Genomic DNA, 57,671 nt, shown 5'->3' with positions numbered 1-57,671 from the left:
GGGCGAGCGCCACCAATGCACATCGGGGCTGTCCATCCTGGCGTTGAGCTTACTGCCATCCGGCTGCACTAAGACCAGTTGTTCTTGATTATCGCTGCGGCTGATCAGCAAAGTGAGCCACTGTACCGTGCGGTCGAGGCGAAAACGGTTCGCAAAGATGGCATCGTGCTCGACGGTAATGCTGTCCGGTGGCGTCATCGGCGCTGTGGCGTCAGAGTCCATGGCTGCCACGCTGGCCGATAGGGTCATGCCCAGACAGCAGGCCAACATACCAAACGCCAACCTACGAGGCCGTGTGAGTCGATTCGACCACCGAGTGATGCCCATCCGTGCCGTGATCGTAGCGCCGTTATCCAGCCCGTTGTGCATGCCCGCTCCTCACTTCTTGCTTCGCTGTTTGCGTCTACTGTGGTAAGCCGCGCTAAATTAAGTCATGGCGGCTAGCCACAGTCCTTAACTCAAACGCGCCAAAGGCATGAGCCCCCTTTCTTCTGAACCAGATCCAAACGGGATTCATGCGCTTCTAATTCATCGGCTGAAGCACGGACAACCTTTAGAGACAATTGTGGCACCACACTGCGCTGCACATCGCCTTGATGGTTGGTATTGTGCTCTTCGCTATCGCCGCTAAACGCCAGTGAGGTCTGACCGCCAGTCATCAACAGATAGACGTCAGCCAAGATCTCGGCATCGAGTAACGCCCCGTGCAGGGTACGGTGGCTGTTATCTATCCCGTAACGATCACACAAGGCATCGAGGTTATTACGCTTACCGGGGAAAATCTTACGCGCCATCGCCAAGGTGTCGGTGATGCGGCAGAAGGTCTCGGTTTTGGCTAACCCACGGTTTAATAGCTCAAATTCATAATCCATAAAGCCGATATCGAACGGCGCGTTATGGATTACCAGCTCGGCGCCACGGATAAAGTTAATAAACTCATCGGCGACAGCGGCAAACTCGGGCTTGTCTTGCAAAAATTCATCAGTGATCCCGTGAACCGCAATGGCTTCTGGATCAACTAAACGATCGGGCTTGATATAGACATGAAAATGCCGACCGGTTAAACGGCGGTTAACAATTTCCACCGCCCCGATCTCGATGATCTTGTGCCCTTCATAGTGCACGCCCAGTTTGTTCATACCGGTGGTTTCGGTATCCAGTACAACAATACGGTTTGAATCTGTGCTCATAGCGGTATTTATGTCAGACTTTGGGTTTAGAAAATAATAACGGGTTTAACCAAGATGCAAAAACAGATAGCCCTGTTTACGGACGGCTCCTGCCTCGGCAACCCCGGTCCCGGTGGTTACGGTATCGTACTGCGTTACCGCCAGCATGAAAAACAGCTCAGCGGCGGTTTTCGTCTTACCACCAACAACCGTATGGAGTTGCTGGCCGCAATCGTCGGTTTGGAGACCCTGAAAGAGCCGTGTCATGTAGACTTAACCACTGACAGCCAGTATGTCCGCCAAGGGATCACCAGCTGGATCCATAACTGGAAAAAACGCGGCTGGAAAACCGCCTCTAAGCAGCCGGTAAAAAATGCCGATTTATGGCAGCGCTTAGATTTGGCTGCCGCCCGCCATGATGTGGCGTGGCACTGGGTTAAAGGGCACGCGGGCCACCGCGAAAACGAACTGTGCGATCAACTGGCGCGCAGCGCCGCAGAAAATCCTACTCAGGATGACACCGGCTATCAGCCGGAGAGTTAACCTGCTGACAGGCACTGACCGGATACATCATTCGCGGGTTATTCAACGCCCGCTTAGAGCCGGTCAGGATCAGTGGGATGGTGCGCTTACGCGCCACCAGCAAGCGCCAACTGCCCAGCACCGGTAGATGGCAAGTGCAAAATCCCGCCAGTCGCCGCGAACTGGCTCGCCCCGGAAACGGTAGCATCGCCTCCGCATGGATCACTTCATAATTGAGCAGATGCAGCCAATCGGTGATCCGAAACGGTGCAAACATCCGGCACTGATAGGGAAAGCGGCGCCGCAGCAGCGGTACACAGCGGCCAATCCCCGCCAGACTAAACGGGTTGCAATCAATCAAAATCAGATACCCATCATCCACCAGCACTCGGTCAACTTCGCGCAGCACCGCATGCGGATCACTGGCGTAATCCAGCGTAAACGCCAGTAGCGCGGCATCAAACGCTTTATTGGTAAAAGGCAAGCAATCAGGGTCAGCCAGCACGCTAAGTTGCGGGCCTTCTGGCGCCACCGCCACATGGTGTTGGATGGGGGAGGCGGAGCTATCGAGATCTGCGCTCAGCGCACCTAACTTTAGTAGATGAAAACCAAAGATTTTCCCCCACCATGGCGCTAATGTCTGATGCAGTAACTCACGGTAACGCTCCCCTTTCGGGATCATTGACCAGCCCAATGGGGGCAAAATAACACGGGATGTACGAGCCGGACGAATCACTCTATTATCCTCGTAACCAGAAAGCCAACGCCAATGGCGTCAAGCACAACAACGCCCATCAAAGGGAACGGCACTACTGTATGTAACAGAACTGTCGCGGGACAAGTTACGATACCCATTATCGATACAAGTCCCTGTACACGTCACGACACAAGGAACTAGGCCATGTTACTCAGCATACCCGCGTTAACGGATAATTACATCTGGCTGTTTTGCCGCGATCAGCAACAGGCAGTGGTGGTCGACCCCGGTGAAGCCGAACCGGTGCTGCGCGTACTGAACCAGCAGCAATTGAACCTGCATGCTATTTTACTCACCCACCATCACGGTGACCATACTGCAGGGGTTGAGACGCTGCGCCGTCACTACCCCAATGTGTTGGTGATTGGGCCACAAGAAACGGCCGCCGTACAGCCGACGCATCTGGTACAAGGCGGTGAAACCGTAACTTTAGCCGATGCAGATCAGCAATGGCAGGTGATTGCCACGCCCGGTCATACCCTCGGCCATGTTTGCTATTACGCCGATGGCATCTTGTTTTGTGGCGATACGCTGTTTTCTATCGGTTGTGGACGTTTGTTCGAGGGCAGCGCAGAGCAGATGTATGACTCACTGCAACGCTTAAGCCAATTGCCGGACAGCACACTGGTGTGCGCGGCACATGAATATACCGCAGCCAACTTGCGTTTTGCCTGCCATCTGGAGCCAGAAAATCCGGCGTTAAATGACTACGCACAAGACGTTGCAACACTGCGTCATCAGCACTTACCGACCTTGCCGTCGACCTTGCGCCGTGAAAAAGCCTTAAATCCTTTTTTACGTTGTCACGCGCCAAGTTTGCGAAACGCGTTGCAAAAGTCGGGTAAAAATCCATCCGAAAGCTCATTTTTTGCACAATTACGTGCTCTAAAAGACCAGTTTTAAGCCTTAAGGTTGTCAGCCGGTGGTCAGATAAGTATTATTGCACATCTTTTAAGCAACAACCGACCGGAATAACATGAAGGCACGAGCACTGATATTTGCCTCCGTGTTGCTGGCCGGCTGTCAGGCGCCGAATCACGCGTCGACGCCGTACCCTAGCACGCAGGAGTCATCAGTTCGTGACGACGCTGACCCGTCATCGTCGCGATGGGCCGATGAACAGCTCGCACAGCAAAATGTGTGGGACTTCATTGGCAACGAACTGAAACTAGATGTACCGAACAACGAACGGATCCGCAGTCAAAAATCACGCTACTTGCGTAATAAGAGTCATCTCCAACGTGTGGCAGAACGCTCAGAACCTTACCTGTACTGGATAGTAGAGGAAGTGAAGAAGCGTAATATGCCGATGGAAGTCGCGTTGTTACCCATGGTGGAGAGTGCTTTTGATCCGAACGCCTTATCCAGCGCCAATGCCGCCGGATTATGGCAGATCACCCCGGCAACTGGCCGCCGTTTTGGTTTAGACCAAAACTGGTGGTATGACGGCCGCCGCGATGTGGGCGCCTCGACGCGCGCTGCGCTGGATCTGTTACAACGCCTCAACACCATGTTTGACGGCGATTGGATGATGACGCTGGCCGCTTACAACGCGGGCGAAGGTCGGATCCAAAAAGCCATCAAAGCCAACCGCGCACACGGTAAGCCTACCGACTACTGGTCCTTGAATCTGCCGCGCGAAACGGCGCTGTATGTGCCGAAAGTCTTGGCACTGAGCGAGATTATCCGCAATGCCGACCGCTATGCGTTAAATCTGCCGCATATCGATAAGTCTACGGCACTGGCACGGGTAAATGTGGGCCAGCAATTTGATCTGAATACTGCTGCGCAAGTGGTGGGGATGTCAGTGTCTGAATTGCAAACCCTGAACCCAGCCTATAAAACACTGGCCACGGCCCCAACCGGTCCGCACTATCTGATGCTGCCAAAGCAAAAAGCTAAGCAGTTTAAGAAGATTTTGCGCGAAAACGGGGATGATTTAACTGTTCGCGTGGTACGCCACAAAGTCCAAGCCGGTGAAAGTTTGGATGTGCTGGCGCGTCGTTACGAGATCTCTGCGCTGGATATCAAGCAGATCAATGAACTCAACGGGGCTGGCATTCGTCGTGGTCAATATATCTTGCTGCCATTATCGCAAAGCGAATATCTGGCCAAGAATAACCGCAGCGGAACTCGCAGTAGTGCGCAGAGCGGCGATGACAGCCGTATCGCCAAAAACAGCGTAACCAGCAGCTACAAAGTCAAATCGGGCGATACCCTGTCGACGATTGCCCGTCGCCATAACATGAGCAGCAGTGAGCTGGCCAAGTTAAACCGGATCAGCGTCAGCAGCCGTCTTAAGCTTGGGCAAACGCTGAAACTGAAGGGCGACGCGCCAACAGAGATTGCCTATCGCGCACGTAAAGGCGACTCTCTGTACAGCATTGCCCAACGTCACGGCGTCGCTGTCGATGACTTGGTGCGCTGGAATGACTTGAGCCGCAAGAGCGTCCTCAAGCCAGGCACCGTCCTGACGGTGAAAGTGAAAAGCTGATAACGCTTAAGCGTTATGCCAGCAGACAACAAAAAGGCAGCCGATTGGCTGCCTTTTTATTGAGTACTGATTTAGCTTCGATATGGGTTCGATATACAGTTTAATATGCGACTCGCTATACCGCCCGATATCTGGAACTACGACTGCAACGTCACAGACGGCGCTTGTTTAGCGACTGGATTTTTTAACCGCCGGATTTTTAACAGCCGAGGTGGTAGCCGCTTTCGGGTGCGATGTCACCGCCGCTTGCTGTGCTGCGGCGTCTGGTCGGCCAGGCAAACGGAAAGTCACCGCCAACGGATTATGATCTGACGCATCGGTATTGAGCACCGCCGCGTCTTCTATTTTCAAACCACGATAAAAAACATGGTCCAATGGATAGCCGAACGCCTGCTTGCGCTGATCTTGGGCAAACGGCACTTCATGCAAACCGACACTGGCCGCCATATGACGCAGCAGCGCCAGACGCGTGGTACTCCAGCTATTAAAATCACCGGCCAAGATCACTGGCCCTTGATGCAGGGCGATTTGTGCCATCACCTGATGTAACTGCTGCCGATAGGCCTGCACGCCCATGGTGAAGTTCACCGCATGCACATTCACCACCATCAGGGATTCGCCATTATTGAGCGCATACACGCTAACCAGCGAGGATTTCGGCAGCTGTAACCACGGCTCCCATTCGCGCAGCGGGCAATAGTATTCGGCATCAGCAGAAGAGAGTGTCATCACCCCCGCCATCTGCTCACGAATGGAAAATGCTGCCACTTGCGCCACCGCCGGATAGCGGTGCGTGGCATAACGCAGTAACTCAGGCGAGGCCTGCGCCTCTTGCAACAACACCAGTTGCGAGCCATGAGCAAACTCAGACAGCGCCTGTAGCCAGTCGCTACGCTGCTGTTTGTAGATATTCCAGACCAGCACTTTGAGCGAGTCGGCATTCAGGTACTGCCCCTGATCCGATTCACTGCCACAGCCTTGCATCACCGCCGCCGCTGCGGCAGGCTGATACTGCAAAACCACACTGTCATCCGGCACATCGACCGGCCACTGCCACGCGCCCACCGCCAGCAACGACGCTGTGGTGCCTAGCAGTAAACGTTTTTTACCTTTCATCCGACTGTAAAACCATCCGGTACGGGAACGTCAAATTTCGCTCAACCACGACACGCTAAGCGGCGCCGCGACAACCTGTTTTGCTACTCGGTACCGGCAACCTTGTGCTGGTCTTACACGGTATACAAGACCGCTAAAGTAACAAAAGTTGGCTACGTCGCCTAGCTAATTGGTGAAATTTTACGCACTGCATCAGCGGCAGGTAGAGTGTACAGCTCGTGCTACAGCGGACAAGACGGCTATAAATCAGCAACCGTCGCAGTACCACCAAGCTGACGCATTTGACGCAAAATCCACTGCTGACGCCGCACGACATAACCGGATGGCGCTTGCACCTTATAGCGAATCGGATTCGGTAACACCGCCGCCAACAGCGCTGCTTCACGGCTGGTTAAGCGACTCGCCGGCTTATGGAAGTAGTGATGCGCCGCCGCTTCAACGCCAAATATGCCAGGACCAAACTCAATGCTGTTTAGATAGACCGTCAAAATCCGCTCTTTACTCCAAAACGTTTCCAACAGCACGGTGATCCCCGCTTCCAGCCCTTTGCGCAGCCACGAGCGCTCGCCCCATAAAAAGACATTTTTGGCCGTTTGCTGAGTGATGGTCGAGCCGCCTCGCACACTGCGCCCACGCTCGTTGTGCTGCAGCGCTTTACGAATAGCGTCCCAGTCAAAACCAAAGTTTTCTGCAAAACGTTGGTCTTCGGCAGCGATCACCGCCAGCTTCATGGCCGGCGCAATCTGATCGCTACTGACCCAGTCATGGCGAGCGCTAAAGGCAAAATTACCTTGCGCATAGGCTTCCACATAACGCTCGATAATCACGTTGGGGAGCGCCACGGGCACAAAGCGGTAAGCCACAATCAAAGCGAGCAGCATGCCAAAACCGACCGCTAATAGCCGCGCCAGAATGCGTCGCCATCGTCTGAGCTTTTCCCTCATGCGCAGTGTTGATCCTCTACTGAAATGTGATTATCGAGAATGTAGCCAAGATTACTGACCCGGCCACGGCATGACCGGTACAGCAGTCAGCGAGTTCTTCGGTGAACCGTCCACGACGCGATCGGAATAAGTCAGATACACCAACGTATTGCGTTTCGGATCGTAAAAACGCACCACCTGCAATTTTTTGAAAATCAACGAGGTGCGCTTTTCAAACACCGATTCCCCATTGGCTTTACCGTTTTTAATGCGCTCCGACAAACTGATTGGCCCCACCTGACGACAAGCAATCGACGCATCGGAGGTATCTTCGGCTAACCCTAACCCGCCTTTAATACCGCCGGTTTTAGCGCGGCTCAGGTAGCAGGTCACGCCACTGACTTCGGGGTCATCAAACGCATCGATCACGATTTTATGATCAGGGCCAAACAGCTTAAATACGGTATCGACCGAGCCAATTTGTTCGGCCGACGCCAATGCAGAAACACTCAATAACGCTAACGCCAAACAGCGATGTAAAACAGTTTTCATGGTCATAAGGTCAATCTCTGTGCAATATGTCTAAAGCGCGCAATAACGAGCGGCCTAAATCATCAATCTGTAGCCGCCGGCTTGCAGTAGCCTGTACGGGTCAGCGTAGTATCGCGTACAAATATCTGTCATGTCTGGTGATTAACCGACAATGATAGCGCCAACTTTGACTGCTGCGCCTCTTTCGACTCCAGTATGGGACACCTTGTGGATTAAAATACACATTAGTCACGTATTTATGGTATTTATCTACAAAAACACACAACTTCTTCGATATGATAACGGGGTCAGTGCTGAGGTTTGCGGTATAGTATGTAAAAAAGATGCTACATTTTGCCTGCCAGTGCCGCTTGATTGATTAAACAAATAATATTAGTTACCTACGTGAAGCCGATATAATTTATCAGCACAAACAGAATGTCGAGTTAAGTTGAGGAACGCGTCATGGCCCAAGAGGCGATAGTCCGGGAACTGCTGCATTGGATTGAGACAAACCTAAGCAAGCCTCTGTCAATCGATGATATTGCAAATCGAGCTGGTTATTCAAAATGGCATCTGCAGCGGATGTTCAAGGATATTACCGGGCACGCCATGGGCGCTTATTTGCGTGCGCGCCGTCTGACCCGCTCCGCTCACGATTTACGCTCCACCAACCGCTCCATCTTAGATATTGCTCTGCACTACTGCTTCGATTCACAACAAACCTTTACCCGGGCGTTTAAAACTCAGTTTGACCGAACCCCTGCACAATACCGCCGTTTAGACGAATGGGATTGCAGCGGGATGCAGCCGCCATTGTTGCGCCTGTACAAGCAAGAATTACCTGAGCCGACCTTTGTGCAGTTGCCAGACATTCCTCTGCGTGGCAGCACCGTGAGCTATTCTATTTCCTATCGCCGCGACGGAACCTTAAAGCCACGCTCCGTGCTCCAACATTGGCAGAAATTTCGCAACCTGTTTACGGCCGATAAGCCGGTGCCACCGCGCTTTTTTGCCCTGCTCTCCGGCGAAACCAAGAAAACTAATGAAGACGAGCAGCAGCTGTATTACACCTGCGCCGTGGATAGCGAGTACGCGCCAGAAGAGGGAAAACTCAGTGAGTACCATATCCCTGCCGGTGAATACGCTCGCTTTACCTATGTCGGGACATTCCGCGGTTTAACCGAGTTCATTGTGCACGTGTATTGTGATGTGATGCCGCTGCACAAGCTGACGCGCCGCGCCAGCCCTGATATCGAAATTTTCCCCACCTCACCAGAGCGACCAATGGAGTTCGGGATCATCCAATGTGATTACTACATTCCGATCCGCCGCCCAGAAGAGTCTGCGCTCGCAGAGTAAAAAGTGCCGTATTAGCGCTGGATCTCATCCAGCGCTGGCAACAACAGGTGATGTGTATCGCCAAGGCGCTCCACTACCCAGCCACTCGCCAGCCAATCATTATCCTGAAACTCCAGCACCGACACCGAACAATTGCGTAAGCGAAAGCGGCGCTCGGCATGGGCCGGTAACCCAATCACATTGCCAATCAAACTGCCCAGCGCAATGCCGTGGCTGACAAACGCAATTTTACCCAGCCCACTTTCACTGAACTCATCCAACACCGCACGCATACGCAGGCTGACCTGTTGCAAGGTTTCCCCTTGAGGAATACAGCCGTGCGGCGTGCCATCTAAGATGCGCTGACGCCAACTGTGCTCTTCGGCCGTTAACTCATGCATCGCACGCGCTTCGAGCACGCCCATATTCATTTCACGCAAACGGCTATCGGTGCGCACCGCACAGCAGCACTGCTCGGCAATGCACGCCGCGGTTTGTTGCGCGCGGCCCAAATCGCTACTGATAATCTTCCCGATCCCTTCCTCGGCCAGATACTGACCGACCTGCGCTGCTTGCAACATCCCCAGCTCAGTGAGTGGGCTGTCGGTATGCCCTTGGATCCGGCGCGTGGCATTCCACTCGGTTTCTCCGTGACGAATCAGGTAAATTTGTGTCATTGTGTTCACCCAAGGTTATGTGTCATCCAAGGACATCTGTAGTCATTGTGTAGTCAGTGTGCCGGGAGTTATTTATGTATCATGTTGTTGTTGCCTCTGCCAACCCGTCCAAAATAAATGCGGTTCGCCACGCCTTTAAAGACGTGTTTGGCGACTGCCGCGTAGAAGGGATCGAAGTCGACAGTGGTGTGGCCGCGCAGCCGTTTGGTAATGAAGAAACGCGCCGCGGAGCCTACAACCGGGTACGCAATGCCGAGCTGGCCTGCCCGAAAGCCGATTTTTGGGTCGGGCTGGAAGCGGGCGTTGAAGGGCACCAAACCTTTGCTTGGATGGTGGTCTCAAACGGCCAGACGATGGGTGAATCGCGCTCAGCCAGCCTGACCTTGCCACCGCAAGTGCTGCAAGCACTCGAGCGTGGCGAAGAGCTCGGGCCGGTGATGGACCAACTGACAGGCGAGCAAAACATCAAACACAAAGGCGGCGCGATTGCGGTGTTTACCCACGGCGTACTCAGCCGTAGCAAGGTGTACCACCAAGCTCTGATTTTGGCGCTGATCCCGTTTATTAATCCGCAGTGGTTCTAAGACGCTAACGGGTTCAGGTTGTTTGCCCGCGTTGTTTGCTCACGTAGCTTGCCCAAGTAGTTTGCCCACGCAACTAACGCGCAATAGTGACCAAGCAAAAGCAACCCCGTGATGCCAGTTTGGCGTATCGGCACTTGGCTTATTTCGCTACCACTGTCGCTGCGACGTCAGTCAATAATTGCGCTTCTAACCATGCCCGCGTATCGGTAGGGGCCATTTTCAAACTGTTGGAGCCGCGCGTGATGGTGGCGATCCCAGCACCGAGTTCGGTTTTGATTTCCCGCTGACTCATCTCACCACGCAGCAACTCTTGCACGATCCGCACCCGAGTGCCGAGCGCTTCGCGCTCATCAGGGGTGAGCAACAGCTGCAATACCGGTACATCCTGCCCATCCTGCACCGCTTGGCGCAGCAAATCGATAAAGCCGCGCCACTCATCCTCGGTTTGTTGGCATGATTTTGACGGCGCCGTCGGCGTGCTCTGTTTCATCCGGATAGACTCCCTTGTTGGTCGAGCGACGGAGCGTCGCGATGCCTAAGATAGACCCGCGCGACGCTCCGGACTGATGTCATCAGTAACGTCGGCTCCATTCCGCCTCAGTTAGCACATCAGCCTGATTTTTCATCTGATAACGATAGAATACATCGTAGGCTAACACATTTTTGACGTATCCCCGGGTTTCGGTAAACGGGATACTCTCAATAAAGGCCAGCGCATCCAGACGCCCTCCGGCATTATTCAGCCAGCGCGTTACCCGTGACGGCCCCGCGTTATAGGCAGCAGTCGATAAAATCCGGTTCCGACCAAATTTTTGATACACCTCTTCCAGATAAGCGGTGCCCAACTGGATATTCACCCCCGGCATAAACAGCTGATTATCTTGCGTCAGGCTGATGCCATTTTTCTTAGCAGTGTGCTGGGCGGTTTTCGGCATCAGCTGCATCAAACCGCGTGCGCCCACCGGTGATTGCGCCTGTGGGTTCCAAGCACTCTCTTGACGGGCAATCGCCATGGCATAGCTCATCGAAATCGCTTTGTCATCGGTCGACTGGCGGAACTGGTTCGGGTAAGCCAGCGGGAAACGCTCATCGAGGTGATCCCACAACTTGCCGCGAATAGTGCCCTGCACGCTCAGATCGCTCCAGCCCTGCTTTTGCGCATAGCGCGTCAGCTCCGCTTTCACCGTTTGCGGTTGATGATCGATCAAACTGATCCACTCACTGCGCGCCAGATTGTGCTGATCCCAATACATCAGTTCGCGAATGCGCTGCACTTCCGGCCAGTTACCGGCATTCAGTACCTTGACCTGACGCGAATCATTTTTCACCACGTAAGGCTGGCCTAATTGCTGCGCCGCCACCATCGGGTAAAAACCACGACGTTCACTTAAGGTTTTCAGCAGCGTCTGAGCCTGCTTTTTCTGTCCTTTACGCTCAAGTACCCGCGCTTGCCAGTACAGCCATTCATCCTGCTCACGCGCAGAGGCCGGTAAACGGGCGATCCACTCACCGACATCGGTTATGTCATTGTGCTGTAGCGCCAAGCGGATCCGTTTTTCAATTAATGACTTATCACCACTGCGCCGGATCACCGCATCACGCCAGCGGATCTGCTCGCGGTCATCGGCATCCATCATCCGATTCGCCACCGCGCGCTCCATCTGCGCTACTTGCTCTTGGCTCATCGCCTGCGCTTTACTCAGCGGGCTAATCAGCAGGCGCGCATTATCCACATCGGCGCGCACCACGCGGTTAAAGGCAATTAAGGTCGCCTGACGCGCTATCGGGCTAGCGCCGTGGGTGCGGGCAAAGGTCAAAATGGTGTCTGGGTTGGCTTGCAGTGACAGCAACCCTTTGCCCATGGTCTGGTAGTTGGCCGGCAGCTGACGCCCTAAGTAGCTGAGCAAACTGCTGTTACCCGCTTTCATCGCCAGCAGCATCCGCTCCAAAATCGCCATCGGGGTATATTGATTGCTGGTTTGCCAGGCGGCGATTAGGTCATCACACGCATCCGGTAACGATTTGCCGGTCAACCAGATTTCGTGCGCGCCTTGCCAAGCTATCTTGCGCTCGCCGGTGGCGTAACGGGCATAGTAATAGCGGCACTGACCCGCAATCGAAGTCGGCGGCGTTGGGGTAAAAGTCAGTAATTGACGCCAGTCCTGCCGATTGGCCAGCTCCGCTTGAAAGCGATCGGTTAACCCTTTAGCCAGTGGCATGGTCGGGTAACGCTGCACAAATGCACGCACCTGCGCAGCAGAGAGCTGGCTCATATCCTGCGTTAATAAGCGGTATTCCAGATAGGGATAGAGCGGATAATTTTTCAATGACGGCAGCAAACCGGCGGCCACCTCCGGCTGCTTGTCATCCAAGGCCGTTTTGGCTTGCTGATATAACTGACGCTCTGTGGCGGTAGGCTGGGCCAACGCCGGTATGCTAATCAGGCCTGCTAGGCTCACCCAGCAAGCCCGGTAAATCCATTGGCGCAATGCCATCTGTTCACTCCTTGGTTAACCCTGATATCTCATCCTGCGATATTCCGCGGTTGAGTATAGTATGCCCGTTATAAAGAGACACTCTGGCTGGTATTTATTCCACCAATTGCATGCTGCTGGCTATGATACAAACTCCCTCGGTCGGCGGCGAGGCTCTGCGTGCGTTATCGGCGCAATTATTGCGTGCCACTTTACTCACCATCTTTACCCACTAGCGCATACAGCAACGCTGACCCAAAGCCAGATTCAATGGTAAACTAGGTACCTGTGTTCCATACATACCCTGCGGTATGTATCAGTCATGATGAACCCATTATTTATTAAGGTGTTATAACCGTGGCTCAATACGTTTATTCAATGCACCGCGTCGGCAAAGTGGTTCCGCCGAAGCGACATATCCTGAAAGATATCTCGTTGAGTTTCTTTCCGGGTGCCAAAATCGGTGTTCTCGGCCTCAACGGTGCCGGTAAATCTACTCTGCTGCGCATTATGGCCGGGGTTGATACCGAGATCGAAGGTGAAGCCCGTCCACAACCGGGGCTGAAAGTCGGCTACCTGCCGCAGGAGCCAAAACTTAATCCGGAGCACACCGTACGCGAAGCTATCGAAGATGCGGTAGCTGAGGTGAAAAACGCCCTGACCCGTCTGGATGAAGTGTACGCGCTGTACGCAGACCCAGAGGCTGACTTTGACCTGCTGGCCAAAGAGCAAGGCGAGCTGGAAGCCATCATTCAAGCGCATGATGGCCACAATCTGGATAACCAACTGGAGCGTGCAGCTGATGCGCTGCGTCTGCCGGCGTGGGATGCCAAGATTGGCAATCTGTCCGGTGGTGAACGTCGCCGTGTGGCTATCTGCCGCCTGCTGCTGGAAAAACCAGACATGCTGCTGCTAGACGAACCGACCAACCACTTGGATGCGGAATCCGTGGCCTGGCTGGAGCGCTTCCTGCACGACTACGAGGGCACCGTGGTGGCGATCACCCACGACCGTTACTTCCTCGACAACGTCGCCGGCTGGATCTTGGAGCTGGACCGTGGTGAGGGGATCCCGTGGGAAGGTAACTACTCCTCTTGGCTGGAGCAAAAAGATCAGCGTCTGGCGCAAGAAGCGTCTGCTGAAGCCGCGCGTCGCAAGTCGATCGAAAAAGAGCTGGAGTGGGTACGTCAGAACCCGAAAGGTCGTCAGGCCAAGAGCAAAGCCCGTATGGCACGCTTTGAAGAGCTTAACAACACTGATTACCAAAAGCGTAACGAGACCAACGAGCTGTTCATTCCGCCAGGTCCACGCCTCGGTGACAAAGTGGTGGATGTGGCCAATCTGGTCAAATCCTACGGCGATCGCACCTTGATCAACGATCTGTCGTTCAGTCTGCCAAAAGGCGCGATTGTCGGCATCATCGGTCCGAACGGTGCCGGTAAGTCTACGTTGTTCCGCATGCTGTCCGGCCAAGAGCAACCGGATTCCGGTACTATCACCTTGGGTGATACCGTGAAGCTGGCTTCTGTCGATCAGTTCCGTGATGCGATGGATGACAAGAAAACCGTGTTCGAAGAAGTGGCTAACGGTCAGGACATCCTGCGCATTGGTAACTTCGAGATCCCAAGCCGCGCCTATATCGGTCGCTTTAACTTCAAAGGCTCCGATCAGCAAAAACGCGTCGGCGAGTTGTCCGGTGGTGAGCGTGGCCGTCTGCATCTGGCCAAGCTGCTGCAAACCGGCGGCAACCTGTTGCTGCTCGATGAACCAACCAACGACCTGGACGTAGAAACCCTGCGCGCGTTGGAAAACGCCCTGCTGGAGTTCCCAGGCTGCGCCATGGTTATCTCCCACGACCGTTGGTTCTTAGACCGTATTGCTACCCACATTCTGGACTATCAGGATGAAGGCAAGGTGGAGTTCTTCGAAGGTAACTTTACCGAATACGAAGAGTGGAAGAAGAAGACATATGGTGCGGAATCTATCCAGCCGCGCCGCGCTAAATACACCCGTATGGTGAAATAAGCGTTCGTCTGCACATTTCTACACCGTGCCTTTGCTTCACATTAAAAAAGGCCGCGCTATGCGGCCTTTTTTTATGACCTTTTCTATTCCCTTTTTTGCAGCCACTTTTTTATCTCTGCGTTATCCCTGTCTCTTATTGTGGCGTCTTATCTTGCTGATCTTGCTGACGATATAACGGCTATGTCCGCAAAGGTTATTATTTATGCGAAAAGCGTCTAACTGTACGGATTGTCGCCACTTAATTTCGTAGTAAACTTACAAACATGAAAGTGATAAACATCACAAAATAGACCCAGCAGTTTCACTGCACAAGAGAGCAACACGGAGGTACATCATGTTTATCTATCCACCCACTGTTTACAGCACTAACCAAAACGATAAGCCAAGCCTGCTGCCGCTGCGTACCCTGCGCCGCTGTTGGGCGGCCATGATGAACCGCTGATCTGCGCTAATCGGCAGATACCGCGTACACACCGGAAGTGTAGTTTTATTACCTCATTCAACATGACGTAGCAGCCTCGGCATCCTCCGAGGCGCACAACTATAACGCAAGGTGTTTTATGTTCTTTTATCCGCCAACTCAGTATCTGACTAATCACCACGACAAACCCCGCTTTGCGGCGCTGTCGTTACGCTTCTGGCGTCGTGGTTAATCACCACCAGCAACACCTATCACACAACGGGCCGCCCACTATGGGCGGCCCGTTAGTTTTTTCCTCACGCCGACATCGCTAGCCAGAATGATGCTCAGATGCCCGCACCTTGCATGCCCAGCGCCTGCATTACAGATCGTTAAACACATCCAACGCATCGGACAGTTTTTTCACCCCGAACACCTGCATACCGACCGGCGGCTGTTTTGGCATATTGGCAATTGGCACAATCGCCCGTTTAAAGCCATGTTTGGCCGCTTCGGTGATTCGCTCTTGGCCACTGGGCACCGGACGGATCTCGCCGGCCAATCCAACTTCACCAAAAATCACCAGATCACGCGGTAACGGACGATCACGTAAGCTGGACACCATCGCCAACAGCAACGCCAAATCGGCGCTGGTCTCGGTGACTTTCACCCCGCCCACCACGTTGACAAACACATCCTGATCGGCCATTTGCAACCCGCCATGCCGGTGCAATACCGCCAACAATAAAGATAAACGGTTCTGATCCAGCCCTACCGCCACCCGACGTGGATTGCCCAGCATCGAATGATCCACCAGCGCCTGAATTTCCACCAGCAGTGGGCGCGTCCCTTCCCACACCACCATCACGGAGCTGCCGGGCGCTTCTTCTTCACCGCGACTCAAGAAAATCGCCGACGGATTACTCACCTCACGCATCCCTTGCTCGGTCATGGCGAACACGCCCAGTTCATTAACCGCGCCAAAACGGTTTTTGTGGCTGCGCAGCATACGAAAACGTGAATCAGTATCACCATCCAGTAACACGGAGCAGTCAATGCAGTGCTCCAGCACTTTCGGGCCAGCCAGCGAGCCATCTTTGGTCACGTGACCGACCATGATGATGGCCACTTGCTTGGTTTTGGCAAAGCGCGTCAGGAACGCCGCCGTTTCCCGCACCTGCGCCACACTGCCGGGCGCCGATTGCACATCGGCCATGTGCATCACTTGAATTGAGTCGATCACCATGATCTGCGGCTGCTCTTGCTCGGCAATCAGGCAGATTTGCTCGACGCTGGTTTCCGACAGCATTTTCAATTTATCGGTCGGTAATCCTAAACGGTGCGCCCGCATCGCCACCTGCTGCAGTGACTCTTCCCCTGTCACATACAGGGTGTTCATCTGCAGCGCCAAACGGCACATGGTCTGCAACAGCAGGGTACTTTTCCCCGCGCCAGGGCTGCCACCAATCAAAATGGCACTGCCAGGTACCACGCCACCGCCCAGAACCCGATCAAACTCCTTAAAACCGGAGGAAAAGCGAGGCAGTTCCTGTAGACTAATCTCGGCGAGGGTTTGTACCTTGCTACTGCCTGCATGACCGGCGTAGCCGCTCAAGCGTTCGTTACGACTGCCGGCCGCGCTGGCCAAACGCACTTCCGTAATGGTATTCCAAGCCTGACAGGCACTGCACTGCCCCTGCCAGCGCGGATAATCCGCGCCGCACTCATTGCACACAAAGGCACGTTTTGCTGCTTTCGCCACGGTAAGATGTTCCTTTAGTGAACTGGCAGTCGACAAAGGCCGCAAAGCCGCGCCATATCTGGCCACCGCCTCTGTCGTTACCGGATGGTTTTGTTAAACTGTATGCCGACAATCGGACTTTTTAAGCTTACGTAACAGTGATTGAGGATTATGCGTACTTCTAAACCGGATGAGCTCAATGCCATCCTACAGCAACTGATCCCTATGGGTTTGCATCCTAATTTGGATGATCTCATCCACAATATGTTGCCGGACAGTACGCCAAATGAACGCCTGCAACTGAAAATGCAGCTGCGCGAATTACACACCCCCTGTCTGCAACCGATCGACTTACGTAATCGTGTTGATGGCCGCTGCTATGAGCACCATATTCTGGGCCTCACGCACTGGCTGGATGATATCGCCCTCAACCTGTTTAAGCAGCAACTGGAATTGTATCAGCAACGCTATACCCGCGGGGTATACGATGCCGTGATGCAGGCCCACAATAATTTTAAAGTCCTGCACCAGAAAAAACAGCAGCGCAACAGCGAGCCTGAGCCAGATACCACCGAGGTAACCAATCCAGCCAGCAAAGCACTGGAAACCAAAAAGCTGCCAGTTAAAGTCGCGCGCTTTGGCTATCAGTTTATGCGCAACGAAATTCGCCTGCTGTATCACAGCCAAGTGCTGATCACCTTGTTGGAAACCCAATATCTGGTGCACGGCATAACGCTAGATATCTCGCTGGCCGGCTTGTGTCTGCGCGTTCCGCATGCAGTAGCGTTCAAGCTAGGACAAGAGCTGAACGTTCAGTTCGGCTCGCTGGGCGACAAACTGGGTTTGCCAGAGCTGCGTAATGGCGTCAATTACCTGATTGTCGGCATTGAGCGCCAGCCACAGCGCCAATTACTGCGCCTGCACATCAGTCAACCTGAACCTATCATGCAGCGTCTGATGGGCGCACTGGCACGCAGTGGCAGCAAGCAGGTACGGCTGAATGTTGATGATCTGCTCGAGCAGTTGCGCATTCGTGGCTTTGAGCAATCTTATCTTAACGCCACCACCACCTTGCCGCTGCTGATCAGTCAGCAAGGGACCTTGTATGCCCTGCACTCGCAAAATAACCGCGAGCTGTATCAATACTGGCACGATGAAGAGTATCAACCGGTGCTGGGGCGCTTTTTCACGCCTGAGCGCCTAAGCAAAATTTGTCCGCCGGGGGTTTCAACTGTTAAATCGCTGCTGTATAGCTTTATCCATCGCCAAGGCGGGCGCGCCTTTTTCTATTGCGCCCTGAACTCAGAGCTGACCGATCGCGCGCAGCGTAAACTGTTCTGGCATACCGGCGCGCGCCGACCGAGTTTCCGCGTACAGCGCCTGATCATCCGCCAGCTGACGGCCGATGATTTTAGCCCGCACGCGGAGCAGCAAACCCTGATTGCCGAGCATCAGTTAGGCGATCTGCGCTATCTGGTGTTACTGCAAGATTTAAGCAGCGAAGAGATCCGCAGCGAATATCAGCGCACGCCAAAGCCAAGCCTGCCTTTAGAGCAGCTCAACGAATACTGCTTACCGCGCCACAGTGTACCGACCTTCGAGGTCAACATGTCGCAAGAGCCGCGCCGTCAGGCGCCGCGCTATCGTCATCAGACCGAGGTGGAAGTGACCACGCCCGCCCAGCAAAAGGTGATTGGCTATACGGTCGATTTCTCGGAAACCGGCCTGCGCATCGTACTCGGACAACCGGTAGACGTGCGGCGTAATCAGCCGCTGCTGCTGGCGTTCCCGAAGTGGCAGTCACTGGATAAGCAAATTCCGCTGCGCAACTTGCCGTATCGGGTGCTGTATATCAACGCCGAGCAAAACCAGCTGGTACTGACCGCCAGTGGTCAGCCGGACGAACATACCGGCGTGCAGTTTATTCGCCGCTTGATCAACGCCAACCGCGGCGTGCTGCAAGAAGATACCGAACGTCAGCCACTACCGGGGATCATCGATATCTTCCGCCAGCTGACGGTGCCGCATCTGGCCAGCATTCCGATCTTCGTGGTGAAGGAAAATAACCTGTTCCGGCCAACGGCGCTGGGGATCACTCCAGCGACTTACCACCTAAACCACCGTCTAGGCCAAGACAGCACTGACGATCTGCTCGATCCGCTGCTCGGGGAATATTGGTCACAGCTAGTGTGTCGGCCGCTGAACGAGCCATCGCGTCACGCGCTGCCCACCGATGTGAAAATTTATCTGTCGCTGCGCCAAGAGCGCTGGCAGCACAAGTTGCACGCCAAAAAGTTGGAAAGTGAGTTTGCCTCCAAGCAAGAGCAAGCAGAGTTTATCCGCCACGCCATGCGCCACGGCGAATTTATCGCGCTCAAGTTCCAGTTAACCCGCTACCAGCGCAATATTTTGCATCCGAACTTGATGCGTGATTTTCATCAGTTGATCCGCGCTAACCTCAGCCAAGCACGCACGTTGGAGCAAGAGCTGCTGGCATTGTCGGCGATGATTGAGTTGACCGATTGCACCGAAGAAGTGCTGCTGCGACAAGAGATGCACGGCAGTTTGTCGGATAGCCACTAATCCGCCATGCAGTGCTTTGACCATGCAGCGTTTCAACCACGCTGAGCGCGATTGCGCAACATAACGCCAAATAAAGCGCAGCCAATCAACAATAACGGCCTCCCTAGGGAGGCCGTCAGGCTAAACGCGCAGCTATTAGCAATCTCGGCACAAACTGGCCGATAAGATACACAGCACGCCCATCAAATCCGCGTGACGGATCACCACCTTGGCCTGCGCTTGCACTTTCGGCTTGGCGTGAAACGCGATGCCTAAGCCAGCCGCTTGCAGCATTTTCAGATCGTTAGCGCCATCACCAATCCCAACCGTGTTACCGTGCGAAATAGCATATTGCAGCGCCAGTTCGCGTAACACCTGCGCTTTGCGCTCAGCATCCACAATCGGGCCAACCACTTCACCGGTTAAGCGCCCAGCTTCAATACCTAAACAATTGGCCTCGGCATGCACCAATTGCAGGCGCTGCTTGAGCTCATCGGCAAAGTAGGTAAAGCCGCCGGAGGCAATCGCAACTTGCCAGCCAAAAGCTTGCAGTTTACGCACCAGCTCGGTCAGGCCCGGCATCAACGGCAAACTGTCCAATACCTGCGCTAAAATAGCGCTATCGGCGCCGCGCAGGGTACCGACACGCTGACGTAAGCTTTGGGCAAAGTCTAACTCACCGCGCATCGCACGCTCAGTCACTTCAGCCACTTGTTCACCGGTGCCCGCTAAACGAGCGATTTCATCGATACATTCAATCTGAATTGCGGTGGAGTCCATATCCATCACCAGCAATCCGGGGTGACGCAGTGACGGCTCCGCACCCATGCGCGCGACATCCAGCTGCAATGCGTCAGCCGCCGCGGCAGCATCCGTCGGCAGCTCACCGGCTAAGCGAATGACCTGATAATCACTGACACGCCACACCGATACCAGCACGATGGCTTCGTCTAACTGACGCTGAAAACGGTCTAAACAGGCTTTATCTAAATTTTTCCCATACAGCAGCCATCCGCTTGCTCCCGCGGTATAATCAAGCGGCACCACTTCGCCCCGGCACAATGACAGCGGCAACAACGGCCAGTCAGAAATCGTCGACGGGAGGTGGGCAAAACTGACATCCTGATAATTCATGTGTGGCTTCCTGCTCTTGGTCCGTGAACAGCACGCAGGCGTCGTCTGCGTGAAGCAAAGTTGTGCTGATTAGGCTGATAAGAAAATGGCGCATAACGGCTTCGCACAGTCTGCTCTTCGCTGCATATCTCATGCATCAGCGGTAAAGCAAACGAGTGCGCGACGCAGTATTGCTGCATCAAACTATCCTATTGCAGGGCTCTCTGGCAACTCTTGCCGCACGCCGATGCGCGCAGATGCCGTTGAGAAACGACGCCGTGGATAAAGCGCGCCGCGGATAAAATGCGTCGAGGATGTCAGAGCGCGGATGAAAAACGCCACAAAAAAACGAAATCATAGGGAGCGTATAACCTGTACGCGCACTCCCTTGCTGTTACTGATAAATTAACGCTGTCGCCTTACTTGTTCGTGCGCACTGTTTACACTGAGATCTTCTGATGCCGATAATCAATTTTATCAAATATCACCTGCGCACTATCCTGATTTGCAGTATCGGGGCCTGTTTGCTGCTGTTGATGCTGCAATGGGCCAGCGTGTTTGGTATGAGTGCGCAAGCCTCGCGATCCAATCAGGTCGATCAGCTGGCGCGCACCTTAACGCGGCAAATCGCCGGTAACCTCTCGCCCCTGATGAATAATGACGACGCTTCGGATCATGTCAGCGCCCTGCTGGACAAACTGACGCGCGAAGATCGGATCTTGGATGCCAGCGTCTACCGCATTGACGGCACTTTAATTGCGCAATCGGGTACCGCAACGACAGTGCGTGAACGTCTTGGGCTGGAAGGCAGTCAGCGCAATGCGCTGTTTAATCGGCAGATGGTGGAAGTGATCACCGAAAATAATGTGCCACTGGGCTTTTTACGGGTGACGCTGGATACCCACGTGCAATCCACTGACGATCGCCTGATTGATAACACCACCACGCTGATCCGTCTGATGCTGTTGACCTCGGCGTTAATTGGCGCGGTGATGGCGCATATGCTGCTGAAAAACCGCACCTTCCATTGGCCACTGCGTAGCAGTGCAGCAATCGAAACAGCTGCCGCCGCGCCAAAACGCCCCGCACCCAGCGAGCCTTCGGTGGCCCAGCTCAAACAGCGCCGCCGCCGCCGTATGCCGGTGCGCAAGCCGCCCCAACGCCGTTAATACACGGCCAGCGTGCTCAACTGGCTGAAGTCATAACAAGCCATAAAAAAAGCGATGCCTTAGCATCGCTTTTTTGTACTGCGGTATCCCTTGTGAGCTTCCCCAAAGAGATGACCACTAAGGGACAGGATTACTCCTGATCGCCCAGCAGAACAGATTCCAGCGCGATTTCAATCATGTCGTTGAAAGTCAGCTGACGCTCTTCAGCCGTAGTCTGCTCGTGAGTACGGATATGGTCAGACACGGTGCAAATGGTCAGCGCTTTAGCACCGAACTCTGCCGCCACGCCGTAGATACCGGCCGCTTCCATTTCCACACCCAGCACGCCGTATTTTTCCATCACGTCGAACATGGTTGGATCTGGCGTGTAGAACAGATCCGCAGAGAAGATGTTACCCACGCGCACGTTAGTGCCTTTGGCTTTCGCTGCATCAACGGCGTTACGCACCATGTCAAAGTCAGCGATAGCAGCAAAGTCGTGATCCTTGAAACGGATACGGTTTACTTTGGAATCGGTGCACGCACCCATACCGATGATCACTTCGCGCAGCTTCACGTCAGTGCTCACAGCACCGCAAGAGCCCACACGGATGATTTTCTTCACACCGTATTCGGTGATCAGCTCTTTAGCATAGATGGAGCAGGATGGGATACCCATACCGTGGCCCATCACAGAAATCTTACGGCCTTTGTAAGTACCGGTGAAACCCAGCATGTTACGCACGTTGGTCACTTCAACTGCGTCTTCCAGGAAAGTTTCTGCAATGTATTTAGCACGCAGCGGATCGCCTGGCATCAGAACGACGTCAGCAAAAGCACCGTTTTCAGCATTAATGTGCGGAGTTGCCATTGTTATAGGTTCCTTATTAGTTATTGCTTTACTCAGACCAAACTTGACTCAGACTAAAACGTCAGACCGTATCAGAACAGAGGTTTACCAAAATCCATCGGGGTGGTACCAAAGTACCCTGCCAGCGTCTGCCCGATGTCGGCGAAGGTTTCGCGCAAGCCCAGTGAGCCCGGTTTTACTTTCGGACCGAACACCAGCACCGGAATGTGCTCACGGGTGTGATCGGTACCCTGCCATGTCGGGTCACAACCGTGATCCGCAGTCAGAATAAGAATATCATCTTCGCCGACCAGAGACAGCATTTCTGGCAGACGGCGGTCGAACAGCTCCAGCGCCGCGGCATAACCGGCAACGTCACGACGGTGACCGTACGAAGAGTCGAAATCCACAAAGTTGGTGAACACGATGGTGTTATCACCAGCTTGCTTCATCTCTTCCAGCGTCGCGTCAAACAGCGCATCGATACCGGTCGCTTTCACCTTCTTGGTGATACCGACATGGGCATAGATATCGGCAATCTTACCGACCGACACCACATGGCCGTTTTTCTCATCCACCAGCTTTTTCAACACGGTGTCTGATGGTGGCTCAACCGCCAAGTCTTTACGGTTACCGGTACGTTGGAATTCACCTGGCTTGTTGCCGACAAACGGACGCGCAATCACGCGGCCAATGTTGTAGCCATCGAGCTCTTCGCGCACGATTTTGCACAGGTCATACAGATTATCCAGACCGTAGGTCTCTTCATGGCAAGCAATCTGGAATACCGAGTCTGCCGAGGTGTAGAAAATCGGCTTGCCGGTACGCATGTGCTCTTCGCCCAGCTCATCCAGAATTTGAGTGCCGGAAGCATGGCAGTTACCCAAGTAACCTGGCAGCTTAGCGCGCGCTACGATGCGATCCAGCAGCTCTTGCGGGAAGCTGTTGTCGTGAGAGGAGAAGTAGCCCCAATCAAACAGCACCGGCACACCGGCGATTTCCCAGTGACCAGACGGGGTATCTTTACCGGAGGACAGCTCAGCAGCATGGCCGTAAGCGCCAATGATCTCTGCCTGAGGATCAAGACCTGCCGGGAAACGACCGGTGGATTCTTCGGCCGCTTTGCCAAGGCCCATACGGCTTAAGTTTGGCAGATGCAAAGGCCCTTTACGGCCGTTGTCTGCTTCACCGTTGGCGCACGCGTCAGCGATGTGACCCAGGGTATCCGCCCCAACATCACCAAATTTAACAGCATCTTCGGTAGCACCGATGCCGAATGAATCCAAAACCATGATAAAGGCGCGTTTCATGTGTGGCCTCCGTTAATTAAAGATCGTTCAGGCGAATACGGCGGTAGACATCAGGTGTCGGTGCCGGCGCTTCGCTGCTGATGGAAATAGCGTTCTGTATCGCGTTGGCAGCCTGCTGCCATTCGCTTTCGTTACGGGCATGGACGAGTGCCAGCGGACGCGAGGCATCCGCAATCTGACCCAGACGCAATACCTGATTAAAGCCCACGCTGTAATCGATGGTATCGCCGGCATTACGGCGACCGCCGCCCATCCCCACCACGGCCATACCCAGAGCGCGGGTATCCATGGCAGAAACAAAACCGTTAGTTAAAGCATAAACCGGTTTAATCACCGTAGCCTGCGGTAAATACCTATCGTAATGTTCGATAAAATCGATAGGACCACCCAGCTCCGCCACCATACGACCAAAGATTTCGGCCGCGCGGCCATTATCCAGCACCGCATTCAGTTTGGCGCGTGCTTCCGTATCATCGGCAGCCAGACCGGACACCTGCAGCATCTCGCTGCACAGCGCCATGGTCACTTCATACAGACGTGGGTTACGGTATACCCCAGTCAGGAATTCCACCGCCTCACGCACTTCCAGCGCATTACCGGCACTGGAGGCCAGCACCTGATTCATATCGGTCAGCAGCGCCGTGGTCTTACAGCCTGCGCCATTGGCCACGCCCACAATCGAACGCGCCAACTCTTCTGATGCGGCGTAGGTTGGCATAAAGGCACCGGACCCCACTTTCACATCCATCACCAGCGCGCCCAAACCGGCGGCCAATTTCTTCGACAAAATCGATGCGGTGATCAGTGAGATGGAGTCTACCGTGGCGGTAATATCGCGGGTGGCGTAAAAACGCTTATCCGCAGGGGCTAAATCACCGGTCTGGCCGATGATCGCCACGCCCACCTCACGGGTGATACGACGAAAACGCGCATTGTCCGGATGAATGTCATAACCCGGAATGGACTCCAGCTTGTCCAGCGTACCGCCGGTATGGCCCAAGCCACGGCCTGAAATCATCGGCACATAACCGCCACAGGCGGCCACCATCGGGCCTAACATCAAGGAGGTGACATCACCCACCCCACCGGTGGAGTGCTTATCCACCACCGGGCCCGGTAAATCCAGATCATCCCAGCGCAGTACCATGCCGGAATCACGCATCGCCATGGTCAGCGACACGCGCTCATCCATGGTCATATCCTTGAAATAGATAGCCATCGCCAGCGCAGCAATTTGGCCTTCGCCAATGCTGTTATCAGCCACGCCCTGAATGAAAAATCGAATCTCAGCATCGCTCAGGGCAATGCCGTCGCGTTTTTTACGAATAATCTCTTGCGGCAGGAACATGGTTCACTCCCTAAGACTGCGGTCAGGATACAGAACATCAAGAGTGCCGGCTGACCGGCACTCTGTCAGACTCGAGGTGCTCAAACACCTTCGGATTATCGTGGAGAACGGGTGCTAAACAGCGCGCCCTTAGTAGCTGCTGTTGCTAGTGGCATCATAGCCCAGGGTATTGAGCAGGCTTGCCAGCAGGCTAGAAGCACCGAAACGGAAGTGACGCTTATCCGCCCAGCCGCTGCCCAGAATGTTGTCAGCCAGCGCCAGATACTGCGCCGCTTCTTCCGCGGTACGCACACCACCGGCAGGTTTGAAGCCCACACGCTCAGACACGCCCATGTCACGGATCACTTCCATCATGATGCGGGCATATTCCAAGGTAGCGTTCACAGCAACCTTACCGGTTGAGGTCTTGATAAAATCAGCACCAGCATCGATAGAGATTTCAGACGCACGACGGATCAGCGCCTCTTCTTTCAGCTCACCGGTTTCGATGATCACTTTCAGCAGCACATGCTCGCCGCACGCATCTTTACAGGCTTTCACCAGGTCAAAACCAACCTGCTCGTTACCCGCCATCAGAGCGCGGTATGGGAATACCACGTCAACTTCATCCGCACCATAGGCCACTGCCGCACGGGTTTCCGCCACTGCAATCGCAATGTCATCATTACCGTGTGGGAAGTTAGTCACTGTAGCAATGCTGATGTCTGGTGTACCTTGCTCACGCAATGTTTTGCGCGCAATCGGAATAAAACGCGGGTAGATACAAACGGCCGCAGTTTCGCCAGCCGGGCTTTTGGCCTGATGACACAGCGCAATCACCTTTTCATCGGTGTCGTTGTCATTCAGTGTGGTCAGATCCATCAGACGCAAAGCGCGCTGTGCAGAAACTTTAATATCAGTCATGTGACTCTCCAACTCAACAAATCACTCAAAATTTGGGGCGCCGGCTGTCTGCCGGCTCCTGCGAGCGTTGGCGAGCGGACTTGTTCCCTGAAGACTTGAACATGATTTATTCGGCAATCATTGCCTGTTCAAGCGACATCCCTTTCACCGCACCCCTGCATACATCAGGGCTTAATTCCAGCGGTTAGCAAGCTAATTACCCGACAATTTCACAACACTGCCACTCTTGTTGCAATGCTAAGGAATTATAACATGAGACGATTCACAAAATATCGTACCGGAATCGTTTTCGTCAGCAGCCAAAATTCACGCTTCACCGGCTTGGTCAGTAATTTAACGCGCGCATCTCGCCGTCAACGCCCTCAAATTACTCGTCCACCCACACCCAAAATCACCACCATGCCGAGAGCCCAAAAGCAAAAATTCAGTCAGGGATCACCAGACAAAAGACAAAAAGATGAGAGATGAGAAATGAGAGATGAGAGATGAGAGATGAGAGATGAGAGATGAGAGATGAGAGATGAGAGATGAGAGATGAGAGGATCATCATGCAACCCAAAACAACCGGCCACAACAACGCGCTCTTATCCGTGCTCTTATCCAAAGAGAAATCCAGATAAAAAAATAACGCCACTCCTTACGGATGTGGCGTTATCACGTTTAGCATTCAATGTAACGGCATGACTGACCGGCTTCACCGGCCAATCAATAACGCTTACAGTGCCAAGAAGAAACCAGCGATAGTTGCACTCATCAGGTTAGACAGCGTACCCGCAACCACCGCCAACAGACCCAGACGGGCGATGTCGTGACGACGCGTTGGTGCCATGCTACCCAGACCACCCAGCAGGATAGCCACAGAAGACAGGTTAGCAAAACCACACAGAGCAAAGGAAATGATTGCTTTAGTGTGTGCAGACAGCACTTGCAGGCCAGCCGCGGCCACTTCTGCATCTGGCTTCAGGTACGGGGCAAAGTTCAGGTAAGCCACGAATTCGTTCACGATCACTTTCTGACCGATGAAAGAACCAGCGACATTCGCTTCGCTCCAAGGTACACCGATGATGAACGCCAGAGGAGAGAACACGTAACCTAAGATCAGCTCCAAAGACAGCTGCGGATAACCGAACCAGCTACCTACACCTGCGAAAATACCGTTGATCAGCGCGATCAGACCGATAAACGCCAGCAGCATCGCACCTACGTTCAGGGCCAGTTGCATACCAGATGCGGCACCGGCAGCAGCAGCATCGATAACGTTAGCTGGCTTGTCTTCCGCGTTGGCAGTATCAATTTCGTTAGTATCGCGCTCAGCTTCGGTTTCAGGAACCAGCAGCTTAGCGAACAGCAGACCACCCGGTGCGGCCATGAAGGACGCAGCAATCAGATACTCCAACGGCACGCCCATCGACGCGTAACCCGCCAGTACGGAGCCCGCTACGGATGCCAGACCACCACACATTACCGCAAACAGCTCAGATTTGGTCATGGTCGCGATGTATGGACGAACCACCAGCGGCGCTTCAGTCTGACCCACGAAGATGTTCGCTGTTGCAGACAGAGACTCAGTACGAGAAGTACCCAGAGCCTTTTGCAGCGCACCACCTAAAATCTTGATAACCCACTGCATAATGCCTAAGTAGTACAGCACCGCGATCAGGGAAGAGAAGAACACGATAACTGGCAGAACGCGCAGGGCGAACACGAAGCCACCGCCGCCAAATACTTCGAACATTTTGTCAGAAGTCAGGCCGCCGAACAGGAAGTTAATCCCTTGGTTACCGTAAGCAATCACGTTTGCTACTGCTTCGGACATACCCAGCAGCACCTTACGGCCCGCTGGTACGTAAAGTACAAAGGCACCGATACCAGCTTGGATAGCAAATGCGCCACCCACTGTACGTAACTTAATGGCTTTACGGTTGCTGGAAAGCAGTACTGCAATTCCAATCAACACGGCCATGCCAACGAGGCTCATAATCAATTGCATGGAAGAAGATCCCTATGGTCTGGACACAGCAAATAATCGTATCAAAATATATCAGGCGAATTTAAACGAGGCTCACCTTGAAAACGGCGCTCATTATACATAGGGGAAGGGTCTCTTTCTTTACTCACATCACAAAAGTTACCCACCTTCAGAAACAATTATCATAAACACTAGACACCGATCACACTAATGACACCTCGATACCAGAGCTGACGCGCGGTTAATCGCTTGCGTTCACTCACAAATTTAGCATTTTAACGCTGTTTTTATAGACAATTTCAGCGATGTAATCCGGCGATTCGCTACGCAGTTCACACAATGCCTGAAAGACTTGTTGTACCCGCTCAGGCCGATTCGGTTGACCTTGATAACCACTTAATGGCATATCCGGCGCATCCGTTTCTAACACCAAACACTCCAACGGTAGCGCCGCCACCGTACGGCGGGTTTTCTGCGCCCGCGCATAGCTGATCACGCCCCCTACACCAATACAGAGCCCTAACGCCACAAAAGCCTGCGCTTGTTGCAGTGAGCCGGAAAAACCGTGTAACACACCGCCTCTTGCCGGCGGACAGCGGCGCAGTTCTCGCAACAACAGATCGTGGCTTTTGCGCGAGTGCAACACCACCGGCAGCGCAAAACGTTTGGCCAATGCCAATTGTGCGCGCAGCAATGTGATTTGCCGCGCCAGATCCGGCTCCGGCATCCATAAATCCAACCCGATCTCACCGATCGCCGCCACTTTTAGCGGCCGCCCGTCATCAGTGCACAGTGCTCCGGCGGCATATTGGGTTAATAGCGTCTCTAAGTGGGCCAGCGCACTCTCCGTGTGCTGCGCCACAAAAAGCGGATGTAACCCCAAAGCGGCATAAATCCCCTCCTGCGCCGATAGCGCCAGCACGGCGGCAAAATTTTGCTCGCTCACCGCCGGCACCAACATGGCCGCTACGCCTTGAGATCGCGCCTGCGCCCACGCCTCCTCACTGTGCCCTGCAAACGGCGACGCATCAAAATGGCAGTGCGTATCAATCAATGGGTATTGATGAATCAATGTTTCTGTCTCTATCTGTGCCAAGCGAACTCCCCTTGTTGGCTCACGCTGCTTTTCTCATCCTGACCATCAGCCCCCCGCCAACACTTACCTTACGCGCCCCCCCAACAGCGTGCCGCAGAGCACAATACGGGCGCAAAGCACACTTTTTTGCTCAGCGACTCGCCAATTCCTTTATGCTGTCGGTCAGTTGTTTTACCCTGTGCCTATTTATATGACGAAAAGGATGACGCAACCATGTCATTACTGAATAAACTACGCTGCGCCATGACGATGGGGCAAGGTCTGGCTCTGCCTGAGCACTCTCCACAAGAAAATGATCAGCCATATCAGCTGTTTCAGAAGTGGTTTCACGATGCCCAAGACTCCGGGATTATCCTGCCCGAATCGATGACGTTGGCCACCGTCAGTGCCGATGGTCAGCCTTCCGCACGTATTGTACTGCTCAAAGATGTGACCGAAGACGGATTCACCTTCTACACCAACTACGAGAGCCGTAAAGGGGAAGAGCTGGAGCAAAACCCGAAAGTAGCGCTGGTATTCCACTGGAACATCTTGCAGCGTCAGGTACGCATTGAAGGCACTGTCGAGCGCGTCAGCCGTGAAACCTCAGATCGTTACTTCCAAAGCCGCCTGCGCGGAAGTCGAATTGGCGCTTGGGCATCGCATCAATCGCGTCCACTGAGCAGTCGTGAAGAATTGGAGCAACGCGAAGCGGAGTTTGCTAAGCAATTCGCCGGCGGTGATGTACCGCTACCACCATACTGGGGTGGCTATCTGGTGCGTCCACATGCCATCGAGTTTTGGCAGGGCAAAGCCAGCCGTCTGCACGACCGCATCCGCTTTGAGCGCGTGGGCGAAAACTGGCAGCCACAGCGCCTGAATCCGTAATCGCTGGCGCGCTGTCGCTGTATTAGGAATCGCGGGAATAGCGCAACGCGCGCGCCCATGACAGCGCGAAAAGTAATGTCGGTGGGCGGAAGCTCCGCCCTATTATCGGCCTTACTCATCACCGATAGACTCATGCCATGCGGCAGCCAAAGTCGAATACTTCGGCTGCCATCTTTCCTTCCTGCACAAACGCGCTCGTCTTCTGTCCGGGCAAAACTAACCTGCACCACCCCCACCGAAAGCAAACATAAAAACGCACGCAAACAACATATAAATTCAATTTAAGCAAAAAATTTAGCTGCCCGTGCTGAATTTAGCCTGCTATGCCAGTGTATATTAAAACAGCAGTTGACAAACTTGGTTACAATGGGAAATTATCGGAAAAGGTGTCCTGACCTGCACAAGGTGAATCTGAACACAGGTGGCGCACTGAGCGGACACAGCGCCTGCCTGTTTATTGAATGAACAAATAAGGAGTTATCATGCAAGAGTCAACCCGAGCACGAGTAGCAGCCATCATCGGTGCGGCAGCGCGTGATAAACGGGTGCTGTCTGTCTATGATTATCACGCAGGACGCTACAAGAACACCCAGGTCAAGATCAGCAGTGGCCGGATCCGCGGTTATGACGTTAACAGCGGCAGCCACTTCATGAGCAATCAAGGGCGCCCGGGCAAACTGGATTTTTATGATGCCCAGACTCGCTCAAAAATTCAGCTCGAACTGAGCGGTAATCGCTTTAAAGGTTACGATTTCCATACCGGAAAATATTTCCACGGCAGCGTCAACGGCCATGCCATTGGTCTGTACGACACCGAAACCGGTCGGGTATATAATTATTCAGCCTGACACAGCGTCAGTTCGACGGTCGGCAGCCTGCTCTCGAGCATAAAGACGGCCATAACATCGACCATAAAAAAGCGCCTTGCGGCGCTTTTTTGTTCTGTCTGACAGCGTGGCATTAATGCTCGCGCGTTTTGCGGAATTTCACTTCCGGATAGCGTTCTTGCGTCAGGTTCAGGTTAACCATGGTTGGCGCGATGTAAGTCAGGTTATCGCCGCCATCCAGCGCCAAGTTCATTTCGTTCTTACGCTGGAACTCGTCGAACTTCTTGGCATCGTCACACTCAACCCAACGGGCCGTTGACACGTTCACCGACTCATACAGCGCATCCACGTTGTATTCCGACTTCAGACGCGCCACCACTACGTCAAACTGCAGCACACCGACCGCACCCACAATCAGATCGTTGTTGATCAGCGGACGGAACACCTGCACGGCACCTTCTTCAGACAGCTGTACCAGACCTTTGAGCAGCTGCTTTTGCTTGAGCGGATCACGCAGACGAATACGGCGGAACAGCTCTGGCGCAAAGTTCGGGATCCCGGTGAACTTCATATCTTCACCTTGGGTGAAGGTATCACCAATCTGGATGGTTCCGTGGTTGTGCAGACCGATGATATCGCCAGCATAAGCCTCTTCAGCCTGCTCACGATCGCCGGCCATAAAGGTCAGCGCATCAGAAATGCCCACATCTTTACCCAGACGCACATGGCGCAGTTTCATGCCCTTTTCATACTTACCGGACACGATCCGCATGAAGGCTACACGGTCACGGTGCTTCGGATCCATGTTCGCTTGGATCTTAAACACGAAGCCGCTGAACTTCTCTTCTTCCGCCGACACGGTACGGGTATCGGTCTGACGTGGCATTGGCGCGGGCGCCCACTGCACCAGACCATCGAGCATATGATCAACACCGAAGTTACCGAGCGCGGTACCGAAAAATACAGGAGTCAGCTCACCGTCTAAAAACGCTTGCTCATCAAACTCGTTAGACGCGCCTTGTACCAGCTCCAGCTCATCACGCAGCTGCGCCGCCAAGTCTTCACCCACCGCTTTATCCAGCTCAGGGTTATCCAGACCTTTAACGATGCGCACTTCCTGAATGGTGTGGCCCATACCGGTTTGATACAGGTAGGTTTCATCTTTGTACAGATGGTACACACCCTTGAACAGCTTGCCGCAGCCAATTGGCCACGTGATTGGCGCACAAGCAATTTTCAGCTCGCTTTCCACTTCATCCAGCAATTCCATCGGATCGCGGATGTCACGGTCAAGTTTGTTCATGAAGGTCAGGATCGGCGTATCACGCAGACGGGTAACTTCCATCAGCTTACGGGTACGATCCTCAACACCTTTGGCGGCATCGATCACCATCAGACAGCAGTCAACCGCGGTCAAGGTACGGTAGGTATCTTCCGAGAAGTCTTCGTGACCCGGGGTATCCAGCAGGTTTACCAACGCATCGCGGTACGGGAACTGCATTACAGAGGTGGTAATCGAGATCCCACGCTGCTTTTCCATCTCCATCCAGTCGGATTTCGCATGTTGGCTTGAACCACGACCTTTTACCGTACCTGCGGTCTGAATGGCCTGTCCGAACAGCAACACTTTTTCCGTGATGGTGGTTTTACCGGCATCCGGGTGAGAGATAATTGCAAACGTGCGGCGAGTAGCCACTTCCTCTAGATATGACATAAAGCTTGGCAAATCCTGTAATTAATAAAGGAGATACAAGACTGGGTTACTATCTTGCCCTCTTCTGCAATACACGCAGTCGTACCGCGGTCGCAAACCGACGCGCCATACCACCTAAAATCAGTACTAATGATAACAACAGAGAGAACCGACAGTCTTGAGTCTGTCAGGCCCGGAACGGCCGCAGCCGGAGGGGCCGGATTATAGCTGAAAAATAGAGCAGCGTCAGCCCGCTATCATACGCGCTATTATCCTCCCCATACATGACGAAAAAGGCTCAGATCACCGATTTCAGTGACCTGAGCCTATCCATGCCTACTACGGTGATGAGGAATTGAGCACCACCGAGTACCAGCGGAGCCTATTTCGCCGAATGTTATTTCACGCTAAACAGATACGTTTGCCCACGTAGATTGTGCATATCCACCATCACTTCTTTATGACCGCTAATCTGTACACGGTTTTGTGGATCAGAGATGATTTTCACCGGTTTGTTAAAGCGCAGCGTAATATGCGCTTGTGTCTGCAGAGGATCGGTCAACGCAATCTGCTTTCGCCCTTTCTCTTGCTTAAGTAACAGCGCGGCCGCGCCTGACACGGTGACATGCGGAGTTACCGCCACCTCTTCGATGCCCCACACCGTGGCTGCCACAACACCTTTCTCTGGATAGCTGGCAATATGGGCGCTCTCGTCCTGACGCACGAGTTTGATTGGAGCGTCTTGTACGTACTCATCCAAATCCTCCGCCTCAGGTAACCAGATATAGGCATAGCGGTTATTTTGCTGGCTGTGGCTTTGTGTTGCGGTAATAAAGTTTGCCGTTACTTGACCGGATTTAGTGCCAATCTCGCTCCAATCTCCGCTGCGCCGGCTTTGAGTTAAGTTAATACTCGTTGGCTGTAAAAAGAGGTAACCACTGCCTTTCCCCTCTGCCGAGCGGGTGAGCCGAATACTTTTGGCCGTTACCTGTGCTTCGCCCTGCCATGGCTGACCATCCAGATACACATTCACCGTTTGATCCTGAGACAACTTGCGATTCAATACAGTGGTAGTCACGTCTGCACCAATATGCGACTGAATATTTGAGCCAACAAACACAATCTCGTCATCGAACATGTACCAAGACTTTTTGGCGCTCAAGGTGTCATTCCAGTTAGAGAACTCCATCCCGACAACGCCCATCTCATCCAATTTAGCGCCACCAACCCAGCCCATGGTGGTTTTCGAGCCGCCTTTGAGCTGATTACGTTGCCCTTGGCAGTCAGCCATCAATTGGTTATCAACTGTAGTCCCCTCCAAACGGTAACTGTCTACCGCTGGCCAGAAATCTTGATAGCTGTCGAGCTGATCGGTATAGAGATACGCCATGCCATCCCCAGTGAACCAGCCGCGGCGATTCTCCTCATTCATGCACTCAAAATTACCCGTTCGATTGGAGTGCAATGCCAGAGCAAAAGCCCAGTCATCTTGACGAAAGACAGCTCTTTCCATAGCGGGGAAATAATGAAAGCCCTCCGCTTCATCCTCATACTCTTCAATGCGCGGATCACTAACTAACTCTTTGGCTTTTAAGTAATTGCCGACATGGTTAATCGAAGTCAGTGGGTTTAAAAGCGTATCCGACGTAATTTGCTCTTTAATCAACTGCTTTAGTCGCATTTGATATTCAGGAGCCGCAGCATCGATATAATACAAAAGAGAGTTGATGACATTATGACCAACTTGATGCCCTTGCTCCTGCGGTCGAGAAATCGCTCGCCCGTTAACAAATTCCATCATGGTGCCGCGAAATAAGAACGGCGCGTAACTTTTGAAAATTATCGGATAAATTTCCTGCAACTTAGGATCTGTCGCTTGCCAAGGTGAACCAGCAACTAAATCAATTAACGCGCCTAATCCCCCTAACAACACATTGCCATAAGTGCCGTTGTAAGCAATATCATAGTGTTGGATGAAACTGCCATCCGTATAAAAACCATCTCTGGTGCTCACATATTCAACCACCGGAGATAACGCCGTTACCGCAGCATTTATCTCTGCCGCATTATTGTCGAGCACCCCGCGCAGCAACACCACTTGACTGTTATCTGTTCGATTTCCGCCCGTAGACTCCCGGTATTTAGGGTTACTGGAAGTATCGGCACCCGGACCTGCACCAAGATGGGTCGGTAATGGAGTAAAATAGCGGGTAGCGGCTGTATTTGCTTGAATTAACTCACTCGGTAACTGTTCATACAGTACGATTAAAATATTGTGGATATCTTTTGGGATCCCGAGTTCCCAATGCCACCAATTCCCCCATTCCTTAACGCCGGGTTTATAATAGCGCTGATTAAGAAACGCTAAACCATCAATAATGGATTGCAGTAATTGAGGTTGCTGATACAACTCTCCGCCCGCCATTTGATAGGCTTTGGCCATACTGAACAGGCGTTGATATGAGCTACGTAAATTAGCGCCCAGTTTCTTTTTACCCGCGTCGGTCACGTCATCTAAAGGCAAATCGCGCCACAAGCTCAAACGAGATTCAGCAATTAACATATTTGCCCACTGCTTATTCGCCTCGCGATTCGTGGTGGCAATGCGCGCTAACAGCTCTTCATCTAATTGTGCTGAATCAGTACCTAAAAAACCGCTGCGCCATTTACTACGTAACTGCTGGTAATCACTTTCGGCACGTATATCCATCAACGCTGCCGTTTCTGGCTCACTCAGGGCGTAACTGGCTTGTGGACTTAGCACTAATGTCGATAGCAGAGAGAGCAAAAAGACTCGGCTAGGCTTGGTACGTCTACTCATTCAGATTCACTCCATTACGATAGCCCTCAGGCAATCAGCAGTGCCAAGGCGGGCTTAATTCCATGTGTAGAGAACAGACAATAAAAAAACAGCTGGCATCAGCCAGCTGTCGGTAAGCATTATTTTGTCAGCGCAAGCAAAGCCGAGCCGGCTAATAAGAAGGCACCTGCGCCGTAGTCGATATTATGTTCCGCCCGTACATCACGCGGATTGAACGCCGGTAACTGAACCCACCCCAACATGCCGTTGTCATGAATACAGCTCAGCAAGGCCAGCCATGCTTTTTCAATCACCGGCAAATAGGTTTCACGGTCTAAAATCCCAAGACTGATGCCACGCGCCAGTCCATAACAGAACAACGCGGTAGCACTGCTCTCTTTTGCTGGGAAACTTTGTGGGTCAAGTAAGCTAGTACGCCACATGCCATCCGCTTGCTGATAAGGAATAACCACCGCAGCTAATTCTCGGTAAGCACTAACATACTGCTCACGCGCAGCAAAATCCGCAGGCATACGATCCAGCAAACGAGGCAGCGCTGCTAACACCCAGCCAATCCCTCGGCTCCAAAAAACTTTCTCGCCGTTGCTTTCGCGCAGTTCACCGCCTCGACCATCTGGGATATAGCGTTGATCGCGATAAATTAATCCTGTTTGTGGATCTTTGAGATGCGCCATCGCATCCCAAAATGCGCTATTCATATAATCCAAATACTTGCGCTCGCCAGTCACCTGACTCAATGCCGCAAATGCCGGTGGAGCCATAAACAGCGAATCACACCACCACCAATCTTTACGTCCCGGCTGCGGCTCATTCAGCATCAGATCAAAGGCTTTGATGGTCGGCTCCAGCGCTTCCACTTTATTGATCAGCGGATAAACATCCAGATAGGCCTGACAACAGACATGATCATCGGCAAAACGGGGATTGGGGCCAGTGCGAAATCCGGTATGCAGGGTGTAATTCATGACGCCATCGAGATATTCATTATCATCAGTGGCTTGCCACGCAGTCGCGACACACGACCAAAACACGCCGCGCTCCCAGTCGGTGTCTTTAATAAAACGCGTTTTCCCTGTGCTACGTACCACACTGCGGGTCTGATGATCACGCTGATATTGGTACACGCGCTTCATCGATGTGAGAATGCACTCTGAGTTCAAAAAAGACATCATGCGCCTCCTTAGCGAGCCAACCAACCACCATCAACCGCAATGGTATAGCCATTGACATAATCACTGGCGGAGGAAGCGAGGAAAATCGCTGGGCCTTCCAGATCTGATGGCAAGCCCCAACGGTTCGCTGGAATTCGCTCCAGGATCGCCGCATTACGCTCAGCATCAGCACGCAACGCTTCCGTGTTATTGGTTGCCATATAGCCTGGCGCAATTGCATTCACGTTAATGTTATGCGCCGCCAATTCGGTGGCCAACGCACGCGTCACGCCCATCACCGCAGACTTACTGGCGGTATACGACGGCACACGGATCCCGCCTTGGAAAGAGAGCATTGAAGCAATATTGATAATTTTGCCGCCGGTACCCTGCTTGATAAATTGTTTTGCTACCGCTTGTGATAAGAAGAAGACCGTTTTCAGATTGATATCCAAAACGTCATCCCAATCTTTCTCGGAAAACTCGAGCAAATCCTGACGACGGATGATCCCGGCGTTATTTACCAGTACATCAACCCGCCCCATGACTTCCACGGCTTCTGCCACGATTTGAGTCAGCTGATCTTGCTGTAATAAGTTCGCCGTAATGTAATGAAATTTACGCCCGATTTTTTCAATCTTTTCTTGTGTTTCTGGCGCGGGTACATAACCTACGCCCACCACATTAGCCCCCGCCTTAGCCAGACCAATGGCCATTCCTTGACCCAAACCAGTATCACAACCAGTCACAATCGCAACTTTGCCGGTCAAATCGAACAGATTATTCATCTTGGATCCTTTTCCTTGCTGTCATCCTGTATGCCAAGGAGATGCCTCCTTGGCGAGGAGTAAAAGATGGGTTATTTCAAATCGCTCATAGCGACATGATCCATATCGTGGAAGGTCTGGTTCTCACCCACCATTCCCCAGATAAAGGTATAAGCAGAAGTACCGACACCGGAGTGAATCGACCAACTTGGGCTAATAACCGCCTGCTCATTACGCACAACCAGATGGCGTGTCTCTTGTGGCTCCCCCATGTAATGGAACACCACGTTGTCTTTATTCATGTCAAAATAGAGATACACTTCCATGCGGCGCTCATGAGTGTGGCACGGCATGGTGTTCCACAAACTGCCCGGCGCCAGTTCAGTCATGCCCATGAGCAACTGGCAAGTTGGCAATACCGATGGATGCAAATATTTGTAGATGGTGCGCACGTTACAGTTTTCCGGTGACCCTAACGTTTCTGGTGCCGCATCATCGCGTGTGATTTTACGAGTGGGGTAAGAATGATGAGCCGGTGCACAATTCAGATAAAAACGCGCAGGACGCGCCGCATCAACACTGGCAAAACGGATATCTTGCGCACCAACTCCGACATAAATGGCTTCACGCTCGCCAATTTCGAAGGTTTTACCATCCACAATCACTAAACCAGGTGCACCAATATTGATAACGCCGAGCTCTCGACGTTGCAGGAAAAAATCGACCCCGATTTCCTTGCCACCAGTAAGAGCAATCGGTTCTGCTTTTGGCACAACACCGCCAATGATGATGCGGTCGATATGGCTGTAAACTAATTGGATTGCGCCATCTTGAAATAAATTTTCAATCAGAAACTGCTCACGCAAGCCCGCAGTATCGAGTTGCTTGGCATGCTGACTATGAATTGGCTGACGAATTTCCATATGTTCTTCCACCACTCATTATTGATTATTTGATAAAAACCCACTCACCATCCAGCATGGTTTGCTGGAGGTGAAAATCGTGATCGACAACAGCAAATGAAGCCGCTTTTCCGATGGCAATATCACCTAACTGGTCATCGATTTTGAGGTAACGCGCCGGAACCGCCGTCGCCATTTGTACGGCTTCCCATTCATCAATTCCGACACTAAAAATCATATTGCGCACCGCGTGATCCAAACTGCAGGTACTCCCCGCTAATGACCCATCCCGCGTTCGCGCCTCACCATGGCTGACCGAAACTGTTTGCGCGCCTAATACATAGTCACCATCCGGTAAGCCTCCTGCACGCATACAATCGGTGATCAACGCGATGTTTTGGTATCCGTTCATGCGATAAGCAAGCTGCATCATGACAGGGTGAACATGCACGCCATCGGCGATCAGTTCACAAAGGATCTGGTGATAAAGTAACGCACCGCAGCAACCTGGCTCACGGTGATGCAAGCCACGCATCCCATTGAAAAGATGCACACCACAGTCCATTCCCGCTTCATACAGCTCTTGTGTCTGCACGAAAGAGGCATCTGAATGTGCCACGGAAACTTTAATGCCTTGCTCAACCAACCAATGCGTTAATTCCGGGGCATCAGGAAACTCCGCCGCCATTGCAACTCGTAACAACGAGCCATCAGCAATAGCCACTAATTGGCTTAATTCCTCACGCAGTGGTGCTTTCAGATAAGCAGTAGGATGTGAGCCACGACAAGGTTCAGTGAAGTAAGGACCTTCCAGGAAACTACCAACTAAACGAGCGCCACCGCTCTGCTCTTGGCGAAATTGGCGCACCATCGCAATCGCTCGCACAATGTCATCCCAAGGAGCCGTGACTGTCGTTCCAACCCATGCCACGACGCCAGTGGATAACAAGGCATGACTGATCTTCTGCAACGCCTCTGGTGAGGCGTCCATCACATCATGCCCAGCACGACCGTGAATATGCATATCAATAAAGCCGGGTAATAAGCTTTTCCCGCTCAGCTCTATCACAGGCATATCAGAGGGTCGCGAATAACGAATATCCGTTACCTGACCGTTATCAACAACAACATACGCATTATTTAAAATGCCATTGGCCGTGAAAACCCGCTCAGGATGCAGTGAAAATGGCATATTACAACCCATCTTCACATTCAAGTTCAGGCTGACTTTGCATTGCTGCATTAAGCTCTTTACGCATATCCTGTAATGAGGCATGACCGATATCTAATAAAATATCCATCAGTTCAGGAATATTAACGCCATCTCGTTCGAAAATAGCATTGGCAATCATTGGTAAATTAGCACCGGCTAGCATTTCATAGGCTGGCTCATCCATTAAAATGGCCGACGCACGATTAGAGGGGGAGCCGCCAGGCACGTCAGTTAAAAATAAAACGCCCTCTCCTGCATCAACAGACTTAGCCGCCAGACGTAATGTATTTTCTAATTCATCAGTCGACATTGATTCTACAAAATCGACATAAGCAATATTTTCAGCATCACCAGCAATAGCGCGAACCGCTGAAGCCATACCAGAGGCAAAATTAATATGCCCAGAAACTACAATCCCGATCATGATTAACAATCCTTTGAAGCTGATATGGGAGAGGTTTAATCCTCTCCCGATGTATGACTAATTACAGAATTCCAAGCAAGTGACCCACAACGCCAGCAGCAAGAGTGGAGAAAATCAGCACGGGTGGCTTAGCCCAGAATCCGGTACCTTTCACTAACTTAAACATGAAAAACACCAAGGCTAGCGGTAATAGATTGGGCATTATTTTGTCAAAAAGGGCACTTTGGAGTTCGACCACTTTTCCCCCCAACTCCAAGGATGCTGTGGTCTGCACTTTGATAAATGACGCCGACAACGCACCGATGACAAAAATACCCATGATATTGGCGGCCTTTGCCAACTTCTCAGTTGAAGCACTCATATTTACCATGGCTGCTGTACCGGCTTTATAGCCCATAAACATCAAGCCAAAATAAACAGCAAAATGCACAATCTGATATAAGAAGAAGAAAACAAATGGCCCCGCGATTGAGCCTTCCATAGCAATCGACGCCCCCAATGCCAACGTCAATGGCATTAAGGTCATATGGTCGATAGCATCACCAATACCGCCGGTTGGCCCCATACCTGCAACCTTCATCACGTTTACAGTTGAAGGCTTCTCTTTATTCTCCTCCATAGCAATGGCGGTACCCAGCAAGAAGGTAAAGAGTTTCGGGCTAGCATTAAAAAACTGCAGATGGTTTTTTAGGGCCTTAGCAAAATCACGTTTATTATTACCATGAATTTTCTTCAACGCAGGAATAATGGAGTAAGCAAAACCACCGGCCTGCATTCTTTCGAAGTTAAAATTCCCTTCCATAAACAAGCCACGAATAGCACACAGCCACAGATCTTTTTTGCTGATCACTTTACGTGGTGTTGTATCTTCATAGGCATCGATATTATCAATCAAGCTTTCATGTTCGGGAGTCTTGACATGTACGCGCCCGCTAACCAGATCAGATGCCATCTTCAAACTCCTCGACTTGCTTATTGTTATTTCCATTGCCACTAAAGAAGAAATATAGTGCCGCTGCTGATGCGCCCAAAATTGCTACTGCCATAATTGGGAGTTTCAAATAAGTCGTCATCACAAAACCGATGAAGAAAACGCCAGCCACCTCTTTTGACCACATGATTTTAAGCAGCATGGCAAAACCAATCGCCGGAACCATCTTGGCACCGATGCCTAAACCAGTTAATAGTTCTTTCGGTGCATTAGCGTCAATCCAAGCAGCAGCATGTTCACCGAAATAGACCGTGAAGAAAGCGACTACGGCATATAACAACGAACGCAAAGAAATAGTGGCGATCAATAGGCGGTCAATTCCCGCGGAATCCCCTTGCTCTGCACATGCATCCGCTTTACCCATGGTAAATGACGTCATGGCAAAGAAACCAATGACCAGCATTTGCATCAACACAGCAATAGGCATACCGACGCCCATGGCTACGGAAGGTGATTGACCGGTCATAATGGCAAAAGCAACTGCGGCAATTGTTCCCAAAGTAACATCTGGTGGCTGAGCACCGGCATTGGGTACCAGACCTAACCAGGCCAATTCCAAAGTAGCCCCTGCAATCAGACCAACTTGCATATCACCCATAATCAGGCCCACAACGGGGCCAGTAATTAATGGCCGATGGATATTAAGTGCCACATCATATTTATCGATGCCGCACAAAAATGCCCATACAGCTACTAACGTAGCTTCAAATAACATATGTTCATCCTTGTTATACGAAATTAATTACGCAACTTTTTTCGCCAACTCCAACACCGGAACAGGTGCTTGATCTGGTGTATTTTGAATAGTGCAAATCACGCCAGCATCAACCATAGACTCAAAAGCTAAAATATCTTTTTCATCCACCGATACTGTTTTTGCAATTTGCTTCTTACCTTCATGGAAATGCATATTCCCTACATTGCAGTGCGTAATAGGTACCCCACCTTTTACCAAGCGAGCAACATCGGTTGGGTTATTACACAAGATAAAAATCTTTTGCTGTGCAGAGGCTTTATGAATCACATCAATTGTTTTTTGAATACTAAAGAAGCGTACAGCATATTCCCCACCGGCAGATGCTTTCATACCAGCTTGCATAAACGCAGCATTCGGTCCTTCAGCAGCATCATCGTTGGCAACCAGAATCAAGTTAGCTTCAGTATGCTTACCCCAGGTAATTCGGATCTGGCCATGCAACAGACGTTCATCAATACGAGTCCAGACAATATTTGGTGATGACATAAGCTTCCTTCCTTAACTATCAATACTGATCACATAATTTGTGGATGATAACGCCCTGAACCACACGATTGACTTCTCCTGTCGGACATGGGTTGTCAGGAGTTTTCTTTAAAGCTAAAGATTTATGAAATGCATAAATTTGCGCAAACAATAGATACGGGAATAATAATTCAACATCATCAGCATCACTCATATCATGAATATAAAGATGTTGACCTGAGTCAATATTATCATCTTGAGATGCGGCAATAGCGATGACGGCTTTAGCAATATTATCCTTGCGTAACTCATTCAACAGATCGAGATCATATCTTCGGGTATAAGGATCATTAGATATGAAAATAATTACTGTTGTATTGTTATCAACAATCGATTTAGGTCCGTGGCGGAATCCCAACGGGGTATCATATGTCGCCACAATTTCACCCGCCGTCAACTCTAACAGCTTTAATGAGGATTCTTGGGCTAAACCCGCTAAGCATCCACTGCCTAGATAAATAACACGTCCTGTCTCTATATTTGCAGTATCCCGAATTTTTGGTTCTGAGTCTTTGAGCAAACGCACAGAACACTTACAGATACTTTCGATTTTTTTCGAAACTATAATTTCAGGTAAGAAAATCTGCAGGCATGCCAACATCATGGAAGAAAAGCTGGACGTCATGGCAAACGATTGATCGTTAGTCACTGCAGGCATCAGTAATGCACAGGCATTTTCTTTTTCTTGACTGCTTTTATAAAGAGAGCCTTGTGCATTGCAGGTTAAAATCAAGTGGTAAACATTCGAAAGACATTGATCCGCTAACTCAACCGCAGCTAAGCTTTCAGGGCTGTTACCTGAGCGAGCAAAAGAGACTAAAATAGTAGGAATATCTTCGGCCAAATAATGCGTAGGGTTAGCAACCAGATCCGTTGTTGCAATATCCTCCACCCGAATTTTCATATACTTTGACAATAGTGGAGCAATACTCTTCCCTGCAAACGCCGAAGTTCCTGCCCCAGTCAAAATCACACGGACATTTGATGATGACAACGCACGATTTAAAAACAGAGTAATTTCTGACATCTGGTCTTTGACTAAAGAGAAGGTCTCAGCCCAACACTCAGGTTGCTGATTAATCTCTTTAGCAGTCCATTCTGCGCGTAACACTTCTAATTCAGGTAGGGTATAGCTTAGATACGTGGTCATTCCATTAACACCTTAATATACAAAAGCTTGGCTATAGGAGCGAAGAACTTGCTGAATTTTATCAATAATCAACTCTTGCGGATTAGCAGTAATAGCTCCCTCACGCACGCGTTTGAATTGCTCGGGCAAATATTGACTGAGCAAAGGCAGTGGGATATCGACACCAGACAAATTATCAAATAATTTATTTTGCGCCTCATTAACGGCATCATCCGGCCAATAATACCGAATGCGGTCACTAAAACTGTATATCCGTGAGAATCGCTGCTGCTGACGATTGCCGTGATAATATTTTTCCCAATGGTTAGGGTTTTCTCGCATGCAATTTTCGAGGCGTTCACGCAGATTAGAAGTCTGGGATTTGACAACCAACTCCTCTTCTATTGCACAAAGGTTAAATAATGCCTCTCGCATAGCAAACGTTAATGCGGGCCCAACTTTTAATATTGCAAAGTGATCTTGAACTAACTCTTTATACGCTAATTCAGTCTGGTAATCGGTAGAATGCGCCTCAAAAATCATGTGTGGGTATTCATTTACCACTTGGCTTAATTGCGCAGCTTTATCTCTTTCATAATCGATAACACCAGTATGGTTAAACTCAACCCCTGGTTGGACTACGAGGGCAATCACTCGCTCCCAACAATCCGCAATACCGGCATGCTGAAAAGCCTGCAAGTGATACTCAATGGTTGTACGCGCATCTTGTGGCGAAGTGACACTCAGTTCATCTTCAACCTCAGCAGCACCACCCGGCACCGGCACTTCGGTACCAATCACATAGACAAGATCGCTTTGCCCAAAAATCTCTTTGGCCGTTTGCTCTGCAATTTGTGCCAAACGCGCGGCGCGCTGAGCGACAATGGCGTCAGTTAATGGGGTAGGATCACCAGCACACGACATACTGCAATCGAGGTGGATTTTTTTAAATCCGGCCGCTACATAAGCTGCAATCAAATCTTCGGCATGGCGCATCGCCTCTTCTGCTGGCTGCGTTTGCCAACGATTAGGACCAAGATGATCCCCACCTAATACTAAGCGTGCTAATGGAAATTGATATTGCTGCGCTTTCTGTACCACAAAGTCACGAAAATCAGCCGGAGTCATGCCGGTATAACCACCAAACTGGTCAACCTGATTCGATGTCGCTTCAATTAATAAAATTGAATTATCATTCAAGGCCTGTTGTAACGCAGCCTCAATAACAAGTGGATGAGCGGAACAAACAGCATAAACACCGGTATCCTTACCCGACTTATGTGCTTGAATAATTTCTTGTAGAATATTCACTATCTAACTCCATATGTAGCAACATTGCATTACTACGGAGTTAGATAGTATTCACTCTGAGCTAATCGACAATAATTACATTAACTTTCAAGTCATTAAATGCTTTACGATACTCATCAGGAATACCAGCATCAGTAATTATTGTATCAATCGCATCAAATTCACGGATCATATGACAACTGCGACGTCCAAACTTTGATGAATCCAGCACAGCAATAATCTGTCCAGAGATATCACACATCAAACGATTCAGACTGGCTTCTTGCTCATTGTGCGTCGTGATTCCAGCACGTAAATCGAAGCCATCGACACCTAAAAATACTTTATCAAACCGATAATTTTTTAGGCATGCCTCTGCTTGTGATCCTGAAAATGAGAGTGCATTTTTCCTCAGCACGCCACCGGACATTAATACTTCAATACCGGGAGCTGAAGCTAACTCCATAGCAACATCTAAACCATTCGTCATTACAACCACGTCATTATGGGATTTTAAATTCACCGCAATTTCATGCGTAGTTGTCCCAGAATCTAAAATAATGCTGTCGCCATCCTTAACGAGTTCTGCTGCGGCTTTTCCTATTAATGTTTTAATGTCCGAATTGTGGCTTCTTTTTTCATTCACACTAAGCTCGGTCAAAATCCCAGAATTACAGATTGCCGCGCCATGTGAACGCACGATGTAGCCTTTTTTCTCCAAAAAACTCAAGTCGCTACGAATCGTGACCGTCGAAACATTAAATAACACCGCTAAATCCTCAACCTTCGCTTTTCCTTCCTGGTTCACGAGGTTGACTATTTCCATGCGTCTTTCGATCGCACTTTTCATCATTTATCTCCCTGGGGAAACCAACCTTTCGTTTGGTTTCGAAAACAGATTACACGAAAAACATAACGGTTCAACGACTGTATGCCAAAGCTTGATAGCTTTCACATTATTTCAATAAACCTCTTTTACACCATCTACCATACCGCCAAAAGAAAACCAAAACAAAGCATTTACAATCATTAGGTTACGTCACAATCACGACGATAACAATACGAATCACACATAAACACCACCTTCGAATGATTACGTTTGTGACAAAATGCACAATAGATAATCTTTCGTTAACTTACGATAGCGATGGTTGTGACAGATAAAAGAAAGTACAGATTATACATGCTCGTATTTTACTTTGGGATAGGAGTTTAAACGATGTCCATTACGCGGCGAGACTTGCTCAAGGGCGTAGCAGCTTCTGGAGCCTTGATGACGACCAAACTGGTCAGCGCACAAAGCACCAGTACCGTAACGTCAGGAAACCAGACACAACCAATTGCGCAAGATAAGCCTAACCTTCTTATCATTTTCCCTGATGAATTCCGCGCTCAAGCTCTCGGTTTCATGCAGCAAGATAAGAGTTTGACCCCCAATCTGGATAAATTTGCTAAACAGAGTGTTGTTCTAGACCAAGCGGTTTCCAACTTTCCTCTTTGCACGCCATTTCGTGGCATGCTGATGACCGGGCAATACCCTTACCGCAATGGGATCCAAGGCAATAGCCACACTGGCACGCCAGATACCTTTGGCGGCAAAGACTTTGGTATCGAACTGAAAAAAAGCACTCGCACTTGGTCTGATATCCTAAAACAGCAAGGCTATAGCCTCGGCTATATTGGCAAATGGCATCTTGATGCTCCAGAAGCGCCTTTTATTCCAAGCTATAACAATCCATCAGAAGGCCGCTATTGGAATGACTGGACTGCACCAGAGAAACGTCATGGTTTCGATTTCTGGTACTCCTACGGAACCTACGATCTGCACATGACGCCAATGTATTGGACGAACGATACCCCTCGTGATAAGCCATTACAAATCCAGCAATGGAGCCCTGAGCACGAAGCGGATATCGCGATTAAATACTTGCGTAACGAAAATGGGCAATATCGCGATCCTTCGCAGCCCTTCACGCTTGTAGTCTCGATGAATCCACCACATTCACCGTACGACCAAGTACCACAAAAATATCTGGATCGTTTTAAAGGTGAAACATCAAAAACCCTCAATACTCGCCCCAATGTGCAGTGGGATAAAGAGTATTTAGACGGCTATGGGCCAAACTACTTTAAAGAGTACTTGGCAATGGTGAACGGTGTCGATGAACAATTTGGCCGCATTATTGATGAACTGGATAAGCTGAATCTGGCAGAAGATACCTTAGTGGTCTTTTTCTCTGATCACGGCTGCTGTCTCGGCGCTCATGGTGAACCCACCAAAAATACCCACTATGAAGAAGCCATGCGTATTCCAATGATCTTCCGCTGGCCGGGAAAACTAAAGGCCCAACGTAATGATATTTTGTTCTCTGCCCCCGATATTTACCCAACTATTTTTGGTTTAATGGGCATGGAGCAAGCAATTCCTGATACCGTAGAAGGGAAAAACTACGCGAATACATTAAAAAATATTCCTGGAGATGCATTACCTACCTCTCAGCTTTATCTGTTCATGCCATATGGTGGTCAATCTTATGGCCGACGAGGTATCCGTACTAAAGATTATACTTTAGTCATCAATCGTAAAATTGGTAAACCATTGGCTTATACACTGCATGACAATAAAAATGATCCATATCAGCAGAAGAATATAGCCGATGACAATGCTGATGTTATTGAAAAACTCATTCATGATGAACTTATGCCTTGGCTAGAGCACACCGGCGATCCATGGCGTCCAACAACTGTGCCGGCAAATGCCGCTAAAGCCTACACCTGATTTTAATAAAACATTACCTCATATTGTCTCGATTATGGAAAATCGCAATGCATACATTAACTAAAACTATTTTGGTCTTGTCCCTGACAGCGCTCAGCTCTCAAGCTATGGCCAATACTTATAAAACCACGTTGGAATACCGCCATCAATACGTTGATGGTGCAAGAAAACACAGTGATCGAATTAAAGCATTTCTCGATACAGGTAAAAATATAGGCTTTGAACTAGATGCTCGTTACAACAACGAACAAAAAGATAAAATGTTCGACTCCATGAGTATGAACGGGTCTGAGTTTTCAGCATTCTATTATAATAGCTTAAATAAAAACACGACGGGTATTGCTGGTCTTTCTCTCGATTTCGTTCCAGAGGGGCTGATCTACGTTCCTTATGTGCGTCTTAATTACAAATTTGATAACAACATTCGTCTACAAGGCCGTTATAAGTGGAAATTCTGGGATTATGGCATGACGGGTGTTGACGGGCAAAATTACCACTCCAAAATCCAGCAATTCGATACATGGTTAGGTTATAGCTTGCAAAATTGGGATTTCCAATATGAATTCCAAATTTGGCAGGAGATGGTCGATAATGCTAAACCGCTGTTTAATAACAAAGATACCAACTACTCACACAATATCCGTCTAATGTATACCTACAAGACTACGGAAGGCACTGCGTGGAAACCTTTTGTGGAGGTCGGTAATGTCAGTGAAAGCCGTATTACCGATGAACGACAAACTCGCTATCGCGTCGGTATAAAATACACGTGGTAATTTAATGCGTCATAAATCATAAAATAAAAACAAGACCGGCATCCAATAAAAACCTTGTGATGCTGGTCATTTATCGTGCATTGATTACAGCTTAGTATATCAAGTTGCTCATCATCGGATAAATAAACATCAAGGAATATCATCATTATGACTATCACGCAGTTTCATATGATGGCTAAGCCAACGAGTTACCGCTGTAATTTAAAATGCGAATATTGTTTTTATTTAGAAAAAGAAAATAGCTTAGTTGATAACATTAAGACAGAAAAACAAGCGCAACAAAAACAGCCAGACATTATGTCTGACAATATGCTAAGGCAATACATTCGTGATTATATTCATTCTCAGCCAGGTGAGCAGATTGATTTTTCATGGCAAGGTGGTGAACCCACTCTCGCAGGTATAGAATTCTATAAAAAAGCAGTCCAATATCAAAAACAGTATGGCCAAGGTAAAACCGTAACCAACAGTTTTCAAACTAATGCGGTCGCCATCAATAAACAGTGGGCTGAGTTTTTCGCCGAACATAATTTTTTAATCGGAATATCAATCGATGGGCTTCCTGAGGTTCACGATCAGTACCGTATTTCTGTTAACGGCAAACCCACATTTGCGCGTGTTAAACGTGCCATTGAACTATTGATTGAGCATAGCGTCGAATTTAATACCCTCACCGTTATCAACGATAAAAACTGGGATAAAGGTGCCGAAACCTATCATTATTTGAAATCGCTAGGTGCCAAGTACTTACAATTCATCCCCATTATCGAAGTAGCCGAGAGCGCGCAAAACTCTTCACACCATTATGCTCCAGGGCCAAATCCTACACTCTGCGCCTTCTCCGTTCCAGCTCACGGTTACGGAACCTTTATGACCGCCGTGTTCGATGAATGGCTCAAAGAGGATGTTGGAACCATTTTTGTGCGTATGTTTGACAGCATCTTAGCCACTTGGCTTGGCCACCCAGCCTCGGTTTGCGTGCAATCTAAAGAGTGTGGCCAAGCCGTGGTCATTGAAGCCAACGGTGATGTGTACTCCTGCGATCACTACGTCTACCCCGCCAACAACTTGGGCAATATCAAACAAACCGAACTCATCAAGATAGTTAACAACAAAAAACAGCTTCAGTTTGCCAAAGCTAAATCCAGCAAGCTTACCGAACAATGCCAGCAATGTGACGTACACAAATTATGTTATGGCGGCTGTCCAAAACATCGCATCGTCACCATCAACGGTGAAAAACATAAACAAAATTACTTGTGTCCTTCCTATCAACAAATTTTCAAACATACCGCGCCAGCCATGCACATGATGCGACAAAGCATTTTGCAAGGAGGCACCGCGCAAGACGCAGTAGCAACGTTATTACGCATGAAAAGACAATAAATCGAAAATCAGTCCAAGGAGAGATGAATGGGACTCATTGCCTCAAAGAAAAGTCTGATCGCTAGTATGATCGCCGCCTCATTGGTGGCAGCGCCAGCGATATCGGTTGCCAAAACTACCGCAGACCAACCTAACGTACTCTTAATCATCATGGATGATTTAGGTACCGGACAACTTGATTTTGCCATCGATAATTTGAATAAAGAGGAGCTGGCTAAACGTCCGGTTCCCGTCCGCTACCAAGGGGACTTTGACAAGATGCTGGACGCCGCCCAGCGCTCTATGCCCAATGTCAGTGCGTTGGCAAAAGATGGGATCAAAATGACCAATGCCTTTGTGGCGCATCCAGTTTGTGGCCCATCGCGTGCAGGTATTTTCACCGGTCGTCATCCCACCAGCTTTGGTACTTACAGTAATGATGATGCGCTGTTGGGCGTTCCTTTAGATATCACCTTGCTGCCAAAACTGTTCCAAGATAACGGGTATGCCACGGCCAATATTGGCAAATGGCACAATGCAAAAATAGCCAGCAAAGATAAAGTTGATGAGTCAAAACGCACTCGAGATTATCACGATATCCAAATCCCCGTCATCGCGGCAGGCTTTGGCCCAGAAGAGCGTGGCTTTGATTACTCTTATAGTTATTATGCTTCGGGTGCTGCGCTTTTTAACTCACCAGCCATCTACCAAAATGGGAAAAATATCCCCTCTCCAGGCTACCTAACCCATAACCTGACCGATGAAGCAATGAATTTCATCAATCAGGCCAAAGACAAACCCTTTTTTATCAATCTCGCCTACAGCGTACCGCATATTCCTCTTGAACAGGCTTCGCCGGCCAAATACATGGATAAATTCAATACCGGTAATGTCGAAGCGGATAAGTATTTTGCTGCCCTCAACGCGGCCGATGAAGGTATTGGCCAAATCATTAGCCTGCTCAAAGAGCAAGGTAAACTCGACAATACATTGATCTTCTTCCTCTCTGATAACGGTGCCGTGCATGAATCACCAATGCCGATGAACGGCATGGATCGGGGCTACAAAGGGCAAATGTACAATGGTGGTGTTCGCGTACCTTTCATTGCCCATTGGCCAAGCAAGATTCCATCCGGGCAACAAAGCGATACGTTGGTTTCCGCTCTGGATATTTTACCTACCGCACTGACCGCCGCTGGAATTAATATTCCAGCTGATATGCAGTTAGACGGCAAAAATATTCTTCCGGTCTTAAGTGGTAAAGCAGACAAATCCCCACACCAATATCTGTATTGGGCCGGCCCTGGGGCTAAACACTACAGCGAAGAAAATGATCCATTCTGGTTAGGCTACTGGAAATGGATCACTTACGAAACCAACGAGGCGCCAAACAATCCGAACTTAGAAAAACTGTCCAAAGGCTCTTGGGCTATTCGTGATCAAGATTGGGCTTTATATTTTTATGATGATGGCAGTAACAAGGTCAAATTGTTTAATGACAAGTTAGATCCTGCTGAAAGCCAAGATTTAACACAAAAATATCCCGAGAAAGTGGCTGAAATGAAAGCGGCGTTCTATGACTGGATAAAGACCAAGCCAAAACCAGTAGCATGGGGTCAAGATCGCTACCAGATACTGACTGAGTCGGCGCAAACTCCACCTAATCTTGCGAAAAACTGATCATTACCGATGATTGAAAATCAGGAAAGTCACCTTTTAGGTGGCTTTCCTGCCCTCACCACACATCGCAGGAAAACCGCAACATGATGATCAACTCACAAATCCCACAAACCAATAAACCACAAGATTCAACTGCCTATCATCCCAAAGAAATTCGAGCCACCGAGCGGCCGCAAATTCCCTATGAACATCCTGATTTATCCATGTATTGGCAACTGTTTCGCCAGCGATTAATCCGCCTCAAGCACAAGCGCAAACCTTATCGTCAGCATGATCGCCACCTGCAAACTCTCTTTCAAGCTGAACAAGATCTCCTGACGCTATGCCAATCTTTAGTACAGTATGTTGCCGAAGGATTTGTGCATTACAGTGTATGGGATCACACCCACGCCTACTATCCTGGCCGACCAAGTCAGCAAAATGCTAGAACGGATGCTGTTGAAGGGGTTAGTCGAGTGTTACCAACACTGGCCGCTTGGCTACATCACAACCGCGGTCATGGCACGCTACAGGGCTTAAATCAACAACCTATCGATGTTATTACGCTCCTATCGCAAGTCTTTATCAGCGGTACTGATCCGCAACATCCCGGATATTGGGGTACCTTACATGACTATGATCAGCGTATTTGTGAAGCTGCCGACCTAGCATTGGCGCTCTGGTTAGCCAAAGAATGGATTTGGGAGCACTACTCTTCGCAACAACAAGCTCAAATCATCGCCTGGTTTCGTCAGGTCAATCAACTCTCAACCGTCGATAACAACTGGCATCTGTTTGCTCTAACTGTTCAAGCTGTGATCTATGCATTAACCGGTGATAACTCTATCGATATTGAAAAATATAATCGGATCAAAGAGTTTCATGTAGGAGACGGCTGGTTTCGCGATGGCGCCAAAGGCAACTATGATTACTACAACGCATGGGGATTCCATTACTCTTTATACTGGCTAGACCAAATCCTTCCAGACTTTGATCGCGAATTTATTCGTGCCACCAGCGCCCAATTCACCCAACACTATCGCTACTTTTTTACCCCTAAGGGTCTTCCCTTTTTTGGCCGCAGTGCCTGCTATCGATTGGCGGCCGCAGCCCCCCTAATCGCCAGTGTGCATCAACAAACTGATAGCATTGGTGTAGGTGAAGCCAAACGAGCATTTAGGACAACACTTAGCTACTTTATCAGCAATGGTGCCATGGAAGCCGGAGCACCAACCCAAGGCTTATTTGCAACCGATCCACGCCTTATCGACAACTACAGCGGCCCCGCCAGCAGCTTCTGGTCATTACGCGCCCTGAATATCGCACTTTTCTGCGGTAATCACATCCACTTGTGGGACAGTCCTGAAACGCCATTACCGATTGAACAAGCCGATTTCGCGTTTACCATCCCAACCATCAACGCTAGCGTGCAAGGTATTCGTGCAACACAGGAAGTCGTCGTGCTATTTCATAATGACTACATCCACCAGCAAGATCCGCTCAGTCGTCGTTTAGAAAAGCAATCCTGGCGTGCCCATATCCAAGAGTTGCTGCTGGGCCGTGCTACCCGCCCCAAAAACAACCTGCTGCGCAAAGGTATAACCTGTTATAGCTCTAAAATGAGCCATTTTTTCTAAATTCTCTGTCGTTCTATCCCAAAATCACATATCGAAAGCTGACAAAAGTAAGTCAGCTTTTATTTTTTCATTTCCTCGTCCTTGAAAACCGCCAAAAACTTTCATTTACATTCGAAAACAACATCCATCTGTGATCGAGATCTTTTCACTTTCTTTCACTTTCAAATATCATCAATGCGAAACCCAATGAAGGATTGTTGAGGCTATTATGTTTTTGGTGTCATCTCGCGATATGCTGCTCAAGGCACAACAAGGCGGTTATGCCGTCCCTGCATTTAATATTCATAATCTAGAAACGATTCAGGTTGTTATCGAAACAGCCGCCGAAATGCGCTCGCCTGTCATCATGGCTGGAACCCCTGGTACATTCAGCTACGCCGGAACCCGCTATTTAGTCCAAATTTGCCAAGAAGCGGCGCGCCAATACCAGATCCCGATGGCATTACATTTGGATCACCACGAATCCTTTAGCGATATCTGCCATAAAGTCGATGCCGGCGTAAAGTCCGTCATGATCGATGGTTCTCATCACAATTTCGCCGAAAATATCGCTTTAACTCGTCAAGTGGTGGATTATTGTCATCGCTGGGACTGCAGCGTTGAAGCTGAATTAGGTCGTTTAGGTGGGCAAGAAGACGATCTGGTGGTTGATGCAAAAGATGCACTGTATACCGATCCACACTCCGCTGTTGAATTTATCAAAACGACGGGGATCGATTCTCTGGCTATAGCCATCGGTACCGCTCACGGTATGTACAAAGAGCAACCTCGTCTCGATTTTGAACGTCTGGCTAAAATTCGCGCGCTGACTGATACCCCATTGGTACTGCATGGCGCCTCAGGCGTACCTGATGCTGACGTACGCCGCTGTATCGAACTTGGGATCACCAAAGTGAACGTGGCAACTGAACTGAAAATTGCCTTCTCGGATGCCCTCAAAGCCTATTTCTTCGCCAATCCAGATGCCAACGATCCACGCCATTACATCGTCCCAGCTAAGCAAGCTATGCAACAAATCGTGATGGATAAGATCCGCGTGTGTGGCAGTGCAGATAAAGCCTAACGGCAGCCCCCTTTTCTTGATAGTTCTGAGTGATGTAAAACTTCTATGTTTACGGGGTCACCTGTAAACATAGCTTTTTACTTCATCGCTTCTACATAGGAGTCATTATGCCTGCCAAGATAGCAGTGATCGGTGAATGCATGATTGAAATGAGCGGCAAGCCATTTCACACGCAAACTCAAGCGTTCGGTGGAGATACATTAAACACTGCTATTTATTTATCTCGGTTACTACCCGATGCCACATTGTCTTACATCACCGCGCTGGGTACCGATGAATACAGCGATTTAATGCAGCAAGCCTGGCAAAACGAAGGCATCGATTGCCAATTTGTATTTCGTGACAAATACAAGCTGCCCGGCCTCTACGCTATTACCACCTCTGACGATGGCGAGCGCAGTTTTCACTATTGGCGTAGTGACTCCGCCGCTAAGCAGCTATGCGATCAACCGGGCTTTAGCGCCGCGCTGTCATACATGCGAACATGCGATCTGATTTATCTCTCTGGGATCTCTCTGGCTATTTTACCTGAACACGCCAAAGTTAAATTACTCAACGCGTTGCAGGATCTTAAAGCGCGCGGCGTCACCATTGCTGTTGATTCTAATTACCGGCCTAAGCTATGGCTCAGTCATACCGCCGCTCGTGAATGGATGAGCCAACTGTACCAACTCGCCGATTTAGCATTATTAACCGTCGACGATGAAAATCTTCTCTACCAAACACCGCTCGCCACACCAGAGCAAGTGGCTGAGCGTGTTGCCGGTTTAGGCGTCACACAAATTGTACTTAAGCTCGGAAAAGAAGGGGCTATCTGGTATCAACAAGGGCAATCAGAGGCTGTGCCAGCAGAAGTAATTACTCACATCGTTGATACAACCGCCGCCGGTGACTCATTTAATGCCGCATTTATTGCCGCAAAATTACAGGGCAAAGGATTATCGGAATGTTGCCAATGGGGTAATAAACTGGCAGGCACCGTCATTCAACATCGCGGAGCCATTATTGCTAAAGAACAACTTCCAGCCTTGGTATAAGGCATAACACCTCTCTCATGCCTTGGTCTTACTACATCACGATTTAAGCAGGATATTATGTCAGAGCAAAAACGGGTTGCTGTACTGTTAGCAGATGGCTTTGAAGAAGCTGAAGCAGTCGTCTTTATTGATATTATGCGTCGCCTTGACATCGCTGTGGATGTGCTCTCCTGCATGGCAGATACGCAACTTAATAGCTATTTCCAAACACGGATCAGTGCCGATTACACACTCGCTCAGCGTGCCGATGTACTGTATGACGCAGTCATGATGCCTGGTGGCCCAAAAGGAACGGATAACCTCACCGCTAACTCACAGGTCATCACTTTCTTGCAACGCCATATTCTGGCGAAAAAATATATCTGCGCACTGTGCTCGTCCTCAGCCAAAGTTTTAGCGGCGCACCATTTACTTGCCGGTCGCAACTACACCACAGGCGATAAACTGGCCGACAAATTCACCGATGGGCATTTCACGGGGGAAAAAGTGGTCGTGGCCGATCACTTTATTACCGGCCGTGGACTCGGCGTAAGCTTCGAGTTCTCCTTTACGGTCGCCCACTATTTGTTACAGGGAGCACCTAAAGTCGCAGCACAAGCCGAGCACATTTACTTTGACTACTGGCGACACCCGTAACTTGCCTTTCGCAATTTAGTTCACACCTAAACCACCGCGATAACCTTTGACCGGCCCATCACTAGCAATGTTGGCCGGTCTTTTTTACCCAATCAAATTGCACAACTAAATGACACTACACCAACGCTATCAGCCCAGCGGCAATGCCATGATCACCGCATCTTCACGCCCATCCGCCGTCGGATAGTAATTTTTGCGCCGACTCACTTCATTAAAGCCTTCCGCCTCATACAAGGCGCGCGCAGGAGTGTTCGATTCGCGCACTTCCAGCCATAACGTCACAATTCCGCGTTCTTCTAAACGCTCAACCAGTGCTTGCAGCAAGGCGCGCCCGAAGCCTTGGCCCTGACACAGCGGGTCGACCGCCAGATTGAACAAGGTCGCTTCATCCAGCACAGTCTGGCAAATCGCAAATCCGGCCGGCACCTCTTCACGCAGCAGCTGCAAATTCAGGTAACGCTCGCCAAAATTATCGCGAAAGGTTTGCTTGCTCCACGGAAATGCATGCGCCGCACGCTCAATGGGGTATACACGCTCCCACTCTGCGGCGTCTAATTCACAGATATTATAGTTGTTCATAGGTTACGATTTGCTGCCATAGTTGCCGTTTTGCCTGTGCATCTGTTCCGAATCGCGCCAACACCGGTGAGTGCAACGCCCGACAACCGTCAGGAATTTCTGCCTCACAGCCCATCAGCCAAAACCAGCACGGCTGGGCGATACGTAAAAATGCGACCTGCTCCGGTCGGATGCAGCACACCTGCTCCGCCGTTACCTGCAAGGTACTTAGCACGTCCTGACACAGGCGTACACTCAGTGCAGGCGGCTGCTCCGCCACAATCACCAGACGGATATGTGGGCCGACCGCTACCGACACATCCCCTTGCAATAAGGAAGGATGCCGCAACTGCCACTGGGTGATCCCCATCTGCTCTAATATCCAGTCTCGTCTTGTCACCATACGCCTTACGATCATGCCATCTTGAAAGAATAATAGGGTAACAGACCTTCCGTAGCAGTCACAGCTCCGGCAAGATCCTTTATACTGGCGTTTTGTCCCTGATATTCGAGAAAACACCATGCTGTGCGCTGCCAGTGAAGTTCTGCAACGTCATGAAGATGAATTTGCCTCCCGCCATGTGCTGTTTGCCGGCGATCTGCAGGATGACTATTGCCTGCATATGCCTGCGGCATCCCGCCGTGTGCATACCGCTCACTACGCTCGCTTCCTGAGCCTGCGCCCACGTCTGGGCGATGCCATCAGCTATGGCATTATGGCAGATGCCAAATGGGTTGAGGGTACCGATACCCTCATCTATTACTGGCCAAAAACCAAACAAGAAGCGCTGATGCAACTCAGCCAGCTGTGCAGCATCCTGCCTGCCGGTTGCGATATCTTTATTGTGGGGGAAAATCGGGTTGGCGTACGCTCAGCGGAAAGCCTGCTCAGCGCCTACGGCAATGCCCACAAAATTGACTCAGCTCGCCGCTGTGGCCTGTACCACCTGCACCTGACCGCGCAAGCACCATTCGCGTTAGAGCAATGGTGGCACAGCTATGCGCTGGATACGCTGACCATTCACGCCCTGACCGGCGTCTTTAGCAGTGGTGAGCTGGATACCGGTACGCGTCTGCTGCTCTCCACCTTAAGCGAACCACGCCAAGGCCGTGCACTGGATGTGGGCTGCGGGGCGGGCGTGATCGGTGCACATCTGGCGCAGCAATCGCCAAGCCTGCAGGTCACCCTAAGCGATATCAATGCCATGGCGGTAGAATCCGCGCGCGTGACACTGGCCAATAACCAGCTCACCGGCACGGTTCTGGCCAGCGATGTGTTCTCCGATATCAGCGACCGCTTTGATCTGATTGTCTCCAACCCACCGTTCCATGATGGTGCCGATACCTGCTATCGCGCGACAGAGCTCTTGATCCGTGAAGCGCCACAGCACCTGCTGCCAGGCGGAGAGCTGCAAATTGTTGCCAACGCATTTTTGCCTTATCCGGACCTGCTCGATAGCGTATTTGGTGCCCATGAAGTGCTGGCCGTCACCGGTCGTTTCAAAGTTTACCGCGCCGTTTTAACGCGAAACGCGGGCAAATGATGATTTTTACAGCAAACAATCGCCAAATGACGATTTTTTTAAATTAATGATTGACGGCGCGGGGGAAATCGCTAAAAATGCGCCCCCGTAGCCAGTGAGATTATCGCTCACTGATTACCTCAGAACGAAGACTGCGAAGGTGGCGGAATTGGTAGACGCGCTAGCTTCAGGTGTTAGTGTCTTAACGGACGTGAGGGTTCAAGTCCC

At 50.6% G+C, this 57,671-nt stretch carries 51 protein-coding genes (1 of these 51 running past the window's edge); 19 read left to right on the top strand and 32 right to left on the bottom strand.

The window, feature by feature from the left end; genetic code table 11:
- Both L975_RS08010 and dnaQ read right to left on the bottom strand, forming a co-directional pair.
- On the bottom strand, positions 1 to 369 hold the beginning of the coding sequence (locus L975_RS08010; RefSeq protein WP_156121136.1) for a choice-of-anchor X domain-containing protein. 1,083 nt of this gene lie to the left of the window's left edge; 369 of the gene's 1,452 nt are visible here — the first part of the coding sequence; the start codon lies at positions 367 to 369; its stop codon lies off the left edge, out of view.
- An 89-nt stretch (positions 370 to 458) separates the two neighbouring features.
- A complete protein-coding gene (dnaQ, locus tag L975_RS08005) occupies positions 459 to 1,190 on the bottom strand; it encodes a DNA polymerase III subunit epsilon (RefSeq protein ID WP_010862457.1) in 732 nt (243 codons plus the stop codon).
- Positions 1,191 to 1,244: 54 nt separating this feature from the next.
- Here dnaQ and rnhA point away from each other — a divergent pair, with 54 nt between their 5' ends.
- Positions 1,245 to 1,712 carry a ribonuclease HI gene (rnhA, locus tag L975_RS08000; RefSeq protein WP_010862458.1) on the top strand — a complete coding sequence of 156 codons (468 nt, stop codon included), beginning with the start codon at positions 1,245 to 1,247 and terminating at the stop codon, positions 1,710 to 1,712.
- Here rnhA and L975_RS07995 read toward each other — a convergent pair.
- On the bottom strand, positions 1,675 to 2,427 hold the full coding sequence (locus tag L975_RS07995; protein WP_052181344.1) for a class I SAM-dependent methyltransferase: 753 nt from the start codon (positions 2,425 to 2,427) through the stop codon (positions 1,675 to 1,677). The genes rnhA and L975_RS07995 overlap by 38 nt on opposite strands.
- Positions 2,428 to 2,592: 165 nt before the next feature.
- Between L975_RS07995 and gloB the strand changes: the two genes are divergently transcribed.
- Together gloB and L975_RS07985 are read left to right on the top strand one after the other, a co-directional pair.
- Entirely contained in the window at positions 2,593 to 3,351 is a 759-nt protein-coding gene (gene gloB, locus L975_RS07990; protein ID WP_047708049.1) for a hydroxyacylglutathione hydrolase, read from the top strand.
- Between the two features lie 73 nt (positions 3,352 to 3,424).
- Positions 3,425 to 4,942 (top strand): LysM peptidoglycan-binding domain-containing protein, encoded by a 1,518-nt coding sequence (locus L975_RS07985; protein WP_010862461.1) that lies wholly within the window; start codon positions 3,425 to 3,427, stop codon positions 4,940 to 4,942.
- Positions 4,943 to 5,110: 168 nt separating this feature from the next.
- Here the strand turns inward: L975_RS07985 and L975_RS07980 are convergent, their stop codons facing one another.
- From L975_RS07980 to creA, 3 genes are all read right to left on the bottom strand, one after another.
- Complete coding sequence (locus L975_RS07980) at positions 5,111 to 6,058, bottom strand: endonuclease/exonuclease/phosphatase family protein (RefSeq protein WP_052181343.1); 948 nt, start codon at positions 6,056 to 6,058, stop codon at positions 5,111 to 5,113.
- A gap of 239 nt (positions 6,059 to 6,297) precedes the next feature.
- Entirely contained in the window at positions 6,298 to 7,002 is a 705-nt protein-coding gene (gene mtgA / locus L975_RS07975; protein ID WP_047708048.1) for a monofunctional biosynthetic peptidoglycan transglycosylase, read from the bottom strand.
- A gap of 51 nt (positions 7,003 to 7,053) precedes the next feature.
- Entirely contained in the window at positions 7,054 to 7,533 is a 480-nt protein-coding gene (creA, locus tag L975_RS07970) for a protein CreA (protein ID WP_369795325.1), read from the bottom strand.
- Between the two features lie 444 nt (positions 7,534 to 7,977).
- Here creA and L975_RS07965 point away from each other — a divergent pair, with 444 nt between their 5' ends.
- Positions 7,978 to 8,874, top strand: a complete 897-nt coding sequence (locus L975_RS07965; RefSeq protein WP_039045726.1) for a helix-turn-helix domain-containing protein — start codon at positions 7,978 to 7,980, stop codon at positions 8,872 to 8,874.
- Between the two features lie 11 nt (positions 8,875 to 8,885).
- Here L975_RS07965 and gpmB read toward each other — a convergent pair whose 3' ends face one another.
- A complete protein-coding gene (gene gpmB, locus L975_RS07960; protein ID WP_047708046.1) occupies positions 8,886 to 9,530 on the bottom strand; it encodes a 2,3-diphosphoglycerate-dependent phosphoglycerate mutase GpmB in 645 nt (214 codons plus the stop codon).
- A 74-nt stretch (positions 9,531 to 9,604) separates the two neighbouring features.
- Between gpmB and yjjX the strand changes: the two genes are divergently transcribed.
- Entirely contained in the window at positions 9,605 to 10,114 is a 510-nt protein-coding gene (gene yjjX, locus L975_RS07955; RefSeq protein WP_047708044.1) for an inosine/xanthosine triphosphatase, read from the top strand.
- Positions 10,115 to 10,253: 139 nt separating this feature from the next.
- On the opposite strand, the gene trpR is transcribed toward yjjX, so the two are convergent.
- The gene (trpR, locus tag L975_RS07950; RefSeq protein ID WP_010862468.1) at positions 10,254 to 10,604 is read right to left on the bottom strand and encodes a trp operon repressor; all 351 of its coding nucleotides are present in this window, start codon (positions 10,602 to 10,604) and stop codon (positions 10,254 to 10,256) included.
- Between the two features lie 82 nt (positions 10,605 to 10,686).
- A complete protein-coding gene (gene sltY / locus L975_RS07945) occupies positions 10,687 to 12,603 on the bottom strand; it encodes a murein transglycosylase (protein ID WP_369795324.1) in 1,917 nt (638 codons plus the stop codon).
- Between the two features lie 342 nt (positions 12,604 to 12,945).
- Between sltY and ettA the strand changes: the two genes are divergently transcribed.
- On the top strand, positions 12,946 to 14,613 hold the full coding sequence (ettA, locus tag L975_RS07940) for an energy-dependent translational throttle protein EttA (protein ID WP_047708041.1): 1,668 nt from the start codon (positions 12,946 to 12,948) through the stop codon (positions 14,611 to 14,613).
- 782 nt (positions 14,614 to 15,395) lie between these two features.
- Here ettA and radA read toward each other — a convergent pair.
- Entirely contained in the window at positions 15,396 to 16,775 is a 1,380-nt protein-coding gene (gene radA, locus L975_RS07935) for a DNA repair protein RadA (protein ID WP_010862471.1), read from the bottom strand.
- A gap of 150 nt (positions 16,776 to 16,925) precedes the next feature.
- Here radA and L975_RS07930 point away from each other — a divergent pair, with 150 nt between their 5' ends.
- Positions 16,926 to 19,337 (top strand): PilZ domain-containing protein, encoded by a 2,412-nt coding sequence (locus tag L975_RS07930; protein ID WP_047708040.1) that lies wholly within the window; start codon positions 16,926 to 16,928, stop codon positions 19,335 to 19,337.
- Positions 19,338 to 19,472: 135 nt separating this feature from the next.
- Here the strand turns inward: L975_RS07930 and serB are convergent, their stop codons facing one another.
- A complete protein-coding gene (gene serB / locus L975_RS07925) occupies positions 19,473 to 20,450 on the bottom strand; it encodes a phosphoserine phosphatase (RefSeq protein ID WP_047708038.1) in 978 nt (325 codons plus the stop codon).
- A 437-nt stretch (positions 20,451 to 20,887) separates the two neighbouring features.
- Between serB and L975_RS07920 the strand changes: the two genes are divergently transcribed.
- A complete protein-coding gene (locus tag L975_RS07920; RefSeq protein WP_052181342.1) occupies positions 20,888 to 21,598 on the top strand; it encodes a YtjB family periplasmic protein in 711 nt (236 codons plus the stop codon).
- A gap of 130 nt (positions 21,599 to 21,728) precedes the next feature.
- Here the strand turns inward: L975_RS07920 and deoD are convergent, their stop codons facing one another.
- From deoD to L975_RS07890, 6 genes are all read right to left on the bottom strand, one after another.
- Positions 21,729 to 22,448 (bottom strand): purine-nucleoside phosphorylase, encoded by a 720-nt coding sequence (deoD, locus tag L975_RS07915; RefSeq protein WP_010862476.1) that lies wholly within the window; start codon positions 22,446 to 22,448, stop codon positions 21,729 to 21,731.
- Positions 22,449 to 22,519: 71 nt separating this feature from the next.
- Positions 22,520 to 23,737, bottom strand: coding sequence for a phosphopentomutase (deoB, locus tag L975_RS07910; protein WP_010862477.1), 1,218 nt, complete (start codon positions 23,735 to 23,737; stop codon positions 22,520 to 22,522).
- Positions 23,738 to 23,753: 16 nt separating this feature from the next.
- A complete protein-coding gene (gene deoA, locus L975_RS07905; RefSeq protein ID WP_039045720.1) occupies positions 23,754 to 25,085 on the bottom strand; it encodes a thymidine phosphorylase in 1,332 nt (443 codons plus the stop codon).
- Between the two features lie 129 nt (positions 25,086 to 25,214).
- Complete coding sequence (gene deoC / locus L975_RS07900; protein WP_010862479.1) at positions 25,215 to 25,988, bottom strand: deoxyribose-phosphate aldolase; 774 nt, start codon at positions 25,986 to 25,988, stop codon at positions 25,215 to 25,217.
- A gap of 715 nt (positions 25,989 to 26,703) precedes the next feature.
- Positions 26,704 to 27,966 (bottom strand): NupC/NupG family nucleoside CNT transporter, encoded by a 1,263-nt coding sequence (locus L975_RS07895; protein WP_170919644.1) that lies wholly within the window; start codon positions 27,964 to 27,966, stop codon positions 26,704 to 26,706.
- A 250-nt stretch (positions 27,967 to 28,216) separates the two neighbouring features.
- A complete protein-coding gene (locus tag L975_RS07890; RefSeq protein WP_230400792.1) occupies positions 28,217 to 29,053 on the bottom strand; it encodes a TatD family hydrolase in 837 nt (278 codons plus the stop codon).
- A 213-nt stretch (positions 29,054 to 29,266) separates the two neighbouring features.
- On the opposite strand from L975_RS07890, the gene pdxH reads away from it, so the two are divergent.
- On the top strand, positions 29,267 to 29,920 hold the full coding sequence (gene pdxH / locus L975_RS07885) for a pyridoxamine 5'-phosphate oxidase (protein WP_010862482.1): 654 nt from the start codon (positions 29,267 to 29,269) through the stop codon (positions 29,918 to 29,920).
- 482 nt (positions 29,921 to 30,402) lie between these two features.
- Positions 30,403 to 30,768, top strand: coding sequence for a hypothetical protein (locus L975_RS07880; RefSeq protein ID WP_010862483.1), 366 nt, complete (start codon positions 30,403 to 30,405; stop codon positions 30,766 to 30,768).
- Positions 30,769 to 30,880: 112 nt separating this feature from the next.
- On the opposite strand, the gene prfC is transcribed toward L975_RS07880, so the two are convergent.
- The 13 genes from prfC to agaR all read right to left on the bottom strand — a co-directional run bounded on the left by prfC (position 30,881) and on the right by agaR (position 45,260).
- Entirely contained in the window at positions 30,881 to 32,461 is a 1,581-nt protein-coding gene (gene prfC / locus L975_RS07875; RefSeq protein WP_010862484.1) for a peptide chain release factor 3, read from the bottom strand.
- A 376-nt stretch (positions 32,462 to 32,837) separates the two neighbouring features.
- Positions 32,838 to 35,261 (bottom strand): polysaccharide lyase 8 family protein, encoded by a 2,424-nt coding sequence (locus tag L975_RS07870; RefSeq protein ID WP_047708034.1) that lies wholly within the window; start codon positions 35,259 to 35,261, stop codon positions 32,838 to 32,840.
- Positions 35,262 to 35,380: 119 nt separating this feature from the next.
- Positions 35,381 to 36,433, bottom strand: coding sequence for a glycoside hydrolase family 105 protein (locus L975_RS07865; RefSeq protein WP_369795323.1), 1,053 nt, complete (start codon positions 36,431 to 36,433; stop codon positions 35,381 to 35,383).
- Positions 36,434 to 36,441: 8 nt separating this feature from the next.
- Entirely contained in the window at positions 36,442 to 37,200 is a 759-nt protein-coding gene (gene kduD / locus L975_RS07860) for a 2-dehydro-3-deoxy-D-gluconate 5-dehydrogenase KduD (protein ID WP_010862487.1), read from the bottom strand.
- A 71-nt stretch (positions 37,201 to 37,271) separates the two neighbouring features.
- Positions 37,272 to 38,102: a 5-dehydro-4-deoxy-D-glucuronate isomerase gene (kduI, locus tag L975_RS07855; protein WP_039044604.1), complete on the bottom strand. Its 831-nt coding sequence runs from the start codon at positions 38,100 to 38,102 to the stop codon at positions 37,272 to 37,274.
- Between the two features lie 25 nt (positions 38,103 to 38,127).
- The gene (gene nagA / locus L975_RS07850; RefSeq protein WP_047708030.1) at positions 38,128 to 39,273 is read right to left on the bottom strand and encodes an N-acetylglucosamine-6-phosphate deacetylase; all 1,146 of its coding nucleotides are present in this window, start codon (positions 39,271 to 39,273) and stop codon (positions 38,128 to 38,130) included.
- 1 nt (position 39,274) lies between these two features.
- Complete coding sequence (agaF, locus tag L975_RS07845; protein ID WP_039044606.1) at positions 39,275 to 39,718, bottom strand: PTS galactosamine/N-acetylgalactosamine transporter subunit IIA; 444 nt, start codon at positions 39,716 to 39,718, stop codon at positions 39,275 to 39,277.
- Positions 39,719 to 39,779: 61 nt separating this feature from the next.
- On the bottom strand, positions 39,780 to 40,670 hold the full coding sequence (locus L975_RS07840) for a PTS system mannose/fructose/sorbose family transporter subunit IID (protein ID WP_010862491.1): 891 nt from the start codon (positions 40,668 to 40,670) through the stop codon (positions 39,780 to 39,782).
- Positions 40,660 to 41,424 carry a PTS N-acetylgalactosamine transporter subunit IIC gene (gene agaW / locus L975_RS07835; RefSeq protein ID WP_010862492.1) on the bottom strand — a complete coding sequence of 255 codons (765 nt, stop codon included), beginning with the start codon at positions 41,422 to 41,424 and terminating at the stop codon, positions 40,660 to 40,662. Before agaW ends, L975_RS07840 begins: the two co-directional genes overlap by 11 nt.
- 27 nt (positions 41,425 to 41,451) lie before the next feature.
- The gene (agaV, locus tag L975_RS07830) at positions 41,452 to 41,952 is read right to left on the bottom strand and encodes a PTS N-acetylgalactosamine transporter subunit IIB (protein WP_010862493.1); all 501 of its coding nucleotides are present in this window, start codon (positions 41,950 to 41,952) and stop codon (positions 41,452 to 41,454) included.
- Between the two features lie 19 nt (positions 41,953 to 41,971).
- Positions 41,972 to 43,141, bottom strand: coding sequence for an SIS domain-containing protein (locus tag L975_RS07825; RefSeq protein ID WP_039044607.1), 1,170 nt, complete (start codon positions 43,139 to 43,141; stop codon positions 41,972 to 41,974).
- Positions 43,142 to 43,153: 12 nt separating this feature from the next.
- Complete coding sequence (gene kbaZ / locus L975_RS07820; protein WP_010862495.1) at positions 43,154 to 44,431, bottom strand: tagatose-bisphosphate aldolase subunit KbaZ; 1,278 nt, start codon at positions 44,429 to 44,431, stop codon at positions 43,154 to 43,156.
- 61 nt (positions 44,432 to 44,492) lie between these two features.
- A complete protein-coding gene (agaR, locus tag L975_RS07815; protein ID WP_010862496.1) occupies positions 44,493 to 45,260 on the bottom strand; it encodes a transcriptional repressor AgaR in 768 nt (255 codons plus the stop codon).
- Between the two features lie 369 nt (positions 45,261 to 45,629).
- Between agaR and L975_RS07810 the strand changes: the two genes are divergently transcribed.
- The 8 genes from L975_RS07810 to L975_RS07775 all read left to right on the top strand — a co-directional run bounded on the left by L975_RS07810 (position 45,630) and on the right by L975_RS07775 (position 55,362).
- Positions 45,630 to 47,189: a sulfatase gene (locus L975_RS07810; protein WP_039044608.1), complete on the top strand. Its 1,560-nt coding sequence runs from the start codon at positions 45,630 to 45,632 to the stop codon at positions 47,187 to 47,189.
- Between the two features lie 47 nt (positions 47,190 to 47,236).
- Positions 47,237 to 47,965 carry an oligogalacturonate-specific porin KdgM family protein gene (locus L975_RS07805; protein WP_010862498.1) on the top strand — a complete coding sequence of 243 codons (729 nt, stop codon included), beginning with the start codon at positions 47,237 to 47,239 and terminating at the stop codon, positions 47,963 to 47,965.
- A 147-nt stretch (positions 47,966 to 48,112) separates the two neighbouring features.
- On the top strand, positions 48,113 to 49,351 hold the full coding sequence (locus L975_RS07800; RefSeq protein ID WP_039044609.1) for an anaerobic sulfatase maturase: 1,239 nt from the start codon (positions 48,113 to 48,115) through the stop codon (positions 49,349 to 49,351).
- Between the two features lie 27 nt (positions 49,352 to 49,378).
- Positions 49,379 to 51,010: a sulfatase gene (locus tag L975_RS07795; protein ID WP_047708028.1), complete on the top strand. Its 1,632-nt coding sequence runs from the start codon at positions 49,379 to 49,381 to the stop codon at positions 51,008 to 51,010.
- Between the two features lie 203 nt (positions 51,011 to 51,213).
- A complete protein-coding gene (locus L975_RS07790; protein WP_230400794.1) occupies positions 51,214 to 52,626 on the top strand; it encodes a DUF2264 domain-containing protein in 1,413 nt (470 codons plus the stop codon).
- Positions 52,627 to 52,834: 208 nt separating this feature from the next.
- Positions 52,835 to 53,689 carry a tagatose bisphosphate family class II aldolase gene (locus L975_RS07785; RefSeq protein ID WP_039044611.1) on the top strand — a complete coding sequence of 285 codons (855 nt, stop codon included), beginning with the start codon at positions 52,835 to 52,837 and terminating at the stop codon, positions 53,687 to 53,689.
- 107 nt (positions 53,690 to 53,796) lie between these two features.
- Positions 53,797 to 54,726, top strand: coding sequence for a sugar kinase (locus tag L975_RS07780; protein ID WP_047708026.1), 930 nt, complete (start codon positions 53,797 to 53,799; stop codon positions 54,724 to 54,726).
- Positions 54,727 to 54,783: 57 nt separating this feature from the next.
- Positions 54,784 to 55,362 (top strand): DJ-1/PfpI family protein, encoded by a 579-nt coding sequence (locus tag L975_RS07775; RefSeq protein WP_010862504.1) that lies wholly within the window; start codon positions 54,784 to 54,786, stop codon positions 55,360 to 55,362.
- Positions 55,363 to 55,491: 129 nt separating this feature from the next.
- On the opposite strand, the gene rimI is transcribed toward L975_RS07775, so the two are convergent.
- Positions 55,492 to 55,941 (bottom strand): ribosomal protein S18-alanine N-acetyltransferase, encoded by a 450-nt coding sequence (gene rimI, locus L975_RS07770; protein ID WP_047708024.1) that lies wholly within the window; start codon positions 55,939 to 55,941, stop codon positions 55,492 to 55,494.
- Positions 55,928 to 56,323, bottom strand: a complete 396-nt coding sequence (locus tag L975_RS07765) for a DNA polymerase III subunit psi (RefSeq protein ID WP_047708022.1) — start codon at positions 56,321 to 56,323, stop codon at positions 55,928 to 55,930. Before L975_RS07765 ends, rimI begins: the two co-directional genes overlap by 14 nt.
- Positions 56,324 to 56,441: 118 nt before the next feature.
- Between L975_RS07765 and rsmC the strand changes: the two genes are divergently transcribed.
- Positions 56,442 to 57,464, top strand: coding sequence for a 16S rRNA (guanine(1207)-N(2))-methyltransferase RsmC (gene rsmC / locus L975_RS07760; protein ID WP_047708021.1), 1,023 nt, complete (start codon positions 56,442 to 56,444; stop codon positions 57,462 to 57,464).
- Positions 57,465 to 57,671: the final 207 nt, after the last annotated feature.

Source organism: Plesiomonas sp. ZOR0011, assembly GCF_000800945.1.
In the GTDB taxonomy this organism is placed as follows: domain Bacteria; phylum Pseudomonadota; class Gammaproteobacteria; order Enterobacterales; family CAMTGL01; genus Plesiomonas; species Plesiomonas shigelloides.
Note: the sequence above shows the minus strand (reverse complement) of the source record. Positions and strands in the feature narration are given on the sequence as shown.

Excerpts from the sequence above, each read along its gene's own strand:
- dnaQ (WP_010862457.1), bottom strand. The coding sequence starts at position 1,190 with ATGAGCACAGATTCAAACCGTATTGTTGTACTGGATACCGAAACCACC.
- rnhA (WP_010862458.1), top strand. The coding sequence starts at position 1,245 with ATGCAAAAACAGATAGCCCTGTTTACGGACGGCTCCTGCCTCGGCAAC.
- gloB (WP_047708049.1), top strand. The coding sequence starts at position 2,593 with ATGTTACTCAGCATACCCGCGTTAACGGATAATTACATCTGGCTGTTT.
- L975_RS07985 (WP_010862461.1), top strand. The coding sequence starts at position 3,425 with ATGAAGGCACGAGCACTGATATTTGCCTCCGTGTTGCTGGCCGGCTGT.
- L975_RS07980 (WP_052181343.1), bottom strand. The coding sequence starts at position 6,058 with ATGAAAGGTAAAAAACGTTTACTGCTAGGCACCACAGCGTCGTTGCTG.
- mtgA (WP_047708048.1), bottom strand. The coding sequence starts at position 7,002 with ATGAGGGAAAAGCTCAGACGATGGCGACGCATTCTGGCGCGGCTATTA.
- creA (WP_369795325.1), bottom strand. The coding sequence starts at position 7,533 with ATGAAAACTGTTTTACATCGCTGTTTGGCGTTAGCGTTATTGAGTGTT.
- L975_RS07965 (WP_039045726.1), top strand. The coding sequence starts at position 7,978 with ATGGCCCAAGAGGCGATAGTCCGGGAACTGCTGCATTGGATTGAGACA.
- gpmB (WP_047708046.1), bottom strand. The coding sequence starts at position 9,530 with ATGACACAAATTTACCTGATTCGTCACGGAGAAACCGAGTGGAATGCC.
- yjjX (WP_047708044.1), top strand. The coding sequence starts at position 9,605 with ATGTATCATGTTGTTGTTGCCTCTGCCAACCCGTCCAAAATAAATGCG.
- trpR (WP_010862468.1), bottom strand. The coding sequence starts at position 10,604 with ATGAAACAGAGCACGCCGACGGCGCCGTCAAAATCATGCCAACAAACC.
- L975_RS07930 (WP_047708040.1), top strand. The coding sequence starts at position 16,926 with ATGCGTACTTCTAAACCGGATGAGCTCAATGCCATCCTACAGCAACTG.
- serB (WP_047708038.1), bottom strand. The coding sequence starts at position 20,450 with ATGAATTATCAGGATGTCAGTTTTGCCCACCTCCCGTCGACGATTTCT.
- L975_RS07920 (WP_052181342.1), top strand. The coding sequence starts at position 20,888 with ATGCCGATAATCAATTTTATCAAATATCACCTGCGCACTATCCTGATT.
- deoD (WP_010862476.1), bottom strand. The coding sequence starts at position 22,448 with ATGGCAACTCCGCACATTAATGCTGAAAACGGTGCTTTTGCTGACGTC.
- deoB (WP_010862477.1), bottom strand. The coding sequence starts at position 23,737 with ATGAAACGCGCCTTTATCATGGTTTTGGATTCATTCGGCATCGGTGCT.
- deoA (WP_039045720.1), bottom strand. The coding sequence starts at position 25,085 with ATGTTCCTGCCGCAAGAGATTATTCGTAAAAAACGCGACGGCATTGCC.
- deoC (WP_010862479.1), bottom strand. The coding sequence starts at position 25,988 with ATGACTGATATTAAAGTTTCTGCACAGCGCGCTTTGCGTCTGATGGAT.
- L975_RS07895 (WP_170919644.1), bottom strand. The coding sequence starts at position 27,966 with ATGAGCCTCGTTGGCATGGCCGTGTTGATTGGAATTGCAGTACTGCTT.
- pdxH (WP_010862482.1), top strand. The coding sequence starts at position 29,267 with ATGTCATTACTGAATAAACTACGCTGCGCCATGACGATGGGGCAAGGT.
- L975_RS07880 (WP_010862483.1), top strand. The coding sequence starts at position 30,403 with ATGCAAGAGTCAACCCGAGCACGAGTAGCAGCCATCATCGGTGCGGCA.
- prfC (WP_010862484.1), bottom strand. The coding sequence starts at position 32,461 with ATGTCATATCTAGAGGAAGTGGCTACTCGCCGCACGTTTGCAATTATC.
- L975_RS07870 (WP_047708034.1), bottom strand. The coding sequence starts at position 35,261 with ATGAGTAGACGTACCAAGCCTAGCCGAGTCTTTTTGCTCTCTCTGCTA.
- L975_RS07865 (WP_369795323.1), bottom strand. The coding sequence starts at position 36,433 with ATGATGTCTTTTTTGAACTCAGAGTGCATTCTCACATCGATGAAGCGC.
- kduD (WP_010862487.1), bottom strand. The coding sequence starts at position 37,200 with ATGAATAATCTGTTCGATTTGACCGGCAAAGTTGCGATTGTGACTGGT.
- kduI (WP_039044604.1), bottom strand. The coding sequence starts at position 38,102 with ATGGAAATTCGTCAGCCAATTCATAGTCAGCATGCCAAGCAACTCGAT.
- nagA (WP_047708030.1), bottom strand. The coding sequence starts at position 39,273 with ATGCCATTTTCACTGCATCCTGAGCGGGTTTTCACGGCCAATGGCATT.
- agaF (WP_039044606.1), bottom strand. The coding sequence starts at position 39,718 with ATGATCGGGATTGTAGTTTCTGGGCATATTAATTTTGCCTCTGGTATG.
- L975_RS07840 (WP_010862491.1), bottom strand. The coding sequence starts at position 40,670 with ATGGCATCTGATCTGGTTAGCGGGCGCGTACATGTCAAGACTCCCGAA.
- agaW (WP_010862492.1), bottom strand. The coding sequence starts at position 41,424 with ATGTTATTTGAAGCTACGTTAGTAGCTGTATGGGCATTTTTGTGCGGC.
- agaV (WP_010862493.1), bottom strand. The coding sequence starts at position 41,952 with ATGTCATCACCAAATATTGTCTGGACTCGTATTGATGAACGTCTGTTG.
- L975_RS07825 (WP_039044607.1), bottom strand. The coding sequence starts at position 43,141 with ATGACCACGTATCTAAGCTATACCCTACCTGAATTAGAAGTGTTACGC.
- agaR (WP_010862496.1), bottom strand. The coding sequence starts at position 45,260 with ATGAAAAGTGCGATCGAAAGACGCATGGAAATAGTCAACCTCGTGAAC.
- L975_RS07810 (WP_039044608.1), top strand. The coding sequence starts at position 45,630 with ATGTCCATTACGCGGCGAGACTTGCTCAAGGGCGTAGCAGCTTCTGGA.
- L975_RS07805 (WP_010862498.1), top strand. The coding sequence starts at position 47,237 with ATGCATACATTAACTAAAACTATTTTGGTCTTGTCCCTGACAGCGCTC.
- L975_RS07800 (WP_039044609.1), top strand. The coding sequence starts at position 48,113 with ATGACTATCACGCAGTTTCATATGATGGCTAAGCCAACGAGTTACCGC.
- L975_RS07795 (WP_047708028.1), top strand. The coding sequence starts at position 49,379 with ATGGGACTCATTGCCTCAAAGAAAAGTCTGATCGCTAGTATGATCGCC.
- L975_RS07790 (WP_230400794.1), top strand. The coding sequence starts at position 51,214 with ATGTATTGGCAACTGTTTCGCCAGCGATTAATCCGCCTCAAGCACAAG.
- L975_RS07785 (WP_039044611.1), top strand. The coding sequence starts at position 52,835 with ATGTTTTTGGTGTCATCTCGCGATATGCTGCTCAAGGCACAACAAGGC.
- L975_RS07780 (WP_047708026.1), top strand. The coding sequence starts at position 53,797 with ATGCCTGCCAAGATAGCAGTGATCGGTGAATGCATGATTGAAATGAGC.
- L975_RS07775 (WP_010862504.1), top strand. The coding sequence starts at position 54,784 with ATGTCAGAGCAAAAACGGGTTGCTGTACTGTTAGCAGATGGCTTTGAA.
- rimI (WP_047708024.1), bottom strand. The coding sequence starts at position 55,941 with ATGAACAACTATAATATCTGTGAATTAGACGCCGCAGAGTGGGAGCGT.
- L975_RS07765 (WP_047708022.1), bottom strand. The coding sequence starts at position 56,323 with ATGGTGACAAGACGAGACTGGATATTAGAGCAGATGGGGATCACCCAG.
- rsmC (WP_047708021.1), top strand. The coding sequence starts at position 56,442 with ATGCTGTGCGCTGCCAGTGAAGTTCTGCAACGTCATGAAGATGAATTT.